Annotated in this window: 36 protein-coding genes and 1 tRNA gene; 15 read left to right on the top strand and 22 right to left on the bottom strand. The window is 67.4% G+C overall.

Annotated elements, in window-relative coordinates; translation table 11 throughout:
* Positions 1-459: 459 nt before the first annotated feature.
* The 11 genes from ACGF4F_RS04900 to amcA form a co-directional block, all read right to left on the bottom strand.
* Entirely contained in the window at positions 460-690 is a 231-nt protein-coding gene (locus ACGF4F_RS04900) for a hypothetical protein (protein ID WP_393074912.1), read from the bottom strand.
* Positions 691-1,250: 560 nt separating this feature from the next.
* Entirely contained in the window at positions 1,251-2,369 is a 1,119-nt protein-coding gene (locus tag ACGF4F_RS04895) for a pentapeptide repeat-containing protein (protein ID WP_393074909.1), read from the bottom strand.
* 952 nt (positions 2,370-3,321) lie between these two features.
* Positions 3,322-4,116 carry a phosphotransferase family protein gene (locus ACGF4F_RS04890; RefSeq protein WP_393074906.1) on the bottom strand — a complete coding sequence of 265 codons (795 nt, stop codon included), beginning with the start codon at positions 4,114-4,116 and terminating at the stop codon, positions 3,322-3,324.
* A gap of 15 nt (positions 4,117-4,131) precedes the next feature.
* The gene (locus ACGF4F_RS04885; protein ID WP_393074903.1) at positions 4,132-4,416 is read right to left on the bottom strand and encodes a hypothetical protein; all 285 of its coding nucleotides are present in this window, start codon (positions 4,414-4,416) and stop codon (positions 4,132-4,134) included.
* A 273-nt stretch (positions 4,417-4,689) separates the two neighbouring features.
* The gene (locus tag ACGF4F_RS04880) at positions 4,690-5,310 is read right to left on the bottom strand and encodes a hypothetical protein (protein WP_393074900.1); all 621 of its coding nucleotides are present in this window, start codon (positions 5,308-5,310) and stop codon (positions 4,690-4,692) included.
* On the bottom strand, positions 5,307-5,963 hold the full coding sequence (locus ACGF4F_RS04875) for a GNAT family N-acetyltransferase (RefSeq protein ID WP_393074897.1): 657 nt from the start codon (positions 5,961-5,963) through the stop codon (positions 5,307-5,309). Before ACGF4F_RS04875 ends, ACGF4F_RS04880 begins: the two co-directional genes overlap by 4 nt.
* Positions 5,964-5,974: 11 nt before the next feature.
* On the bottom strand, positions 5,975-7,465 hold the full coding sequence (locus ACGF4F_RS04870; RefSeq protein ID WP_393074894.1) for an APC family permease: 1,491 nt from the start codon (positions 7,463-7,465) through the stop codon (positions 5,975-5,977).
* Positions 7,466-7,543: 78 nt separating this feature from the next.
* Positions 7,544-8,218, bottom strand: coding sequence for a GPP34 family phosphoprotein (locus tag ACGF4F_RS04865; RefSeq protein ID WP_393074891.1), 675 nt, complete (start codon positions 8,216-8,218; stop codon positions 7,544-7,546).
* A gap of 86 nt (positions 8,219-8,304) precedes the next feature.
* A complete protein-coding gene (amcB, locus tag ACGF4F_RS04860; RefSeq protein WP_393074888.1) occupies positions 8,305-9,525 on the bottom strand; it encodes a cyclophane-forming radical SAM peptide maturase AmcB in 1,221 nt (406 codons plus the stop codon).
* Complete coding sequence (locus tag ACGF4F_RS04855; protein ID WP_393074886.1) at positions 9,522-9,866, bottom strand: hypothetical protein; 345 nt, start codon at positions 9,864-9,866, stop codon at positions 9,522-9,524. The genes amcB and ACGF4F_RS04855 overlap by 4 nt, the downstream gene beginning before the upstream one ends.
* Positions 9,863-10,027 (bottom strand): multiple cyclophane-containing RiPP AmcA, encoded by a 165-nt coding sequence (gene amcA, locus ACGF4F_RS04850; RefSeq protein WP_393074883.1) that lies wholly within the window; start codon positions 10,025-10,027, stop codon positions 9,863-9,865. Before amcA ends, ACGF4F_RS04855 begins: the two co-directional genes overlap by 4 nt.
* A 425-nt stretch (positions 10,028-10,452) precedes the next feature.
* Between amcA and ACGF4F_RS04845 the strand changes: the two genes are divergently transcribed.
* The 3 genes from ACGF4F_RS04845 to ACGF4F_RS04835 all read left to right on the top strand — a co-directional run bounded on the left by ACGF4F_RS04845 (position 10,453) and on the right by ACGF4F_RS04835 (position 13,366).
* Entirely contained in the window at positions 10,453-11,790 is a 1,338-nt protein-coding gene (locus ACGF4F_RS04845; protein WP_393074880.1) for a hypothetical protein, read from the top strand.
* Positions 11,787-12,362: a flavoprotein gene (locus ACGF4F_RS04840; RefSeq protein ID WP_393074877.1), complete on the top strand. Its 576-nt coding sequence runs from the start codon at positions 11,787-11,789 to the stop codon at positions 12,360-12,362. The genes ACGF4F_RS04845 and ACGF4F_RS04840 overlap by 4 nt, the downstream gene beginning before the upstream one ends.
* A 152-nt stretch (positions 12,363-12,514) precedes the next feature.
* Entirely contained in the window at positions 12,515-13,366 is an 852-nt protein-coding gene (locus tag ACGF4F_RS04835) for a transposase family protein (protein ID WP_393074874.1), read from the top strand.
* Positions 13,367-13,630: 264 nt separating this feature from the next.
* Here ACGF4F_RS04835 and ACGF4F_RS04830 read toward each other — a convergent pair whose 3' ends face one another.
* Together ACGF4F_RS04830 and ACGF4F_RS04825 are read right to left on the bottom strand one after the other, a co-directional pair.
* Positions 13,631-13,795: a hypothetical protein gene (locus tag ACGF4F_RS04830; RefSeq protein ID WP_393074871.1), complete on the bottom strand. Its 165-nt coding sequence runs from the start codon at positions 13,793-13,795 to the stop codon at positions 13,631-13,633.
* 289 nt (positions 13,796-14,084) lie between these two features.
* Positions 14,085-14,183: transfer RNA gene (locus tag ACGF4F_RS04825), tRNA-Ser, on the bottom strand.
* A gap of 427 nt (positions 14,184-14,610) precedes the next feature.
* Between ACGF4F_RS04825 and ACGF4F_RS04820 the strand changes: the two genes are divergently transcribed.
* Positions 14,611-15,507 carry a hypothetical protein gene (locus ACGF4F_RS04820; protein ID WP_393074869.1) on the top strand — a complete coding sequence of 299 codons (897 nt, stop codon included), beginning with the start codon at positions 14,611-14,613 and terminating at the stop codon, positions 15,505-15,507.
* Between the two features lie 99 nt (positions 15,508-15,606).
* Positions 15,607-17,115 carry a PIN-like domain-containing protein gene (locus ACGF4F_RS04815; protein ID WP_393074866.1) on the top strand — a complete coding sequence of 503 codons (1,509 nt, stop codon included), beginning with the start codon at positions 15,607-15,609 and terminating at the stop codon, positions 17,113-17,115.
* A gap of 242 nt (positions 17,116-17,357) precedes the next feature.
* Here the strand turns inward: ACGF4F_RS04815 and pglX (ACGF4F_RS04810) are convergent, their stop codons facing one another.
* Complete coding sequence (pglX, locus tag ACGF4F_RS04810) at positions 17,358-20,633, bottom strand: BREX-2 system adenine-specific DNA-methyltransferase PglX (RefSeq protein ID WP_393074863.1); 3,276 nt, start codon at positions 20,631-20,633, stop codon at positions 17,358-17,360.
* A 177-nt stretch (positions 20,634-20,810) separates the two neighbouring features.
* Here pglX (ACGF4F_RS04810) and ACGF4F_RS04805 point away from each other — a divergent pair, with 177 nt between their 5' ends.
* From ACGF4F_RS04805 to ACGF4F_RS04775, 7 genes are all read left to right on the top strand, one after another.
* Positions 20,811-21,014, top strand: a complete 204-nt coding sequence (locus ACGF4F_RS04805; protein WP_393074860.1) for a hypothetical protein — start codon at positions 20,811-20,813, stop codon at positions 21,012-21,014.
* Positions 21,015-21,582: 568 nt separating this feature from the next.
* Entirely contained in the window at positions 21,583-25,797 is a 4,215-nt protein-coding gene (gene pglW / locus ACGF4F_RS04800) for a BREX system serine/threonine kinase PglW (protein WP_393074857.1), read from the top strand.
* A 2-nt stretch (positions 25,798-25,799) separates the two neighbouring features.
* On the top strand, positions 25,800-29,351 hold the full coding sequence (gene pglX, locus ACGF4F_RS04795) for a BREX-2 system adenine-specific DNA-methyltransferase PglX (protein ID WP_393074854.1): 3,552 nt from the start codon (positions 25,800-25,802) through the stop codon (positions 29,349-29,351).
* A gap of 31 nt (positions 29,352-29,382) precedes the next feature.
* Entirely contained in the window at positions 29,383-33,126 is a 3,744-nt protein-coding gene (locus ACGF4F_RS04790; protein ID WP_393074851.1) for a hypothetical protein, read from the top strand.
* Positions 33,123-35,918 (top strand): BREX-2 system phosphatase PglZ, encoded by a 2,796-nt coding sequence (gene pglZ, locus ACGF4F_RS04785; protein WP_393074848.1) that lies wholly within the window; start codon positions 33,123-33,125, stop codon positions 35,916-35,918. The genes ACGF4F_RS04790 and pglZ overlap by 4 nt, the downstream gene beginning before the upstream one ends.
* On the top strand, positions 35,915-37,222 hold the full coding sequence (brxD, locus tag ACGF4F_RS04780; RefSeq protein ID WP_393074845.1) for a BREX system ATP-binding protein BrxD: 1,308 nt from the start codon (positions 35,915-35,917) through the stop codon (positions 37,220-37,222). The genes pglZ and brxD overlap by 4 nt, the downstream gene beginning before the upstream one ends.
* Positions 37,219-39,339 (top strand): DEAD/DEAH box helicase, encoded by a 2,121-nt coding sequence (locus tag ACGF4F_RS04775; RefSeq protein WP_393074842.1) that lies wholly within the window; start codon positions 37,219-37,221, stop codon positions 39,337-39,339. The genes brxD and ACGF4F_RS04775 overlap by 4 nt, the downstream gene beginning before the upstream one ends.
* A gap of 213 nt (positions 39,340-39,552) precedes the next feature.
* On the opposite strand, the gene ACGF4F_RS04770 is transcribed toward ACGF4F_RS04775, so the two are convergent.
* The 4 genes from ACGF4F_RS04770 to ACGF4F_RS04755 form a co-directional block, all read right to left on the bottom strand.
* Positions 39,553-39,780: a hypothetical protein gene (locus ACGF4F_RS04770; RefSeq protein ID WP_393074840.1), complete on the bottom strand. Its 228-nt coding sequence runs from the start codon at positions 39,778-39,780 to the stop codon at positions 39,553-39,555.
* Positions 39,781-39,901: 121 nt separating this feature from the next.
* Positions 39,902-44,170, bottom strand: coding sequence for a Zn-binding domain-containing protein (locus ACGF4F_RS04765; RefSeq protein WP_393075588.1), 4,269 nt, complete (start codon positions 44,168-44,170; stop codon positions 39,902-39,904).
* Positions 44,052-44,852 (bottom strand): DEAD/DEAH box helicase, encoded by an 801-nt coding sequence (locus tag ACGF4F_RS04760; protein WP_393074837.1) that lies wholly within the window; start codon positions 44,850-44,852, stop codon positions 44,052-44,054. Before ACGF4F_RS04760 ends, ACGF4F_RS04765 begins: the two co-directional genes overlap by 119 nt.
* Positions 44,849-48,208, bottom strand: coding sequence for a hypothetical protein (locus ACGF4F_RS04755; RefSeq protein WP_393074834.1), 3,360 nt, complete (start codon positions 48,206-48,208; stop codon positions 44,849-44,851). The genes ACGF4F_RS04760 and ACGF4F_RS04755 overlap by 4 nt, the downstream gene beginning before the upstream one ends.
* Before the next feature lie 215 nt (positions 48,209-48,423).
* Between ACGF4F_RS04755 and ACGF4F_RS04750 the strand changes: the two genes are divergently transcribed.
* Together ACGF4F_RS04750 and ACGF4F_RS04745 are read left to right on the top strand one after the other, a co-directional pair.
* Positions 48,424-51,498, top strand: coding sequence for a DUF3427 domain-containing protein (locus ACGF4F_RS04750; RefSeq protein ID WP_393074831.1), 3,075 nt, complete (start codon positions 48,424-48,426; stop codon positions 51,496-51,498).
* A 499-nt stretch (positions 51,499-51,997) separates the two neighbouring features.
* Positions 51,998-52,396: a hypothetical protein gene (locus tag ACGF4F_RS04745; protein WP_393074828.1), complete on the top strand. Its 399-nt coding sequence runs from the start codon at positions 51,998-52,000 to the stop codon at positions 52,394-52,396.
* Positions 52,397-52,527: 131 nt separating this feature from the next.
* On the opposite strand, the gene ACGF4F_RS04740 is transcribed toward ACGF4F_RS04745, so the two are convergent.
* From ACGF4F_RS04740 to ACGF4F_RS04725, 4 genes are all read right to left on the bottom strand, one after another.
* Positions 52,528-53,172: a response regulator gene (locus ACGF4F_RS04740; protein WP_393074825.1), complete on the bottom strand. Its 645-nt coding sequence runs from the start codon at positions 53,170-53,172 to the stop codon at positions 52,528-52,530.
* Complete coding sequence (locus ACGF4F_RS04735; RefSeq protein ID WP_393074822.1) at positions 53,124-54,437, bottom strand: sensor histidine kinase; 1,314 nt, start codon at positions 54,435-54,437, stop codon at positions 53,124-53,126. The genes ACGF4F_RS04740 and ACGF4F_RS04735 overlap by 49 nt, the downstream gene beginning before the upstream one ends.
* 103 nt (positions 54,438-54,540) lie before the next feature.
* Entirely contained in the window at positions 54,541-55,446 is a 906-nt protein-coding gene (locus ACGF4F_RS04730; protein WP_393074820.1) for a hypothetical protein, read from the bottom strand.
* Positions 55,443-55,952, bottom strand: coding sequence for a SigE family RNA polymerase sigma factor (locus ACGF4F_RS04725; RefSeq protein ID WP_393074818.1), 510 nt, complete (start codon positions 55,950-55,952; stop codon positions 55,443-55,445). The genes ACGF4F_RS04730 and ACGF4F_RS04725 overlap by 4 nt, the downstream gene beginning before the upstream one ends.
* A 260-nt stretch (positions 55,953-56,212) precedes the next feature.
* Between ACGF4F_RS04725 and ACGF4F_RS04720 the strand changes: the two genes are divergently transcribed.
* Positions 56,213-57,671 (top strand): MMPL family transporter (locus ACGF4F_RS04720; protein ID WP_393074815.1); only part of this gene is annotated, 1,459 nt, incomplete at its 3' end.

Here is a 57,671-nt window from a genome sequence, read left to right as displayed (position 1 = left end):
ATACTGGTGTAAAGAAGCCGACCTTGCGCGGAGGCTGGCCCGGATGTCCAGAAATCGAGCTGGGCGACGAACTGAGCGACGATCGCGATGCACGCCGGCGGTCAATCACGCACGTCCGGGGACCATCGCAGCAGCTCCGACCGGGTGCAGGAGTAGGTCAAAGGGTCGTGTTGGTTGCCTGGGGGCAAGGAGTCGGCCGCCATCGTGCCCGCTGCGTGCCCGGTTGACCGGTCAACAGCGGCCAGCAAGGGGGACTTTCGCGCCGCCTTCCTTGCCTGGTCAAGGAGACCAGCCTGATCACCAGAACGGGCGCACACCTGGAAGGGGGCCTACCTCGAAATCAAGGCACCTTGCAAACTGGCGGTGGCGTGGGTAGGCGTGCGGCGCTCAGCTTCCCCGGTTCCCAGGACATCCGGGGTGAGGCGGCCGGAGGCTTCCAGGCCGGACCGCCACCGTGATTCAGCCCTGATCAACGACGGGATCGGACGGCTGCCGGACGGATCGCCTGCGGCGAAAGTACCTAGCCGATGCTGGCAGCGATAGCAGCACCAGCGCACCTGTCTCCGCCAACACCGACAAGCCCATCACCACATCAATCACGATCGTGACGGTCGTGTCGGAGATCAAACCATGGGAGCCGCTGGCTCCGGACCCTGCAGGCGCGGCTAGAGAAGAGATGTCACTGATCACGCCGGCGCTCAGGGGCGCCACACCAAGGCCCGGAGATGAGTGCAACCAACCAGGTCAGGATGCGGGCACCGGCCGATCCACGCCAGACCCACATCGCTGCGGCCGCGAAGCCCACCAAGCCGCAGAAGGCGACGGTGAACCAGAGTTGGGTTAGGAACCCGCCTGCTGTACCGCTCGCAGCCAGCACGACGAAGAAACCTGCCTGAAGTAGCGCACACAGCACCAGCAAGAGGGCTGCGGCGGTCACGACCCTGGGCCGACCAGTTGGCCCGTGCACTGGGGGCAGAGGCGACGACACGGCCCTCACCCAAGATCCAGATTCATGTGCAGGGCCATCGTCGAAGCCAGGGAAGTTCGAGAGAGCGGCCCTGGCACTGGGGGCCGGCGATGGCCGCCGACAGCAACGGCGACAGCAACCGGCCCGGACGCGGGCAGCCGCCGGCTGCCAGGCGCGGACTCTCGCCCGAGGTCGCGGACGCGGACGAACCCCGCCGGACGAAGCGCCCAGAACTTGTAAGCGAGATATCGCGGGTCGAGCCGAGAGCCGGCGGTCGGACCGGTTACTGAGTCGGAAGGCACTCGGGGTGCAACTCGCCCGGCACCGGCCCCACCACTCCCGGCGGCCAGGCAGTCCGGTCATCGGGCGTCGTGCACCGCACCAGACCACTGGTTAATCCGTCGGTCAGGACGAGGCTAGTGCCCCTCAGGATGGTGCCGTTCAGGTCTGCATCACTTAGCTTTGCGCCGGGCAGCTTGGCGCCGGTCAGGTCCGCGTCGGCTAGAGCGGCGTGCCTCAGGTCTGCATTTTCTAGGAGAGCGTCTCTGAAAGTCGCACGCTCTAGAACGGCGCGAGAAATGTCCGCATACGTCAGGTTGGTGACGCTGACATTGGCTTGATGGAGCTCTGCCTCGCTCAGGTTTGCCTGGGCAAGGTTCGCCATGTGTAGATTTGCGTCGATCAGGACCGCATGCCTGAACTGCGTGGACACTAGGTACGCGCCCTCAAGGTTCGCCCGATCCAGGTCGGCGTAGGCCAAGCGGGTCTCCGCCAGATTGGCACCGATGAGGTTCGCTCTGCTCAGATCCGCGCCGGTCAGATCAATGCCACTCAGATCGATCATCTGAGAGCCCTCCACGGCGGGCCTGTGGCCCAGGACGGTCAGCGCGGCCTGCACGTCCGTAGCCGGCCGCGGCGGATGGACAGGGTCGATAACACCGGGGGAGGGAACGGCACCATTTTTCGGGGCTGCTGGGGTCCGGGGACTGTGGCCGCGGACGTACGCGCTAAGCACCTCGACGAGATTGCGTCGATCGCCGGGCGAGTCGCGCATGAGGCGTTCCAGCGCGTAGATGCCACCGAGGCGTACATCGAGCTTGTCTGAGCCCAACTGCTCGATGGCCCTGGTAAAGCGGTCGGTTACCTGGCCCCGCTCGGCCAACTCTTGCTGCTTCCGGTTGGCCTCGTTGGTGTAGAACAGGCCCGCAGCTACAAGCAGCACCGACAGGATGCTGGCCAGGGTGGTCGCGGTCTGCTTCCAGTCCGGCCGGCCGTCCTGGTGAGGACGCCGAGGCTGCTGGCGCAGGGACCACTGCGGCTGACGGCGCGGGGGGAGGGCCACGGTGGATCGGGTCGGCCGTGCGCGACGCGACGCGGCCAGGCGGTGACGCAGTGACGGCATGGCCTCCATTGGACAACTGCGGATCCACTTCCTGCCATCGCTCATAGGTATTGCGACGGTAGTCGATGTGGACGTGACGGCCGCGACAATCCCGATGTCCTGATGGCGGGCGGAGCAGCATGACCTGAGCCGCCGACCGCCGTGCGCGGAAGTCGCCCGAGGTGGGTGGATGCAGACAGCCCCGACCGGACGAAACGCCCAGAACTTGTAGGCGAGACGTCGGCAAGCGAGGCAGCGAGAAGGCCGCGCACGCCTCGCTTCAGCCCGGTTTCGAACGTCAAGCAACGACCGCCGGCACCTGCTGACCGACATCGGCTGCCATCGCTGCCCAGCGGCCGATAGGTTGGCTCCGCATCCCCCAGCGGGGGTCGGAACTCGCTCTCGCCCTGGTCGCCGTACCGCGCCCAAGTGCCGCAGCCCCCGGCGCCGTCGGACCGTCAGCGACCGTCTCGCCGGCAACCCACGGGTTCAGGGCCGGGCACAAATCCGGCACAACCGAGCGCGAGTAACGCCGGAAGACGTCGGAAAGCGACGGAAGGCGTTTCAGCAGGTCAGAAGCCGTGCCGGGGGTCGCGTGGGAGGCCGGAAGGCTGGGGCTCTTACTTCCAGCGGAAATGCACGAACTGGCCCTGGGTCAGCCGAGCGCCGGCCGCGGAGGCAACTTGACCGCGTCAGGCGTCCTCGCGAGCGAGCGCGCACTGCCGTCAGTTTCGTCCCACAGCACAGGGAGGGCCGAGGCCTGGAAATGCCAGAGCTGCGATTGCATTGACCGGCGGGCGGGCGTGGTCGGAAAGCATGGCCTCGAGCCGGTGACGCGTACCAATGAGTGTCATTCTGCGACCTGTCGGGGCCTGGAGGCCGCCGCGGCACCGCTTCGGCGCTCGCACACGAGGCCGCGGCCACCTCTGCGCAGGCGGCCGGGCCTCGTCGTGTGCGGAACGGGTTAGGGTGGTTACTCCAGGTCTCGGACGGTCGCTGCCATTCGGTGGGCCGCCCACTCGCCGGCCCAGGCCGCGAGGTCGTGCACCCATCCCTCGGTGCTCTGCCGGGATTTGGCTGACCATTTCGAGGCGTTCCTCGATGCGAAATCGTCCAAGATCTCGCGGTCGGTCGTAGTCCAGGCGGGGAACTGCTCCAGCCAGTCCTCTGCCTGTTCGGGAGTGTGGCCGCTGCCCATCAGCCATTGGACGAGCAGTGCCAGTTCGACCCACGGGGCCGCCTTGGTCGCCCATGCCCAGTCGACGATCCGTAGGCCGCCTGGAGTCATGATCAAGTTGGCCGGATTGAGGTCGGAGTGGACCAGCATTCCGCCGTCCATCGCGGGATGCGCGAAGCCGAGCCGGGCCGCCGGGGTGAACCACGGCTCGCCTAGGACAGGGGTCTCCTGGAGTCCCTTCAGTGCCATCGCGAGCAGGTCGAGATCCGCGCTACCGGGCGACAGGTCGGGGTGGGGACCGTCGAGATGTTCGGTCCCCACCACCAACCAGCCGTCGCGCTCGAAGTGCCACAGGACTGCGGGCGGGTACGAGCGGACGGCCTGGGTGGCCGCCAGCTCGTAACGCAGTGACTGGACGCTCAACCGGGCAGAGGCCGCCTTGACGAAGACCTTTCCGCCTGCCCCGGTGAGGGTCGATGCGATCTCGGCATGGTCACCGCTCGGAGCCGGGACTACGTCGAAGGCGCCGCCGATCCGTTCGGCGATCCCCGCTTTGACGGTGTCCGGCAGAGCGGTCCAGTCGCTGTGCATCAGTGCTCCAATTGGCTAGGCCACACTGGGCTGAGGCGGGTTCGGAGGGCAGCAGGACTCAGCCTCCCCGTTCCAGAATTCCATGTCGACCAGGTAGCCGGTGCGGTGCAACGCCGCCAGCGTGTAGGTGATGGCGGTGCCGTCCTGCATGGCCTCGGTGAGGATCGGGCGGTGGTGCAGGTAGTGGCCCGCGATCTCCATGCAGGCGGCGGTATAGGGCTCGCTGATCTGGAGGGCGGCGTGCCAGACGGCGTCGACCGGACGGGTCGGGACGACCCGGTAGGACTCGCCGGTCGGCAACAGCAGCCCGAAGTCGGGGGTGTCCTCCGCGTCGGCGTGCGCCTTGAGGAAGACGAGGAACTGTCCGACTGCCCCGTTCGGCGTAGGTCTGGGTGACCTCCTGCTTGGCGACGAAGTAGCGGGTGATCTTGTCGAACGTCTCGGCGGAGACGAGGGTTCGGGGATCTGCGGCGGCCGTGGTCGGCCTGTCTGCGGTAGTGGTCAAGCCTCCTCCTTGAGGGGGTGAGTTCGGAGAGTCGGTCTCCGCGCCGTGGTACAGCCGGCCGGGTCACGTCATCGGGTGGCGTGGCCTGGTCGGGGGCTTGTGCAGCCCGCACGGCTGAGCGGCCACAGTCTTGGCCCGCTTGGCAGATGCAGGGGCAGGTCCGCCCGGTAGCCGTGCGCGCTCAGCAGGTCCCGGGCGGCCTCGGTGGTGGTGACGGCGTAGGTGGGAAGGCCGGTGCCGTCGACGAGATCGTGGTGACGGTCAAGCAGGTCGCCGGCGGTGCGCCATCCGTAGTTGGGATGCACGGCTAGCCAGGACAGCCAGTGGTGCGGCGCGGCGGACCTGTAGTTATGGACTGCGGCGTTCAGTTCGGCGAGTCGGGACGCGGCCCGCCCGGCGAACGTTGTGAGGTGGTGGTCCCTGAGCATCCAGCGGTCGGTGTTTGGGGCGTGGGCGCGCCATACCGCGACTGCCGACCAGTCCAGCGCCACCTCGACGCGGCCCGTCTCGATGGCGTGGTCGACGTCGACCGCGAGCAGCGGGTGCAGGACCTGCAGCCGTTCTTGCGGGTCCGGCAGCAGCCACTCGGCGACCGGGTCGTGCTCCAGTGCGGTAACCAGCAGCGCCGTGACAGCGGCGACGTCGGCGGGTCTCGCCCGACGTGAGGGGGCGGCCAGGGTGTTGCTCACCGGGACCGCCTGTGCGGCGACATGGCCGTACGCACCTGCTCACCGACGCTTCCGTCGTTCTGCGGGCGCCACATCGGCCAGAGCGGCGGGGCCTCGAACGACGCCTGCATTGGCTCGCCGGCCTGGTAGCCGTGCCGCAGGTACAGGTCCCGGTTGCGGGTGTTGGACGCCTCCAGGTACGCCGGCCGGGCCTCCGCGTCGATGGTCTTGTGTGCGTGGTGGAGCAGCATCGACCCGACCCCACGGCCCTGCCATGCGGGGTCGACGGCGAGGTACGCCAGGTAGTCGTGCGGCATGGGCGGGTGGTTCGCCGCGAACACTGCGTCGAGCAGGTGGAACTTCGGCGCGTACTTTCCGCACGCCAGATCCAGCTGCTGCAGCAGTGCCGGGTCGGCCGGGGCGGGCGCTGCATCGCGTCGGTACCAGATGGCTACCGCGGACAGGTTGGTGGTGGTGTGGACCCGGCCGTGCCGTAGGCCGAGGTCCAGCATCAGCCGGAAGTAGCGGTAGTAGACGACGCGGCGTTCGGTGCGGTTCGGGATCAGCCAGTCGGCGACGGGCCCGTCAAGGAACGCGTCGACCAGCATGGGCAACAGCGGGCGAGCGTCGGGGGCGGTGGCCCGACGGACTCCGAGCCCGGCACGAACGGTCATGATGGTGCTCCTCATGCGGGCTGGTGGACAGGATCAGAGACGTGCTGCGCGGCTGTCGCGGCGTCCGCGCCGAGACCGATCACCTGGTACACGTCGGGTCGAGACGAGCGCAGGACGAGTGCCCACACCAGCCCGATCAGCGCGGCGACCCCGTAGGCGGCGGGGAACAGCCACCTCAGCGGCGACGCCGGTTCGACGCCGAGGAGGGTGTCGAACTGGCTGATCGTGACGGTGAGGATCGTGCCGAGCGCGGTGGTCGCCAGGGTCGGCGCGAGGAGCGTCCGCCACGGCCCGTCCGTGTTCCGGGTTCGGGCGAAGAACGCGACCACTGCGGCGGAGGTGACCGTCATCAGGATCAGGACGCCCAGCCCGCCGGTGACGGTGACCCAGAAGAACAGGTGCACGATCGGGTCCGCGTCCACGTACGCGTACCCGAAGATGACGGCCAGGGCCAGGGTGCTCTGTGTGATGGATCCCCACTTCGGGGCTCCCGTGCGCCGGCTGGTCTGGCCGAGCACGGCCGGGAGCACCCGTTCCCGGCCGAGGGCGAACAGGTACCGGGCCACGGTGTGGTGGAAGCTGAGCAGAGCGGCGAACAGGCTGGTGATGAACAGGATCCGGCCGGCGGTGATAATCGACTGCGCGAGGTGCGAGGACACCAGGTTGAAGATCAGGTCGGTGCCGTCCGTGCTGGCCGCGTCCACGATCTTGTCCGGGCCGGTGGCCACGGACATCGCCCAAGCCGACCCGCCGTATAGCAGGCCTGTGATGGCCACCGCGATGTACGTCGCCCTGGGCACGGTCCGCTTCGGGTCCTTGGTCTCCTCGGCGAACACGGTTGTGCCCTCGAACCCCACAAAGCCGGTGATGGCCGTGACGAGGGCGGCGCCGATGCCGGCGGCCAGGATGTGGGAGGGGGCGAGGGTGTCGAACGTGACGGTCCCGCCGGCCGGATGGCTGACCATGACCACGTCGTAGACAAGCGCGATGACGACCTCTGCGACGAGCATGACCGCGAGGACCACGCCGTTGAGGTCGATCCGCAGCACCCCTAGCACGGACACCACCGCCCACCCGGCGAGAGCGCAAAGCCACCAGGTGGTGTGCCAGCCACGGTCGTCGAGGTAGGCGGCCAGGACTGCGCCGAATCCGCCGTAGAGGCCGATCTGCATGGCGTTGTAGCCGAGGACGGCGATCATCGCCGTGGCCACGCCAGCGGGTTTGCCGAGGCCCCGGGTGACGTAGGTGTAGAACGCACCCGCGTTGATGATCCGCCTGCTCATGGCGACATAGCCGACGGAAAACAACGCGAGGACCGCAGCGACCACGAGGTACGACACCGGGATGCCGACCACGCGGGTGACGGCGTACCCGGTCGTTGCGCCGCCGGCTACCACCGTGAGCGGGGCGGCGGCGGCGATCACGAAGAACACGACAGCGAACGTGCCGAGCCGGCCACGTGCCAGCACAGCCGATAAGGCGTCAGGAGGAGATGAGGACATGGGGAAGTTCTCCCAAGAGGTAGAGGTGGAAGGGTGAAGCGTCCGCACGGCGGGGTGCGGGTGAGACGGACCGCAACCTCAGGTGCGGTGGCTCATGACGGCGTTGCCGATCGCGGCGTTGAGGGCAGCCAGCAGGTCCCGCATCGGCGGTGGAGCCTCAGCCAACAGTTGTCTCAGGTACGCGGTCGAGGCATGGGACGTGCCCTGGAGGATCCATTGATCAAGCCGGACCTCCCGGGCGATCCCAGCGAGGGCGAGGTCGAATGTGTCCAATGGTTCGAGTTGGCGCAGCGACCCCACCAGCCGTGCCCACGACCAGGCGGCCACGTTCATGTCCGTCGGCTCGAACACCGTGACGGTCTTGAACATCCGCCGGTAGGTCACCGGCCGGACCATCCCGGCCTGCAACAGCCGTTTCGCGACCAGGTCGTAGGAGGTCGCGGCGAGGTAGGCCAGCCAGGTGCGAGTGGCGGTGTGCTGCGGCGAGGCAATCAGCTGGGCCAATACCTGGTGTTGCAGCCAGTCGTCCGGCGCACGGCGATCCAGGATCGTCAGATCCCCACGCTCGAAATGGATCCAGCGGGCGGAGCCCAGCTCGGCGAGCAGCGCGGCGGCCAGCCCGAAGGTGATCGAGCTGTGGGGCAGCCGCGGCCTCCCGCTCTGGTCGTCGTGGGCGAGCATGAAGAACTCGTCGGCGAGCAGCTTCGGCTTGTGCGGGCCGCTCCTGACCCTCTCGTGGGTCAGGTTGGGCATCGGTTCCGGTTGCACGTGCATGGTCGGGCGGTCGTCTGCGCCCGGGGGCGTGATCACCACGGCTGGCTTCTCTCGGGTTACGTCGGTCAGATGGGGAGTCGGTGCGGAGGCGGTGGAGCCTGGGATGTCGGTCGAGCTCCAGCAGCGCCCACCACTCCCACAGCAGGGGCCTTCGGGTGGGCAGTTGAGACAGCGGCCGTGCTCGTGCGCCCCGCTGTCGCAGAACCGTCGGCTGGGCAGTCGGGACAGCGGCGCCGCTCGTGCACGTTGACGGTCAACAGCGCGACCGCCAGCCGGTCGCCGGACCGGTTCGTCCAGACGGCTCGGTCCGCACAGCCGTTGAGCGCCGTCACGAACTCGGTGACGTATCGCAATTCGCTGGCGCGGGCCAACATGTCGCCGATCGGCTCGCGAAGGACGTTGCCGGCGATGAAGTCGGCGTACTGGGGGCTTTTGATGCCGAGCAGTTCCGATGACAGCAGGACCACCTGGCCGTCGTGGGCGACTGTGGGGATCGGTTCGTGCGGGGCGTGGTCGGTGAAGCCGGCGCGGGTGACCCCGAGGTAGTCGGCGAAGCGATCTAGGTCGCGGATCCGGAGCGGACTGCCGGCGAGCCGGTGCCGAAGACGTCGGCTCCAGAACCGGTACGCGGCTTCCTCCGGCACCGGCGTGCGGGCGGCGCCTTCCTGCTCCTCGATGTTGAAGACCACCGACTCGCAGCTCGGCAGGGCGGTGAAGAACTCGACGGGGTCGTTGGCGTGGTCGATGGTTTCGGGTGTGACGACGCAGATCACCGAGTACGGCAGACCGGCCTCGGCCAGTACTCGCGTGCCGCGGATCGTTCGGGCCGTCGTCGCATTTCCGGCCCGGTCGAGCCGGTTTCGGTTGAGGGAGCCGGGCCCGTCGATGCTGACGCCGATCTCTAAGTCGTAGGCGGCGAACAGATCGCACCACTGCTCGTGGATGAGCGTCGCGTTGGTCTGGCTCTCGTGCCGCACCCGCCCAGCCCGCCGCAGAGCCTCAAAGGGGGCGAGCAATTCACGGAAGATGTCGATCGGTGTGGCGCTGGGCTCACCGCCGTGCCACACCACGCTCACCGGATGAACGCTGCCCTGCTGCTCGATCGACCGGGCGCAGGCGGTCGTAACGGAGACGGACATGAACTGGCGCGCGCGCCGGTCAGGCAGGTAGCAGTAGCTGCAATCCAGGTTGCAGAAGCTGGTGGGCTGCGGAACCAGGGTGTGGAAGGTCCCGGCGATGACGGGCTGCCCTGTGGCAGCGATGATGCCGATGCCCCGGACGCTCATGTCTCCTCCGGTGTCTGCGGGTGTGAGGTGGAGGACGGGTGGCAGCCACGGTTGCGGGTCGGCCAGCCGAGAAAACGGTCGAACAAATCCCTGACGTCGCCGCTGGTGCTCGGGTTGAGGCGGTGCAGATCGTCGATCGCTTCGTGTAGAAGGCCAGCCAGGTAGACGAGCAGATTGAGCCGGCTGCCCTGGTAGCTGCCGAGGAGATCGAGCTTTGCCCGTCCGCACGGCCAGGGCTGACCGCACGCCCGGCACAGCCAGAGCGGACGCAGCGGCAAGTGCCCTGAAGAAGCGGCCACGGACCCGTCGGCACCAGCGGCAGCCACGCCGTCGCCGTTCATCGACGGTCGCTCTCCCGCGCCTGCCGCTCGAGCACGATCCGCCATACGTGCGTCAAGAGTGGCGGATCGGTCGAGCCCGGCCGCGCCGACGCCGGAAACGCCGCTGGGCGGTCTGTCGTCAGCTCGCCGGTCGCGGCGTACCGCGACACATACACCGTCATGGTCGGCCCCCGGCCGGCGCTGGCCTCTGTATGCGGTGGGCTTGCCGGCATCCCGGCAAGCCCACCGCCGTCGGCCAGCGGCTGGGAGCAGACCGCCGGCCACCCGCCCACGCAGCCCTGCTGGCGGTACGCGAACGGGGAGTCATCCGTGCGATCGACGGAGTGCCCCGCGCGAGCACTTGCCGGTGCGTCGGGTCGCACTCCGACCTGTCGCCCATCGGTACGTCCATCTGGATCTCCCTGGCGTGAGGTTGCCGCTGGCCCACCGGCGCTCCGCTGGGGATCGGCGCGTCGGCACATCCAGGCTGGCTCGGGCGGTGGACGGACGGAATGTCTCGCCGGTGCACCCGCGGTGCACCTGCCGTCACCCCATGTGCGGCTAAAATCACCTCCACCGGTGACTGTCCGTTCCGGAAGGACGTGCGATGGCTACGGTGACGACCTGGACCGGCCAGGACGCGAACGCGCTCCGGAATGCGTTGCGGATGAGCGTGACCGCCTTCGCCGAGCACCTCGGCGCGGCGCGGCGGACCGTGGCCAAGTGGAGCAGCCAGGGCGACAAGGTGCTCCCCCGCGCGGACATGCAGGCCGCGCTGGACACCGTGCTGGCTCGAGCCACGCCTGAGGTACGGGAACGCTTCGAGGCGCTGCGGACGGCTGGCACCAGCGGTGCAACGGCGGGTGCCACGCGGCCGGATGCCGGCGCGCATGCGGATACTGGCGATGACGGAGATGGCGACTCGGGCTCGGATGGTGACGTGCGACGCAGAGACCTCCTACGCGGAGCAGCGATCGGCGTAGCCGCCGCACCCAAGGTCGCTCCGCTGCTCGACGCGCTCTTCTCGCCACCGAACTCGGACGGTGCGGCTCTCTACTTTCCGCAGTTCACCCAAGCCGTCGCTGCCGCCAAGGTCGACTATCAGGCCTGCCGGTACGAGCGCGTACTCGACCGGCTCGTGACGCTGCTGCCGTCCCTCGAACCGGTGAAGTCCGGCGCGGATGGCGAGCGGCGGCAACGGGTCGAGGTCCTGGCCGCCGACCTGTACCACGTCGTCGGCAGTGTCCTGCTGAAGGTGGGCGATCGCGGGGCGGCCCTGGTAGCGGCCGAGCGGAGCACCCGCGCCGCTGCGGCGAGTCAGGACCCGGTGGCGATCGCCGCGAGCGCCCGGATCATGACCCACGCGCTCATGGGCAACGGCCACGACGCCCAGGCGGTGACCCTCGCCGGGAACGCGGCCGACTCCCTCGACCGGGACACCCGCCTCGCATCAACCGATGCGGTGGCCGTCTACGGCGCCCTCGTCCTCCGAGGGGCCATCGCCGCCGCCCGCCGAGACGACCGGAACACCGCACACACGATGCTCGAAGAGGCAACCCGCGCTGCAACCCGCCTCGGCTACGACGGCAACGACCGGTGGACCGGCTTCGGCGCCACCAACGTCCTGCTGCACCGGGTCAACATCGCACTGACCCTCGGCGATGCCGGCACAGCCATCGCGATCGCCCGCACGGTGCCGCTGGAGAAAGTGACGCTGGCTGAGCGCAAGGCATCCCTGTTCGTTGACGTGGCACGCGCCTACACCCAGTGGGGCCGCTACGAGCACGGCCTCAGCGCGCTGCGCACCGCGTACGAGGTGGCACCCGAGGAGATCCGCTGCCGGCCTGCGGTCCAGCGCATCGCCAGCGACCTCGTCATGCTCGCCACCGGCCCTGTCCGGGCCGCCGCTGTCGGTTTCGCCCAAAATGCCGGGGTCAGGCTGTGACCGGGGGTCACCTCCGGATCGTCGTCTGCGGCGCCGGTCCGGCCCTCGACGTAACCCAACTCGTCAAGGCCGCACAGAAGCGATCATGGACAGCGGCGGTCACGGCCACGCCGAGCGCGATGGACTTCATCGAACCGCAGCCGCTCGAGATCCTCACCGGTCAACCGGTCCGATCGACGTACCAGTCGTCGCCCGGCACCCGCCGGTCGCTTCCCCCCACCGATGCCTTGGTCATCGCCCCCGCGACCTACAACTCGATCAACAAGATCGCCCTCGGCCTCGCCGACAACTACGCCATGACCTCCGTCGCCGAGCTGATCGGCAGGCAGGTGCCGACCGTCATCGTCCCGTTCGTCAACGCCGCCCTCGCCGCGCGGGCGCCGTTCCGGCACGCCGTGGCCAGCCTCCGCGGCGAAGGGGTACGCGTCCTGCTCGGCCCTGACGACCAATGGGAACCGCACCCCCCCGGCAGCGGCAATGAGCGGCAGAAAGCCTTCCCCTGGACAGTGGCTTTCGAGACAGCGGCCCACTTTGCCCACGAATCTCGAACGGCCGCTTCCGGCCACGCCTGACCGCAACGAGCCAGCCGCCGTGTCGCGCCCCGCCCCCTGACGACGATATGCACACGACCCTCCGACGCCTCACCAAATGAGACGCGCCCTTACGATCTTGTGCACAATGGGACGGTTGGTGGTGCCCGTCCGACGTAGGCGATGATCTTCGGATGTCGATCCGGTGGGCTCGTCGTGTGTTCGGCCATCCTGCGTTCACCGGGATCTCCCGCCGGCATCTGCACCTGCTACGTGCTGAGGTGTTTCCGATGTGGTTGGCGGGTCGGGAAGGCCGGTTGCATGCCCGTCGGGGTGGTGACCGGCTGCGGGCGGCTTGTGCTGGTCGTCGTCTGACACTGCGGTTCGCTGACCGGCTGGTACTCACCCTTGCCCATCTGCGTCTTGGGGTGCCGCACGAGGCCCTGGCCGTAGCGTTCGGGGTGGACCGCTCGACCGTGACCCGGGCGATCGGGCAGGTCCGGCCCGTGCTGGCCCGTCGCGGGTTCGCCCGCCCCAGCGGGATCCGGCTGCACACCCTCGCGGACGTGTTCGCCTACGCCGCGGCCGAAGGCGTCACCCTGCGGGTGGATGCCACGGAGATCCGGGTACGTCGGCCCCGCGTCGGCCGGCCTGGGCGCAAGGCATTCGTGTCGGGCAAAGCAAAGCAGAACACGATCAAGGCCACCGTCGTGGCGGACGAGTACGGCACGACGCTGTGGTGCGGCGGACACCGACCGGGCCGGATGCACGACACCACCGCCGTACGGGTCGAAGGTATCGACACCTTGCTGCACGCCTACCCACAGGTGAAAGTCCTGGTCGACGCCGGCTACCAAGGCATGGCCAAGGACCACCCCGACCAGGTCACCGCACCGCCGCTGAAACTACGCCCCGGCGCACCCGAAGCCCGACAAGCTCAGTGGGAAGCCGAACGCAAACATCAGTCCTCCCAGCGCATACCAGTCGAACACGCCATCGCCGACCTGAAATGGTGGCGCCAGTTGCAACGCTTCACCGGCCGTTGAGAACTGCTGCCCGAAACCATCGACGCCATCGCCGGCCTGGTCTCCGACCGCATGATCACCTGGTAACGACAACCTTGTATAAGCGGCAGGTTGCAAGGCACTTCTAATGTGCACAAGATCGTTAAGCCCACGTGACGCTGGAAATGTCCACGTCCTGCACCGGCGCGCATGCCTGATGCCAGGCGCGGGCCAAATCGTCCCGGTTGTCGTTCAGCAGACGGGTCACGTCGGCTTGGGAGTGAGGTCGCAACGCCTTCCACGTGGTCAGCCGCTGCAGGAAGCCCGCCCACCAGCTGTCCCGAAATCTCCATCTGGGCTCTGGGCGGCCAGCATCTCGTAGTCGCTGTTGTGGAAGTCGTTCGGCCAACTCGTCTTCGTCTGCCACCACCGGACACCGGCAGCGAACTGCTCCCTGTCGATCGACAACACGCGCGCAGCCTATGACCCGACCGCAAGCCTCAACATCAGACGGACGCGACACTGGGGGCCGGCCCCTCACCAATGCCCACTGCCGCCAGCGGCGCTCCGCAGAGACCTCATCAGGTGCACCACGACGGACGTTGTGACAACCACCGACGTCCAAGAGCACCGCGCCGCGTCCCGGCAACCACCGACCGGTCCAACGGCTCCCGAGCACCCACCGAGCGACCACCCACCACCGCCGGACACGAAGAAGACCCCGACTCGGTGTGAGCCGCCAGGTCAGGGCCTTGATCTTTGGTGCGCCGCCAGGGACTCGAACCCCGAACCCGCGGATTAAGGTTCCGTCGATGCCGTGCTCATGAGTCCCGCACGGCGATGGCAGTCCCACTTGCGCCTACCAGTCCATTGACTGTGGGCCGCCGTGTGCCACCGGATGCCCGTCGTCCACGGCGCGCGAGCACCCTTTGAGCACCCGCATACCGCGATCCAGACGACCATAAGCCAGCTGAGCGGAACCGCTGCTTGGCCGGCCACGCTACTCAGAGCAGCGGGCGTAGGGGTCCTTGTGCGTCGCTCGTGTCCGCCGTACCGTGCAGGAGTCGGGACGCCGGTCTATCCGTCTCCCCTTGCTTGCCGCTTCCTCTCGCGGAGCCCACCTCGCGGCCTGAACGCCGAGGGCTACAAACCGCTCGCGGCCCCACCCCACCTGACTGGCGAAGGCCTATCGCCGACCTGCTGTCTCGCGCGTTCCCCTGCCCCGCTGAGCCCCTCGCTGCCGCGCCCGCGGTCAGCGTCGCGCCTGCCGTGAGAGGAGTACCGCCATGATCACCCGATTTCATCACGTACCGCAGGACGCTGTCCGCGCCTGGTTTGCCGAGGCCTTTCCGCACCAGCCTGTCCTGCGCGCCGAGATTGCGGCGGACCTTCGCCGCTGTCCGGTCCTGCTGACCGACCCGCCGAACAAGTCGTACTTCGGCCACGTTGTCGAACTCGCCATCGGCTTGGCCCTCTGCGATCAGAGCCCGTACCCTCGTCTGCTCCACTGCCTCGGCCCCGGCCTCGCAACCCGGTTGCTCACCATGGCCGGCTATCAACCCGAGCTTGCCGGTGCCGCAAGGTACGACGCAGGGCGCCGTAACGACCCCCCGCTGCACCCGGCGCACCTCTTCACCGCCGCCAGCCGACTCGCTAACGTTCGTATCCTGCTCAACGAATTCGATCGTCATTACTCCGACGCTGTGGCTCGCACACGTTATGTCCTCGAGCGGTACCCGCACCTCCTCCACGGTCGCCCCCAAGAGACGTACCAGACGAGGCATGCCTTCCGTACCGTCTGGTCCAGCTACTCCAGCGGCCTCCAAAGCGCTCTCCGCTCGTACGGACCGGCGACCGCACAGTTGCCCCTGCTCGACGGACACCGCCAGGCCGACTTCCTCCTCGGCACCACCGTGCTCGAAGTGAAAAGCGGCCGACTCGACGAAGGCCACTACCTCGACGAGCTGATCCGTCAGATTCTGACGTACGCGCTGCTCGCCCTTCACGACGGTCACCACGTCACCCACCTCGCCGTCTACGCGACTCGATACCAGCGGCTGCTGCGATACCCCATCGACAAGCTGGCCAACCAGCTCGCCGGCACCCCAATCGACCTCACCGCAACCGGAGCCGAACTGGCCGCCCTCATCAGGGACCAGCCCCGCCGAAGGTCGGAGGCCTGACCGCAAGAGCGGCCAAGGAGACCGGCATTCGGCCGCTCGGCCCATAGGACCCACGCCAGGGGATCGACAACAATAAGGTCTGTCTTAGGGAGGTCGTCGATGGCTGGGCTGTTCGACGGGTTCGAGGGCTATCGCGTGGTGAGCGAGGCCGAGTCGCGCCAGGCGTTGACCACCGCGCTAGTCGCGGTAGACGCGAACGTGCTTCTCAACCTCTACCGCTACAACGCTCGGACGACGGCGGACCTGTTGACGATCTTCGAGAAGCTCGGTGACCGTCTCGTCGTGCCGTATCAGGCTATGCGCGAGTTCCACCGCAATCGGCTCCGCGCCATCGGCAATCCCGAGCAGGCGACAGGCGAAGCCCGCGCCGCCCTGGAGAAAAGCCGGGCAGCGGCAGTGCGGGCTCTCGAGACCTGGTCCAAGCAGTTGGCCATCGACGACGCCGAACTGCAGCGATTGCACGTTGACATCGATGGCGTGTTCCAACGCCTACGGGATGCGATCGACCGAGCCACACCCGACCGCGTTCACCCCTCCACACCGGCCGATGCGGACCCGGTACTGAGTAGACTCTCCGAGCTCTTGGCCGGCAGGGTCCTCCGACGCCCTGGGGACAAGGTCTGGGACGCTCTGATCGCCGAGGGCAATCAGCGCGTTGACGAACTCATACCTCCCGGCTATCTGGACGCAGAAAAGGGCGACCAGTATCCGGAGGGCGCGGCTGGTGACTTCCTCGTCTACCGACAGGCATGCCACGAGGCGAAAACGCGGGACATGGACCTCATCATCGTCACGAACGACGAGAAGGAGGACTGGTGGTGGCGCCGCGGGCCAGACATGATCGGCCCGCGACAGGAGATGACGAAAGAGTTCTTCGACAGCACGGGGCGCCGTCTGTTCCTGATGCGGGCCAGCGACCTGCTGAACCGATCCCAGGCTCTCGATGTCGAGGTCAATCCCGAGTCCGCCAGAGACGCCGACGTCAACCGCGCAGATATCCACGAGCCTGGCAAGTGGACGGCTGAAGCGGTGGACATGCTGCTCCAGCAGCTACGCGGCGAAGGACGACGCGACCTAGCCGACGTGATCACTGCCGCCGCGTCTGCCGGCGGCACCATCAGTCGCGAAGACATCTACACCCTCTGCGACTACCGCGAGGATCGGATGCTGCGCGGTATCACCCGACCAACCGCCCGGATCACCGGCGACCTGCAGGCCGCTAGGGTCCTACCGCCCTCCGTCACACCGATGATGAAGCCAGTTTACATCGACGCCGGCGCCTTGAGTGCCATCCGAATCCCGTCGGAGGTTGTGGATATCCTCAACCCGAACACAACACCGCCCAGCACAGGGCTGGATGCAGAAGCAAGCGGCAAGTATCAGCCACTCGCTGACTATCTGGCGGCTCTGGATACCGAAGCGACGTCAATGACCTTCGGTGAGATCGAAGACATTCTCGGCGACACGCTTGCATCCTCGGCCCGCAAGCACCTCCCCTACTGGTACTCTCCGCAGAACTCACTGGGCAAAGCGATAGCAGCGGCAGGCTTCAAAGCTCGCGGTGTACGGACGGAGACCGAAACGGTCGAGTTCGTCCGGCGCTCCTAGACCAGTCACCCCAAGACGGCCCGACCGCCGCGACGGAACCCCTGCGGCGGCCTTGCCACGGCGAGCAACGCGGGCGGTGAGAGTCGCTATCGCCGACTGTCAGCTCCGCAAAGTCCAGCCGGCGTTGACAAGGACTGCGTGCCCTACGAAGCTGTCAACACCGGCCAGCTTCCAATGGAGCCGGAACACATTGGAATACGCTCGACAATCTGCTACGAGGTGGCTCAGGGCTAATACATCGCTCAGCTGTGCTTGCGGGGCCGCCCGCGCTTCGATTTTAGTGGACGCCAACCGCGTAGATCCTCCTCGGTGACAACCCACCGGACCATCAAGTCGTCCAGCAGCGTGCGGTGGCGCTCGTACTGCTGGTCGCCACACCATTGCTTCACCCATGGCAGCAACTCGAGCAGACCGGCGAGCAGCGGAACGGCGTCATCGCGAGTCGGCGCGGCTGACGCGAGGTCGGACAACACCGTGGCCCGGTCCTCGACGGGCCAGCCGGCCCACCCCACCACGGCATCCTTGATGGCGCCTCCCGAGCGCGCATAGGACACGAACCTTTCGCCAGGCATGTCGTACTTGCCACGGTGTCGCCAGTAGCTCACCTTTAGGAAGTCGGCGCTGCTGTATTTCGGTGGTAGCGAGACCGGCACGGTAAGACCCAGGTCCTGTTCCCGTTGCAGCCGCCACGTCTCCTCCCACTCAGCGCGCTTCGCGATGCCCGAATCTCGATAACGTAGGGCGGCGAGGTAGGGGACGACCTCGTCTGCGAACAGGCCCCTCACGACGTCGACCAGCGGTTGGCCTGGTGCGTACAGCTCAGCGGCCTGGATGATCGCTGGGTCCTCGCCCAGCAGCTCGGCGAGCCTTATGATCGTTTGCGGTCGTGCACGCCTTGCGCCGTCTGCGTAGTCGTACCAGAGCTCGGCCGTCTCGCACCTGTCGAGCAACCAGGTCCGCAGCGCACCGGCCGCCATGACGGCCCAGCCCGGGGAGGCCCATCGTCGTTTGAACTCCGGCCGTTCCAGAGTCTGCAACCGACTGTCCCGCTGTATCGCGTCGATGCGCCGCTTGACCACCTCACGGTAGGACGGCGGCCAGTGCGCAGGTAGATCGGTGGTCGGAAGACCGCCGTGCCGCACAAACCAAGCAGTGTCCAGCTCGCCGACGACCATCTGTTGGGCCATGGCGATCTCGAAGGCTCGCTCGCCGAAGCTCAGTGGCGGAACGGCGGAGGCAGCGGCCAGCAGGCCCTCGTCCTCGGTCACGCCATACCGGAGATAGACCTCCCAGTCCAGCTCCTCCTGCAGGGCCACCATGCGGGCGCGGATAGCTTCCCAACGGGAGCGAGCCGTGGAGAATCCTTCGCGGCTCGGGGACTGGTGGCTGAGGACCGCCGCGGGAGTGACCTCAGATAGCTCCCGGGCGAGCTGGTCCAACTCATCGGCGTACGTGGTGTGCAGCTTCTCGGGCAATGGGAGCTCACGTAGCCGGGTGGCGGCGATCTCGTAGAAGGCGTCCCAGTGTTCGCCGGTGCCGGTCTGGTCGAGGCCCGGCTTGCCCTTGCTGTTGCTGCCTTGCTTAAGCCAAAAGCAGACCGAAGAACTGTTGAGCCATGCGGTCAGGTCGGTGCGTCGCTGTGCCGGCGCGTCGGGGGGGAGCTCGATGATCGGCGCGGATTGCAGTGGCACCTCATTCCTGTGCAGGGAGGCGAAGTGATTGTGGGTGGCGATCCAGGAATACGTGATCAGCCGGTCGTGGGTGCCCATCCGACCGATGAACTGATGCCAGCCGTACCAGGGTCTTCCGCTCTGGTCGGGAGATCCTCCCTCAAAACCGGATGGGCGGTTCTGCAGCACCAGCCTGTACGGCCACAGCCGTCGTAGATGCGCGGGATGCTGCTCGATCGGGACGATGTTGCCCGATGAATCGTACGGGCAGAATGCGTGGCGGTCAGCCCGGGCGTTCCAGTCCCGGACCTCGGAGCCGGAGATCACGCCCACGAGGGCGTCGTCAGCAGGAACTCCCAGCGTTGCGAAGGTGTGACGTGGCGCGGTGAAGATGTCATCCGATCCCGTGTTGGCGAAGTATCCAATTCGCACCACATAGTCGTTCAGCCGACGTGGCGCACCGGCGATCTCCGCAAGGACCTCGTCCGCCTCGCTTGTCGCAATCCTCAGCGGAAACGAGCGGAGTTGTTCTTGGCTGACGTAGCGAGACGCCGACCACGTGTCGGCGCGACCAGGATGCGCCGTCTGTCGCAGCAACGATCGCCAGACCGGTGCCCGAGCCGGATCGGACGGGACGGCCGGCTCGCCACGCAGACCGGCCACGGTGAGCACCGGCGCCGCGTCACGAGGCCGCTCATTGCGGCCGATCAATATCACGGTGGGCGTGCCGTGGCCTGGAATGAACGCGCCCGAAGTGTCGATGATGTGGGTGAGCGCAACCCGGTGCCCGAAGAACTCCTCGATGAGCCTTCGACCGAACTCGCGCTTCATGAACGAGTTGGACGTCAGCTGACCGACATGGCCACCGGGCCGCGCCAACTGGAAAAGCCTCTGCGAGAAGGGGATCGTGAGGGCGTACTTGCCGACGCAGGCGTCGTACAGGGCACGGTAGACCCCGTCGAGGATCTTGTCCCGCACGGTGGTATAGGGCGGATTGCCCACCACCACGTCGTAGTTGCCGCCGAAGGGGTCCTCGACCAGCGAATCGGCGACGGCTACCGAGAACTTCCAGTCGAACCCGGCAACCTCGCTGAGCCTCGTGGCGCCACACGCGCGCACCGCAGCCATGAGCAGGCGGAACCGGGTGATTGCCGCGGCGAAAGGGTTGAGATCCACCCCGTGCACGGAGCGCAGCGCACGACCGACCAGATCCTCGACAGCAACCGTGGGAGCGGCCCGCTGCCAGACGGAAAACAGCCGCGTGAATGCCTCCAGGACAAAATGCCCCGACCCGCAGACCGGATCCATCAGGCGGAGGCCCTCATGCCCACGCTCCTGGATGGCAGGTTCAAGCGTGAGATCCAAGATGAACTCGGTGACGAAGGAAGGCGTCTGCAGTAGGGCGTACTGCTTGCTGGCGCTCTCATCGATGACCTGGTAGAGGTCGCCTAGGAAGCCGGTGTTCAGGTCCACGGCGGCGAGGTCGTGCGCCTTGCCTCCGTCGGCGTCGGGACGATTCCAGAAGGCGACCAGTTGGCTGGCCATCTGTTCCGAGATCGGCAGGTCGAAGAGCGCGTTCTGCCCGCGCTCGAACAGCCCGGTTCCCGGATCGACCGCAGCGAAGGACTCGAACCGGGAGAGGAGCCAGGGCAGCTGCTGGCCCGGCGCAGGTGACGACGGTGGATCGATCAGGCGATTATCCTCCGCGAACCGCACAAACAGGGCGCCCAGTACCCACGCGACTGCTGCTTGGCCGACCTGCACGTCCGAAGCTTCGCCGGTCCGGGATGTGCGTAGATCCTCTTCCACAACCCGCACGAGTCGGCGAAGATGGGTGGATAGCTCCACGATCGACACGCTGAGACTCGCCTCCTGAATTTTTGACCCGTGTTAGAACACCAGCTACTCTACCCTCACAGCTTCCCCTCTCCGCCGCACGCTGCTCGCCATCGACAGGCACGGACGTGCCCCGGTGCCTGACAAGCATCCGGGAACAGCCGGAGGCCACGAAAGGACGGATCGGCAATGACTCCTCCGACGCGCCCCCTCTGGCTCGCGGTGATCATCATCTTCAGCCTCATGGTGGGCGCGGCCGCCGGGCTGCTGACAGGGATGAGCTCGAGAGATCCGGTCGCCGGGATCTTCACCGGAGCCGCCAGCTTCAGCGGCACCGTGCTCCTCCTGCTGGCGATAGCGGCATTCCTCACCTCGTCGCCGGGCCGGCCCTGAGACTCTGGATGCACAGCCGATGAGCCGCACGCGAGCGCCGCTGGGCCTGCCGGCCCAGCGGCGCTCGCGTGGTAGGCCCATCTGGGTTCCGAAACCCTCGCCCGTCCTGCTCATACCTTTTTCGATCACCGTGATGAGTACGCGGTGCCTCGGACCCACTTGACCCAACGCGACGCGATCTTCACCGAGCGCTGGGCGAGGATGACCGGTTGCCCCGTTCCGGCTGGCCGACCTCGGCGTGACCAACACCGTCGCGTCGCTTGCGGGGAACATGCGGCGCACCGCCGCCTACTCCAGCCCCCAGGCCGAAGGCGCGGGAGCCGCAAAACGTACGTCCGCGAAGCCGCTGAGCCGGTCAGCACGGCAGCCAACACATCTACCGATGTCCAACCATCCGTCTTTACCGCTCTAGCCAATCAGCCAACACGAATCCCGCGGATGTACATCTTCTCGCAGGGCGGCAACTTGCTGAGCGGAGACGGTGGTGATCCACTACTGACCGGATATGCTCCTGCGGCCCAGGGGCGGTAGGTTCGGGGACGGCCAGGCGCGGTGCGGAGGGTGAACGGTGGCAGAGGCTGGGCAAGACCGGTGGATCGAGGTCTCGCCCTCGCAGTTCCCGCACGAGGCTGAAGGGTTGGCACTAGTCCGCGCGATCATGCCCGGCGAGACGCCGTTTCGGGCTTGGTCGAACTTCGAGTTCCGCGACTCGCGGGGTCGATGGCACGAGGTAGACCTGCTCCTGCTCGGCCGTAAGCAACTGCACCTCATCGAGCTGAAGTACTACTCCGGAACCCTCCGCGGCGATGACCAACGTTGGACCCGCGATGGCCGGCGGCCGGAGGATTCCCCGCTCAAGCTGGCGCGGCGCAAGGCGCAGTTTTTCGCGAGCAAGCTGAAGGACGAGCTGCGTCTATGGGCGCAAGAGCAGAACGTGCAGATTCCCGACGAGCGAGACGTCATCCCGTTCGTACAGGAGGCAGTCTTCCTGCACCATCCCGATTTGCGATGCGCTCTTGGCTCGTCCAGCGCGATCAACCTCTACGGCCTGGATAACCGCAGCACCCAGAGCAATCTCACCGGAATCTCTGAACTGGTGCTTGAGCCTGCGGGGCGACGGGCGATCGGACCGAACCAGGAACACATCCTGGTGAAGCTGCTCGAACGAATCGGCCTCGTGCAACGCCGGGAGCGTGAGGCAGGGTCCTGGATCATCGAGGACCAGGCCATCGACTCGGACGAGGGCTGGCAGGATTGGCTCGCCTACCACCGGGTGGTCCAGCAGGACCGTGCCCGGATCCGGTTTCGGGTCCTGCCACCCACGGCGGGGCAGCAAGAGCGGGCGTCGGCCCGGCGGATCGCGGAGCACGAGTTCCGGGTCATGTCGCGGCTGCAGCACGACGGGCTGCTGCGCCCGCGTGACCTGGTCGAGTCCGAGCTCGGCGTCGGGCTGGTCTACCCCTACGACCCGCAATGGCAGCGCCTTGACCTGTGGCTGGCCGGCCAGGATCAGGGTGTGCCGCTGGCGACGCAGTTGTCGATGATCCGCCAAGTCGGCGAGGCGCTGCAGTACGCCCACAACAACCGGGTCGTGCACCGCGGTCTTATCCCCCAGGCGGTCTGGGTGCGTCCGGTTGCCGGCACCCAGAGCGATGTCAAGGTGCGGGTCGGTGACTGGCAGGGCGCCGGCAGTGTCCAGGGCGCCGCGGCCACCCATTCTTCGGTCCACGGGGTGACCTCCCTGGTGGACGCCGCCCTCGCCGACCAGGGACCAGGAATGGCCGAGGTGTTCAGCGCCCCGGAGGGGGCGTGGAGCGCAGACGCCGACCGTATCCGGCTCGATGTGTTCGGGCTGGGCGCAGTCGCCTTCTACCTGATTACCGGGAGACCGCCGGCACCCAACCGGAACGCTCTCAGGCAGCGCCTGCGCGACCAGCACGGCCTCGACCTGGCGATCGAGCTACCTCAGGTCCCGTCGACGCTGCGATCACTGGTCCTCAAAGCGACCGATCCGGCGCCCAGTCGGCGGACGGCCGACGTCGCGACGTTCCTGTCGCAGCTCGCCGCAGCAGAGCGCGACGCCGCGACGAGTGAGGAGACCGATCCGCTCGAGGCGGCACCGGGCGCGGTCCTCGACGGAAGGTTCCGGCTAGTCCGGCGCCTCGGGCAGGGCTCGACCGCGGTGGGTCTGCTCGTGCAGGATCTGCACGTCGAGGGGAACGGCGAGTGCGTCCTGAAGGTGGCCCTCGACGATACCGCCGCAACCCGTCTCGACGATGAGGCGGAGGCGCTGCGGCGCCTCGACGTCCCGCGGATCGTAAAGGTCCTCGAAGGACCGATCGTCGTCGGTGGCCGGCGAGCCCTCCTGCTCGAAAGTGCCGGACCGGAGACTCTCACCACCGCGCTGCGGACGCGCACCCGCCTGTCATTCGACCTGCTGGAACGGTACGGGACGGACCTGCTGGACTGCCTCGTCGCGCTTGACAAGGCCGGGATCGACCACCGGGACATCAAGCCGTCCAACCTGGGCGTACGGGAAAGCCGCGGTGACCGCACCAAGCACCTGGTCCTTTTCGACTTCTCCCTGACCCGCGCTGCAGCCTCCGCTACGCAGGCCGGCACCCCGCCTTACCTCGACCCGTTCCTCACCGGCACACGGGACCGATACGACTCGGCAGCGGAACGATATGCCGCCGCGGTGGTTCTCTTCGAGATGGCGACCGGCAGCACGCCGGTCTACGGGGACGGCGAGGGCGACCCGGGAAGCATCCCGGATGACGCGACCATCAGGCCGGAGATGTTCGACGCCACGCTCGCCGGTGACTTGGTCGACTTCTTCCGCAAGGCGCTGGCCCGCGATGCCGGCGCCCGGCACCACACCGCCGAGGCGATGCGAGCCGCATGGCTGAGGATCTTCGCGAAGGACGCCACGACCGAGCCCGACGAGTCCTACGACGAGCTGGCAGCTCGGGCGACGCTGACCACGCCGCTGCGCGACTCCGGGCTCACCGCCCGCGCCCTGTCGGCGCTGGAACCCTATGCCGTCCAGACGGTCGGCGAGCTGTTGACCGTCGACCCCGTTCAGCTGTCCCGCCTTCAGGGCGTCAAGAACGCGACCCGCCTTCAGCTCACCTCGCGCATCAAGGAATGGCGCGCCCGGCTCGGCTCCGAGATCCGCGCGGCGGAGCGAAGCGGTCCGGAGCTCACCCCCACGGCAGCTGCAGACCTTCTGCTGAGCGTTGTCGCCACGCCGCGCTCACCGTCACGCGGTGGAGTCGTCCGCCTGATCCTGGGGTTCGAAACGACGCTCGACGCCTTCGCGACGCACGCTCAGCTCGGGGCGAACCTCGACGAGCCGGTCCAGCAGTCGCGCATCACGACGCTGCTCGGAACCCTGCAAGAGCGTTGGGCCGGGGATCACGACGCCCGAGCGCTTCTCGACCGGTTGGCCGAGGCGGTCTCGGCCCGTCTCACCGAACTCGGCTCGGTCGCGACGGTCGCGGAGTTGACCCGTACGGTGACAGAAACGCTCGCGCCTGAGACGCATCCCGACGAACGACTGGCTCGTGGTCTGCTCCGTTTCGCGTTGGAACGCCGCAAGGCGATGAACAAGGCCGACGGCTCGCAGCCACCCGTCTGGGTACGCCGGCGCGCGGGAGTGGTCACGTTGCTGGCCGAGGATCACGCGCTGTGCGATGTCGCCGAGTCGCTCGCCTCGGAGGCGGACCGCCTGGTCAACGCGACCGGCGACGCCGCGAACGCCGTCATCCCCGCGCAACGCGCGCAGGCCCGCCTCGAAGCGGCTGTCCCCACCGAGAGCGGATGGCCGGCAGCCCTCGCCGACCCGCTGCGCCGGGTGACTCTGGCCGCCGCCGCATCGACCCACGCGGCTGCCTCAGGTGCCGGAGATCTGCACCACCGCGGCTTCACCGCGGTCGCGGCCCTGGCCCAGACGTTCGCGGACTTCGGCGGGCAGCAGCTCACCCCAGACGAGATCCGCGAACGCGTACGGGTTCGGTTCCCCGCCGCGCCGGAGCTGCCGCGGCGGCCGACGCTCGACGGCCTGATCACGGAGGCTGGTCTCGGCCTGATCTTCGACGACCGGCTTCGGGTCTACCGGGCCCTGGACACCGGTTCCGCAACAACCGGGCTGGATTCCCGGTCGGCGACCAGTCTCGCGGTGACCACCTCCCCAGTGGGTGCCACGGGTGCATTGGGTGCCCGGTTGGAGACCTCGATCGGCAGCCGGTCATTCCTCGCGCTCGGCACCCGCGCCGATCGCCTGGGCCGTCTGATCGACGCCGTCCAGGCGCGGTACGGAGCGACGACGGTGGACCTGACCGGCGCGCTGCTGGACGCGCTGCGTGCGGTGTCCGCGGCCGCCAACATGCCCTGGGATCTGGTGCGCGCCGCCGACGCCGAACGGGAGTCGAGCCGTCCCCGTCGCGGTCTGGAGGAGCTGATCCGCCGATCCTGGCCCGAGGTCGAGGCTACCGTCGAGCGGGCGTTGTCCGCGGGTCGTGACGACTCGCCCGTGCTGCTCACGGACGCGTCGCCGCTCGCCCGTTACGGCAACATGGCGCTGCTCACCCGCTGGACGGACCTAGCCGCCTCGCGCCGCCGTGCGGTCTGGCTGCTCGTGCCGCAGCTCAACGGCAACCACGGTCCTGTGATTGACGGCCGGCCGGTTCCGCTCGCCGCACCCAACCAGTTCGTCAACCTCGACAACGAGTGGATCGACAGCACGGCTGCCCTGAGCGCAGCCACCCAGAAGGAGCAGTAGCAATGGCGGTCTCAACGGGGTTGACGGCAGCGCTCAAGAAGGTAGTCCTCGATCTGGAGGACGACCTTCGCGACCGTGTCACCTCGCAGCCCGACGTCCTGGCGAGATGGAAGCAGGAGCACAAGGCGGCGGAAAGCCGTGAGCGGACGGCCATGTCGTGGCAGGAATGGCGCGACGACCGGGTAACGCAGGCCGCCGTCGCGTGGGTGCTGACCACGGTCTTCGTACGATTCTGCGAGGACAACCGCCTGCTCAAGCCGGTCTGGATCGCCGGCCCCGCCGACCGCCGGCAGGAGGCGCTGGACGCGGAACTCGCCTACTTCCGCGCCCACCCCGAAGACACCGACCGGGAGTGGGTGCTCCAAGCGGTCGAATACCTGCGAAGCACGAAGGCGACCCGGGATCTGGTCGAGTCGCATTCTCCGCTGTGGACGGTTTCACCGTCGGGTCAGGCAGCCAAGCGGCTCATCGGCTTCTGGCGCGAACGCACCGCCGACGGCGACCTCGTCTGGGACCTTGCCGACCCCGACCTGTCGACCCGCTTCCTCGGCGACCTCTACCAAGACCTCTCCGACTACGCCAAGAAGACCTTCGCGCTGCTCCAAACCCCGGAGTTCGTCGAGGAGTTCATCCTCGACCAGACAATGGAGCCGGCGCTCGCCGAGCGACCGCTCGAAGGCTTCAAGCTCATCGACCCCACCTGCGGGTCGGGCCACTTCCTCCTCAGCGCGTTCGCACGGCTCAACGATCGCTGGGCTGCGTACGCGCCCGGTTTAGAGGTACAAGCCCGGGTGCAGCAAGTCCTTGACGCCATCCACGGCGTGGACCTTAACCCCTTCGCTGTCGCCGTCGCCCGCTTTCGACTCCTAGTCGCAGCGCTTCAGGCGGCCGACCTTGGATCCTTGGAAGACGCCCCAGCATTCAAAATTAATCTCGCAGCCGGCGATTCGCTGCTGCACGGGCGACAACAGCTCGCGCTGGACCTTCCCGGCCTCATCGACCATGATGCGGGACTTGGCGGGTTCACGTATGCGACAGAAGATCTTGTGGCGCTACGGTCAATTCTCGAACCGCTTAGATACGATGTCGTGGTCGGGAATCCGCCGTACATTTCAGCCAAGGATAAGAAGCTGAACTTAGCTTACCGCGAGCTCTACACGACTTGCAAGGGGACCTACGCGTTAACGGTTCCATTCATGGAAAGGTTCTTTCAGCTCGCTAAGGCTGCCGTAGATGACCGCCCAGCCGGCTGGGTAGGTCAGATCACCTCCAACTCTTTCATGAAAAGAGAATTCGGGTCGCGCTTAATTGAGGAATTCCTAAACAGGCAAGACCTCAGACTCGTGGTAGACACTTCAGGCGTTTATCTTCCTGGACACGGAACGCCTACAGTGATTCTGGTGGGGCGACCACAGCAACCAACGGGGGATACCGTGAGGGCCGCTCTCGGCATCCGAGGGGAACCAGGAAAGCCAGAGAACCCTGCAAGCGGCCTCGTGTGGACCTCGATCGTTGAAAATATTCGAAATGACGAATTTGAGAACGATTACATCTCTGTAACAAACATCTCGCGCGAGGCGCTTCGTAAGCATCCATGGAGCCTGTCAGGCGGCGGAGCTGCTGAAGTCCTTGCAGCGTTGAATGATTCTCGTAGGCCCTTGTCGAGCTATGTAACGAGAATCGGGTTCTACGGAGATTCACATGCCGACGAGGCATTCTTTCTGCCCCAGCACGTCATGCGCCGATGGGGTGTCACAGAAGGCCTGCTCCGCGAGGCGGCGCGTGGTGACTCAGTTCGCGACTGGTCCGTTTCCTTCGACGAGTATGCTCTTATGCCGCGCGCCCTAACCGGCGTGGAGTCCACTCAGCAGGCCCTGGGAGCTGGGATCAAGCTGTTTTGGCCATTGAGGACCGAGCTCTGGAACCGGGGCGTATTCGGCGGGGGAACATACCGATCCAGCGGACGAGATTGGCTAGACTGGCACCAACTGCCACTTGACCGAAATTCAGAACCAGCAGCTATTTGCTACGCCGAAGTTGCTACACATAATCATTTCAAGCTCGATCAGGGCGATAAAGTATTCAATCGAACAGCGCCGGTCATCAAGTTGCCGAAGGGCACTCCCGGTGAGACCTTTCTAGGCTTAGTCGGCCTGCTTAATTCTTCGGCCGCCTGCTTCTGGCTGAAGCAGAACTGCTACCCTAAAGGCGGTGACCCCGTGGGGGACTCGGGAGCCCGCGTGTCACAGCAGCCATGGTCGGACCGATATCAGTTCAACGCCACTGCTCTTTTAGGTTTCCCGATCCCTCGGAATCTCCCCTGCGGCAGAGCAGGCTCTTTGGAAGATGTTTCTGCGAGACTTGCAGCTGAGCTAGCAAGAGTCGTTGAATCCGCGACAACAGACCGCAGTCTGGATGCGTTGCAGGAATCAACTCAATTACTATTCAGAAGATTGGTGACCGAGCAGGAGGAGCTTGATTGGCAGGTTTATCATGCTTTCGGATTAATCAGCGAGGATTTGACATACGGTCAGGGGCCGGCACCCGATATCCGTCCAGGCGAACGAGCTTTCGAGATTGCACTTGCCCGCCGAACCCCGGGAAGTGCACATACTTGGTTTACCCGACACAGGATAGATCCAGCGACGGAGATTCCATCGCATTGGCCACAGGCATATCAGGATTTGGTACTAAAGCGAATCGATGCGATAAAGGCCAACAACCTTGTCGGCTTGATCGAGCGTCCCGAATTCAAGCGGCGCTGGGGGACGGAACCATGGGACAAACGAGTCGAGAAGGCGTTGCGGGCGTGGCTGCTGGACCGACTGGAGACCCGCTCGTACTGGTTCGATGCTCAGGGCCGGCCCACGGCGCGGTCGGTTGCGCAGCTCGCCGACATCGTGACCCGCGACGATGATCTCGTCTCCGTCTTGCAGCTCTGGGACGGCCGCAAGGACCGGTCGGTCACCCAGCAGCTATCCGCTCTGCTGGACACTGAAAGCGTGCCCTTCCTGGCCGCGTACAGGCTCAAGGACTCTGGACTTCGCAAGCGTGAAGCCTGGGAGCACACCTGGGAGCTGCAGCGCCGCGAGGACAAGGGCGAGAAGGTCGGTGAGATCCCAGTACCGCCGAAGTACGCAACTGCAGACTTCCGGAAGCAGCCGTGGTGGCAGCACCGGGGCAAGCTCGACGTGCCCAAGGAGCGGTTCATCCTCTACCCGGACGCCGGCCGCGAGACCGACCCCACCCAGTTGCTCGGCTGGGCCGGCTGGGACCACGCGCAGCAGGCCCTCGCCCTGAACGCGGTCATCGCCGACCGGGAGGCCGAAGGCTGGGCAGACGATAAGCTTGTCCCCCTGGTCGCCGGTCTCGCAGAGCTTCAGCCCTGGGTGCGGCAGTGGCACGACGAGACCGACCCCACCTACCAGCTCAACCTGGCGGACTATCTGGAGGAGCAGCTGCGCGGCCGCGCTCACCAGGTGGGCATGACGGTCGAGCAGCTTGGCGCCTGGAAGCCGCCAGCCGCCGGCCGCGGACGGCGGCCGAAAGCGTGACAGCCATGACGACGCAGTTTGAGGAGAAGGCGTGAACACTAGGCTCCGCGACGTCTTCGAAATTCCCGAGCGGGCCGGCGCGGAGGACTATGTTCTGCGTCTGACCGACTCGGTCGGACACAGCGCGGTCCAGCGCACGCTTGACCAATACGTCGTTACCGATGCGCTAGTCGAGGCATTCGACGCGGCGATGGGCCTGGTGGCCGAAGGGATCACCTCCGGTACGAGCCGTGGTTCGTTCCTCACTGGCTCGTTTGGTTCGGGTAAGTCGCACTTCATGGCCGTGCTGCATGCCCTTCTCCAGCACGAGCCCGCCGCTAGGGACAAGACTGAGCTTCATGCCGTGGTGACGCGCCACGATCCCGTCCTGCTCGACCGGAAGATCCTGCCACTCGCCTTCCACCTTCTCGGCGCGCGGACGATGGAGGAGGCTCTCTTCCAGGGATACATTCGCCAGATCGCCGAACGTCATCCAGGTACGCCGCTGCCCGCCGTACACAAGTCCGATGCTCTTCTAGAAGATGCCGAACGCTACCGAGCCCAGCTCGGTGACCAGCAGTTCTTTGCCGGTCTTAACGGCGAGGCAGACGGTGCGGGAGACGGCAAGGCCGACCCGTGGGCTGCCGTGCTGGGCGCCGGTGAGTGGGATGCGGTCCGCTACGCCGAGGCGCGTGCCGCCTCGGCTGCGAGTCCCAGCCGGCAGAAGCTGGTGTCGGCTCTGGTCGACACGTATTTCCGCTCATATACGCAGCAGGCGGAGTACGTGGACCTGGACACCGGGCTGGCGGCGATCTCGGTGCATGCCAAGAGTCTCGGCTACGACGCCGTGGTCCTGTTCCTCGACGAGCTGGTCCTGTGGCTGGCGTTCTCGGTGCAGGACCGGGAGTTCTTCCGCCGGGAGTCGCAGAAGCTCACCAAGCTGGTCGAGTCGTCCATCGGCGGGCGGCCCATCCCGCTCATCTCCTTCGTGGCCCGGCAGATGGACCTGCGGCGCTGGTTCGCCGACTCCGGTGCGAGCGGCGCGGAGCAGGACGCGCTGGACCGCGCGTTCCGCCACCAGGAAGGCCGGTTCGGGGTCATCCCGCTCGGCGACGACAACTTGCCGTACGTCGCCAACCGCCGCCTGTTGGAGCCCAAGGACGCCGAAGCTGCCGCGGTTCTCGAAGGTGCATTTCGTGCAATCGACCGGCGCCCCGCCGTCTGGGATGTGCTCCTCGACGGCGTGAACACCGACGAACGCCATCGCGGCTCCGACGAGAAGGCGTTCCGCCTCACGTACCCGTTCTCGCCGGCCCTGGTCTCCACCCTGCGCAGCCTCGCCAGTGTCATGCAGCGCGAGCGGACCGCCCTCAAGGTGATGCAGCAGATGCTCGTCGACCGGCGCGAGACACTGACCATCGACCAGATCATTCCGGTCGGCGACTCCTTCGACCTCGTGGTCCAGGGGCAGACCGGGCAGGCGTTGGACGCCGAGGCGGCCGCGCTCTTCCGATCGGCCAACAAGCTGTACACGGACAAGGTGCGGCCGCTGCTGCTCGGCATCCACGGCATCGACGAGCGGACGCTGCGGGAAGAGCCGGAGAAGGTTCCGCCCGGCTTCCGTACCGATGACAGGTTGGCTAAGACTCTCCTGCTGTCGGCCGTCGCTCCGAAGGTGCCGGCCCTGATGGCGCTGACCGCTGCCCGGCTCGCGTCGCTGAATCACGGGTCGATCGTGTCGCCGCTGCCGGGCGGTGAGGCGGCCGTGGTGCTGTCCAAGGTGCGCACCTGGGCCCGGGACATCCCGGAGATCCACCTGGACGGTGACGACCGCAATCCGACGATCAGGGTGCAGCTGTCGGACGTCGACTATGAGTCGATTGTGGAGCGGGCTAAGGCTGAGGACAACGATGGCCGGCGTCGTGAGCTGCTGAAGGACCTGGTCAGCCAAAGCCTGGGCGTCACGTTGGCGGGTCAGGATCTGCAGGGCGCATATCCGTACGACTTCGTCTGGCGTGGTTCGAAGCGCAAGGTCGACGTGCTTTTCGGCAACGTCCGCGACCGTAGCTGGTTGTCTGACGACCACTTCCGTGCCGCTCCGGACACTTGGCGCATCGTCATCGACCACCCGTTCGACGACCCTGGCCACTCCACAGTCGAGGACCTACGACGGCTGGACGAAATGGTGGCCCGGGGCGTACAGGAGCGCACCGTGGTTTGGCTACCGCGGTTCCTGTCGGATGACAAAATCCGTGAGCTGCGACGCCTGGTCATCCTCAACTGGCTGCTCGACGGCAGCGCCGAGCGCTGGCAGGGCAAGGCCGACCACCTCAGCGAGGCCGACCGTGCCCTTGCCCGGTCCATTCTGGAGTCGCAGCGCAATACGCTGCGGCGCAGCCTCGAGGATGCGGTGCAGCAGGCGTACGGCGCCGCGTCGCCACGCCCGGGCGTCCTCCTCGAGGACGCGTCGCACGAGCGGACCCTGTTCTCCTTCGAGCGGCGCTTCGCCCCGGCCAATCCGGTCGGCGCCACGCTCGGCCAGGCCTTTCACAATTTGCTCGATCAGGCGTTCAAGGCCCTATACCCGGCGCATCCCGCGTTCGAGCCGGGTGATGTGGAGGTCAAGGTCCGCGACCTCAAGGCCGTCGCCCGGTACGTCGCGCGGACGGCGGCGGACAGCGAGAAACGCGTCGAGCTGGTGGCCGATGCCGCAGTGGTGCGCCGGATCGCGGAGCCGCTCGGCGTCGGCAAGGCCACGGAGATGCACTTCCTGCTCGGTGACGATCGGTTCACCCCATGGGGTCAGGAGATCGAACGAGCACTCGGCCGGCGGGCGCAGGAACAGGGTAAGCCGGCCGACGGGCCGGTGACCGTCGCGGAGCTGCGGCGCTGGATCCGGGACGTGTCGCCCGCCCATGGCCTGCGGGACGAGGTCGCCGACCTCGTCATCATCGCGTGGGCGGCGCTGCGGCAGCGTGCCTGGTTCCAGCAGGAGACGGCTCTGCCGGTCGTACCGGAGCCGGGCTCGCTCACCCCGGTGATGGAGCTGCGCACTCAGGAGCTGCCGTCGGCCGATGATTGGGAGTCGGCGCGAACCGTGGCTGGCGCGATGCTGGGCGTTGTGGCCGGGGCGTATCTCACCGCGCCGGCTGTGGCCGATTTCGTCGGGCAGGTCGCCGTCAAGGCAGCGGAACTGTCGAAGACGGCGCCCGGGTTGGTGGGAGCGATTGAGGCGGCGTACCGGCGCCTGGAGATTGCGGACGGTAACCGGCTGAGGACCGCTCGAGCTGGGTCCGCGCTGGTGCAGCAATTGCGTCACCTCGACGGCGTCAAGCTCGTTCAGGTGCTGGCGAAGGCGAACCTCGGTGATGCCACACCGGTCGCGGCAGGCAAGTCGCTGGCTTCGGCGGACACGGTCGGGAAAGCGCTCACGGGATTTCCCTGGCACCGGCTGGACCCGCTGCGTGAGGCGATGAAGGGGGAGGACAGCCGCGCTGCGGACGCCGCCGCTGTCGTCAACGGCCTTCGGTCAGCGCTGGAGCAGGACGAGCTGCCGGTGCCGATCGGACGCGCGCTCGCAGTTTGCGAGGACGGAATCTTCAGCTGGCTAGCGAAAGCTGCGCCCTCGGCGGATCCTGAGCCCAAGCCCAAGCCATCCGTTGTGTCGGGTCCCACGGCCGGGAGTTCCAGTCGTGCGGGCGGAGCAGGCAACAGCGAGATCATGAACCAGGTGCGGAAGTTCCTGGACGCCAACCCCGACGTCACTGTCGAGGTGACGTGGCGAGTGCTGCCGTGACCGTCGCCGTGGCCACGACGCGGGTGAGCGCATCGATGGTGCTCGCCATCATCGACGAAGCCCTGGCCAAGAACTACCGTACCGGCGTCATCGGCCTCCGCGGCGTCCCTGATCGGGCCACCTCCGTCGACCTGCAGCACCAGGGCCAGACCGTACGGGTCCGGGTGGCCGAGTCCGCACTGGCGGCACGAGAGATGCTCGGCGAGCACCGCGACGGCGACTGGCTGGTGATCGTTACCGACCGTGATGACGACGATCTCGGTGCCGGTATCCTGGCTCATTTCGTCTGGCAGCGGCTGCGCAGACCGGATCCGTGGGAGGCGGTCCGGGCCCGGTTCGCGGCCGCCGGGATCGACCCCGCGTTGACCAGCCGCCCGGACAACCGGGAGCTGGCCACGGCGTTGGTGGCCGCCACCCCGGCCGCGGGCTGGCCAGCCGCGCCGGCCGGCGTTCTCACCCGTACCCATGCGCTTGGTGCAGTTGCCGCCATCCACCTCGACTTCGACACGGATACCGCCGATGTCCTCGGCGTCCTCCGCTGGTCAATCGCCGCGCGGAGTGTCGCCTCCCTCGGCGCTCTGCGCCGTAGCGTCGGGGACCTACTGGCCGACACCACACTCGACTGGATCGCCCAGCGTGCGGGCTCGGCGGCAGGCCCGATACGGGCGCTGCTGTCCCGCGGTGAACTCGCCGACGTGGTACCGCTCGGCTTGGTTCTGCGGCTGCTGACCAACGACCGGTACGACCCGCCAACGACGCATCAGGCTCAACTGGCTCTGGTCCGGCTCGAACCGCGGTGGGGCGAATACAGCCCTACGCCGGCCGCATTGGCCGCCCTCGGGCAAGCCGCGGACGCGCTGCTGTCCGACCTGATTCACGACCGGCGCGCCGACGACGACGTCGCTCGCTGCCTGGACCGGGCCGACGCGATCCTCACCCAGATCCAGGCCGAGCCGCTGGCCCGCCACTCTGAACTTCTCGCCGGCGGATTGCGGGCGCGCTTCGTCGCGCTCGCCGACGGCCTGCGCGGGGCCGTCACGGCACCCGGCCGCGCCGGCGACACGGACACCGTCGAGAAAGCCTGGGCAGCGGTGCGGGCCCACCGGCTCGCCGCGACCACGCCGTTCCGGGGAGCCTTCGAGGCTGCGGTGCGGCTGGTCCGATGGCTTACCGAGGTCGATTCCGCGCCCGGTACCCCCGCGAACACTCCCGAGTTGGGCCTCCTCGCCCGCCGATATCTGGACAGCGCGGCATGGGCCGACGCGGCGATCAACGACGCGTTCGGCGGGGTGGACGATCCGAGCCTGTCCGGTGCGCTGCACGCCGTCGTCACGGCCGCGCAGCAGCGGCGTCGCGCACAGGAACGCCACTTCGCCCGGGCGCTCGCCTCGGCGCCGACCCCTGCCGGCCGCGGTTTGCCAGCCGGCTCGGGAACCGTCTGGTACCTGGAACAGTTGCTGCCGGGCTGCGTCATTCCGCTCGCCCGCAAGACACCCGTACTACTGCTGGTCCTAGACGGCATGAGCGCCGCCGTCGCCACCGAGATCCTGTCCGACGCGACCGGGCGGCTCGGCTGGCTTGAGGCCGCCCTGCCTGGTGCCGATTCGCTGCGAAGGACGGCGGCGCTCGCGGTGTTGCCGTCGGTAACCGAGGTGAGTCGCGCATCCCTGCTCTCCGGCCGCCTCACCCGCGGGCAGCAATCCGAAGAACAACACGGCTACGCCGAGGTGACCGCCAAGGGCGGGAAGGTCCTCGCGCGGCTCTTCCACAAGAAGGCGGTGGACACCACAGCAGCAGGCTGGTCGGTCAGCCCGGATGTCGGCGGCGCCATCGACGACATCGAGCTGCCGCTGGTGACCGTCGTCCTCAACACGATCGACGACGCGCTCGACCGCAGTGACCCCGCGGGCACGGTCTGGACCGCCGATGCCGTCAAACACCTCGAACCGCTGCTCGCTCGGGCGGCCGCCGCAGGGCGGACCGTCGTCGTGACCGCCGATCACGGTCACATCGTCGAACGCCGTCAAGGCACCCAGCGATCGCACCCCCAGATTTCCAGCGCTCGTTCTCGCCCGGCCACCGCTCCCGTCCAGGAAGACGAGATCGAGGTCAGCGGCCCTCGCGTGCTGACAAACGACCACCGAGCCGTCCTCGCCGTCGATGAGACCCTCCGGTACGGCCCGCTAAAGGCTGGCTACCACGGGGGAGCGAGCGCGGCAGAGGTGGTCGTCCCGGTCGCCGTCCTCGTACCGGATGAGTCCCGCAACCATGCCGGTCTGGAGTTGCTGCCGCCGCAGGAGCCCACGTGGTGGCTCACCTCTGCTGCCGTTTCGCCGACACCCACCGACTCACCGGCTCCGAAGGCCGCGAGCGGCAAGAATCAAGGGGGGCGCCAGACCGGCCCGACTCTGTTCAATCAGGCGCCGTTTGAGCAGAACCTGTTCGACCAGGCCACGGAGGTCACCAAGCAACCGACGACGACGCTCGGCCGTGCCGTCGTGACCAGCCCCGTCTATAAGGCACAGCGGAAGATCGCCGGCCGCCTCATTGTCACCGACGACCAGATCGCCGGAATCATCGACGCGCTGGCCGGCGCGACAGCCAACCGGCTGGCGCCCATCCCCGCCGCCCAAGCCCTCGGCGTCGCCCAGACGAGACTGCGGGGTGCGCTGACGCAGGTCCAGCAACTACTCAACGTCGAGGGGTACGCCGTCCTGGCCGCCGAACCGGCCACCGGCACGGTCATGCTCGACGTCAAACTTTTGACCGAGCAGTTCGAGGTGCCCTCGTGACGCCGGACGTCTCCCAGCGACGCCGGCGCGAGGTGATCGACGCGCTTCGCCGTGGAACCGTCCCCGAGAGCGGTCTCGACATGCTCGCGGTCGGTCTCGACCGATTTTCCGCCGCCCTCGACGGTGAGCTCGACACGGTCAGCTCCGGTGGCGCCGTGTTCAAGGCGGTACGGGGCGAGTACGGTGCCGGCAAGACCTTTTTCACGCGACACCTGGCCGAGCGGGCTATTCGGCACGGCTTCGCCGCAGCCGAGGTGCAAATCTCCGAGGCTCAGACGCCGTTGCACCGGCTGGAGACCGTGTACCGGCGCATCACTGAGTCCATGCGGACGGCGTCGATACCACCTAGTGCGTTCCGCGCCGTCCTCGACTCGTGGCTGTTCACGCTGGAAGCCGATGCGCTCCAAGCTGATCCCGCCGCGGAGGCTGACGTGGGCGCGGCCGTGGATCGGCTCCTCGAACAGCGCCTCGCCCAGGTCAGCAAGCACTCCCCCCTCTTTGCACTGGCGTTGCGCGGCTACCGGGTGGCGTTGAGCGCCGGCGATACCGTCATCGCCGACGGGCTGGCCGCGTGGATGGCCGGACAGCCGCAGGTCGCGATGGCAGCGAAACGAGCCGCCGGCATTCGGGGCGAGCTCGACCATTTCGGCGCCATGGCCTTCCTCCAAGGGCTGCTCACCGTCCTACGGGACGCCGGCCATCCGGGACTGGTCCTCGTCCTCGACGAGGTCGAGACGCTGCAACGGGTCCGCGGCGACGTCCGGGACAAGGCACTCAACGCGCTGCGGCAACTGATCGACGAGGTGCACTCCGGCCGCTTCCCCGGGCTGTATCTCGTCATCACCGGCACGCCGGCCTTCTACGACGGGCAGCAGGGTGTGCAGCGCCTCGCCCCGCTGGCACAACGGCTCGCCGTCGACTTCGGCACGGATCCGAGATTCGACAACCCCAGGGCCGTGCAGATCCGCCTGCCCGGCTTCACCATCGAATCCCTAGTCGAGCTGGGCGGCCGCGTCCGGGACCTCTACTCCAACGGGTCACCCGCAGCCGGCCGGATACGGGTTCTGGTCGACGACACGTACCTTGACCAACTGGCCCGCGCCGTCGCCGGTGGCCTGGGCGGAAAAGTCGGCATCGTGCCGCGCCTGTACCTGAAGAAGCTGGTGGGCGATGTCCTCGATAGGGTCGACCAGTTCCCCGACTTCGATCCCAGGCGGCACTACGCGCCGACAATGTCGGCAGCGGAGATGACCGACGTGGAACGCAACGCCGCGAGTGCCGACGACATCACACTGGACCTGTGACCACCGCCGGCCTGCTGCATCCCGTGCTGCTGCACCACATTGTCAACTCCCTGCAATGGCCGGGCCTGCGTCCATTGCAGGAAGCCGCTGTGGAGCCGCTACTAGCCGGCGAGGACGCCCTGCTTCTCGCCCCGACCGCCGGAGGCAAGACCGAAGCCGCAGCCTTTCCGCTGTTGTCCCGGATGTCCGCCGAAAGCTGGTCCGGAACCTCGGTGCTCTACCTCTGCCCGCTCAAAGCCCTGCTCAACAACTTGCTGCCGCGCTGGGAACGCTACGCCGACTGGCTGGGACGGCGAGCCGCGCTCTGGCACGGTGACGTCACCGCGCCGCGGCGACGGGCCATCCTGGCCGCCCGCCCGGACGTGCTGCTGACCACGCCGGAATCGCTGGAATCGATGCTGGTCAGCCGCAACGTCGACCATCGGGCGTTCTTCGCAGGACTGCGCACCGTGGTCGTCGACGAGGTGCACGCCTTCGCCGGCGACGACCGCGGCTGGCACCTCCTCGCCGTCCTGGAACGTCTGACCCATCTGATCGGTCATCCCGTTCAGCGGATCGGGCTCTCGGCAACCGTCGGCAATCCGGATCGCCTGCTGACCTGGCTGCAGGGCTCCAGGGCTGGCGCCCGGGCTGGCCGCGTCATCGCTCCCGACCTGCCGGTCGCCGCGACGGCGACCGCGGCGACAGCGCCGCCGGGCGAGATCGAGCTCGACTTCGTCGGCTCCCTACAAAACGCCGCTACTGTGCTCGCAGGGCTGCACGTCGGTGAGAAACGGCTGGTCTTCTGCGAATCCCGGCAGGCCGTAGAACAGCTCGGCAGTCTCCTACGGGAGCGCGGCATCACTACGTTCCTGTCGCACGCCTCGCTGTCCGCCGACGAAAGAAGACGCTCGGAAGAGGCATTCGCCGAGGCGCGCGACTGCGTCATCGTCTCGACCAGCACACTCGAGCTGGGCATCGATGTCGGCGACCTCGACCGCGTCGTCCAGATCGACGCCCCCTCGACCGTGGCCTCATTCCTGCAACGACTCGGGCGCACGGGTCGACGGCCAGGCAGCATCCGCAACTGCCTCTTCCTCACCCGCAGCGGCGACGCCCTGCTGGAGGCGGCGGCCCTGCTCGTGCTCTGGGGCCGCGGATGGGTCGAGCCAGTCGTCGCTCCACCCGAGCCACGGCACATCGTCGCCCAGCAGATGCTCGCGCTCTGCCTGCAGGAGCACCGAGTGGGAGATCGCAACTGGTCGCAGTGGTGGAACGGTCTCGACCCCTTCGGACGCGCCGCCACCCCGATCATCCGCCACCTGATCCATCAGGGCTACCTCGACAGCGACAGCGACATGCTTTACATCGGCCCGGAAGCCGAACGGCGCTTCGGGCGCAGGCATTTCATGGCCATGACGGCAGTGTTCACCGGAGCACCCGAATTCACCGTCCTGGTGGGCCGCGATGAGCTGGGTCGCGTCGACCCGGCCCTGCTCACCGAGGAGGTGCAGGGCGATCGTCGATTGCTCCTCAACGGGCGAAGTTGGCGGGTCACCTACATCGACTGGCGGCGGCGGCGCTGCTTCGTCGAACCCGCCGATGGCGGCGGAAAGGCTCGCTGGACGACCGGGGGCTGGGCAGGCCTCGGATTTGAGCTGAGCCGCGCCATGCGCGAGGTGCTTCTCGGCGCCGACCCCCCGGTAAAGCTCACTCACAGAGCAGTCAAGCGGCTCGCCCAGGAGCGGGAAGAGCGGTCCGCGATGGTGCATCCGGGTGGCAGCGTCATCCTTCGCGATCGGCACGGCGATGACCTGCGGTGGTGGACCTGGGCCGGTTTCCGCGCGAACGCCACCTTGGCGGCCACGTTGACCGAGGTGGTCGACCCGGTCCAACGCTTCGATGACTGCCAGGTCCGCTTACGGGCGAATCTCTCTCGGGAAGAATGGCGGACACTCATCGCCGACGCAGATCAGCGTCTGTGCTTGCCCGAGGTCAACAATAAGGCTCTTGATGGACTCAAGTTCAGCGAAGCGCTGCCGGAGCGGCTCGCGCTGGCGACGTTAGCGTCTCGCCTCGCCGACCTCGGTGGCGCAACCGCTGTCCTGCAGGAGCCGACGCGGTTCGTTCAGACATAGCCAGGCAGTGTGTCAGGCCGGCGGTGTGACGTGTTCGAGTTCGGCTACGAAGTTCGGGAATGTGGCCTCTCCAGTCTCGGGCTCGATGGGGACCTCCGACACGATGCTCTGGCCCTCCAGTGCTGACCCTGGCACACCTCACCCTCACCGACCGGGCCCGCCGGCTGCGCGACAGCGACGGGGCCTGCACGTGCAAGCGCTCGTGAAGGTGTATCAATAATTGTCATTCTGCGACCTGCGGGCCCGGATGCCGCCGCGGCACCGCGTCGGCGCCTCGGTGAGGATTGAGCGGTGGTGCACGTAGTGGCCCGCGATCTCCATGCAGGCGGCGATGCAGGGCTCGCTGATCTGGATGGCAGGATGCCAGACGGCGTCGACCGGACGGGTCGGGACGACCAGTGGATTCGATCGATCCACTACATACACGACACGGCTCACCACCGATAGCTCTTGATTCGGCCCTGAGCGAGGCGTCCCGCCATTGCCAGTAGGGATGGCCGCGCACGGCTACTCCATTCATAAATCGTCAGAGGTGTCATTAGGGCTTCCCGTTGCAGGCGCCTTAGACCGAGACGGCAATTACCTCATTCGTGTCCGCCGCACCGCTCACTGGCCTTCCATTCAAGGCATGAATGGCCGCCTCAGCGATCCCCGCTTCGTCATATCGAAGCCAAAGCCTGCCGACCTCGGCTACCCCGTTTACGGACGCGATGACCACTCGACCGTCATAGAGATCGAGATGGCTGTTGACAACCGGCTCGAACACGTCGCTGGGCGCCTCGTTCAGCAAGAACCGAGCCGCAATCGAGCTGATATGAGGCAGCTCGGCAAGGCTTAGCCGCAGGAGGCCGGCTGTGGCAGTCGGCGGCTTGCCCATGAGCCGGGCCAGGACATCTGCAGCCGCCCCACGACGCAGTCGTTCGTGATGCTTCTCGTTTCGGAACACCCGAAGGCACCGGTAGCAGCTGGTCTCCGGCCCGCACTCGCAGTCGGCCACCGTCCGGAGGGCCCGAGCCAGCGCGGCATTGAGGTTCTGAGCGATCTTGCGAACGTGGCCCGCGCCGCCGGGGACGGTGTCGTAGAGCATCAGGGCGGTGCGACCCGTGTCGGTTACGAAGACCGTGCCGTCGATGTCGTCCCGAGATATCTCCAGTTCCTCACTGCTTCCCTGCACGATTGCGTACAGAACGGACGTCCAGACGTGGGTGTCCAACCCAACTACCGCGGCGCCCTCGATGCTCAGCTCGAGTACGTCTGTCTGGTATTTGTGAGCAAGCGACACATTTTCGAAGGGGCCGTTACAAGGCTTTCCTGTGACAGGTTTGTCGTGGGTTCGAGGCGACTTCTCCACGAAGGGGTGGCCAAAGCCGCACCAGTCGCAGATCAGAAAGCCCTTGCCGCCTGGCCCATCACTGATAGCAACCAGCTCACCCCGTGTACCACTTCGCACAGTGATCTTCCCGCCTGGCAGATCATGGACCGTTTCCTCGATTTCCGCCCCTGGCGAGACGACGAAGGTGTCGCCGTGCCACGACCGCTTGGGCGGCTTGCCACCAGGTGCGCGACCGGGCTCACGAGTTGCGACAAAGCCAAACAGCGGCACGGTGTAGCGGCGCGGGACACCGGCCAGCTGCGCCCCACATGACGGACACGGGGAGCCGAGCCGATCGATATCCTCCCGGTAGTAGTTGCAAGTGCCGCATACTGCGTAGTACCGGCGCTCGGGCTCGCGCTCCGGCAGACGGTAGATGCCACCGGATCGCCAGAGCCTGCCGCCGGCAACGATCTCCGCGCCAGGCGCATACTCATAGATCGCGCTGGTGAGGTCCCGTGACAGCTCAAGCTTGCTGGCTTGCTCCGGGTCGGCGAAGGCCAGCTTCAGCTCGACCGTGTCAACGGGGAAGCCGTACTTGGGCAGCACGTTTCGGTTACCGAGGAAGCCGAGGAGCTCGCGACGGGTGACAGTGTTGATCAGCCGATCAAAGAGGCCCGCTTTACTGTAGTTCCTAGCCTTCACCGCCTCGTCTCGCTTGTCGGCGTAGACCTGGTGATCGTGCTCGACCTCGAGACGCACGGTTTCAAGGAGGTTTACGAGGTGGTCTACCCACGCCCCGGATTCCAGGCCAATTTCCTGCTGAACCGACGGCGGCAGGACATTGGCAAGCGCCTCGGCCACCACGTCCGGGACGGGTCGTAGGTAGTCGGCCACCGCGTTGGCCGGCGCAGCCTGGCCGACTGCCGGCAGGAAGAAATCCCCGGCCGTCCGCCAGACCACGTGGAAGGTGCGGAAGTGGTGGCGGAAGAAAGCAGCGAGAGCCACCGAATGTGCGTGCCGGCGGTCGATGCGCACGTTCCCTGACGGGATGTACGGCGCTCGGACCTGGCCTGCGATCATTTGCCTCGGCTCCACGAACCGGGAGAGGTCGTGCGACCTGCGCTGGGCATACGTGGCCACCAGTGCCGCCGAGTCGGTCCGACGACCGGCACGCCCCGCGCGTTGCACATAGTTTGCGGTGGCCGGGGGAACGTTTCTGAGCAGAACGGCTTGGAGCTCGCCGACGTCGACGCCGAGTTCGAACGTCGTTGAACACGACAAGGCGTTGACCTCACCGCGGACAAACTGCTGCTGGATCTCCGCCGCCTGCTCACCCGTCCACTGCGCCGTGTGTTCGCGCACGGCTAGCGGAATCGGCTTCATCGACCGGTAGATAGTCCGGTAGTGGTCGCCGTCGGACGCGGAGCTCGGCAACATCCACGCGAGCAAATCGCCCGAACAATTCATCGTTGGGCATACACTGCGGATCCCGAACGGAACGATCTTCCGGCATACCGTGCACTGCCAGAGCTGCGAGCTATCAGCTGATTGACATACCAAGAGCCGGGGCTCGAGTTGGTAGACCACTCCGAGCTGTGGATCGGTGGTCGCGCGGAACCACCCCTTCGGCTGCCCTTGGCTGACGAACTTCCAGATGCCCTGGAGCAGCTCAGCTGGGCTGATAGCCGACCCCAACCGGTCCAGCAGCCTCGTCAGGTAGTTCAACCGCCTGTTAATGCCGCTGGTGGGACTCCAGCTGATTACCTTCCGCTTGGCTTCCGCACCCGTACCACGGATGTAAATCGGCCCTCGCCGCGGGTCGAACGCCTCGTCCCGTGGATCCACACCCTCTAGCGGGGCTACGACACCCTGTGTTCGTACGGACCGCACGAACTCATTGAGCAGATCCCACACCTCGTCGTCGCTCAGACCTAGCGTACGCAAGGGTAGCGGCAGCTGCCAGGCCGGATCGCACCACATGCTCCATCGAATAAGGCCAGATCCTTCAAGCGTGAGCCGCTCGTCCAGCCCAACGATCTCCTGCTGAGCCCATAGCGCCACCTTGCGCTCGCGCGCCTGCCTGGAGTCGTGGGCATCGAAGACGCCAAACTCGTTGGCCTCCGCGGCGGCGTGGGTAACAACATCGGTTAGGCGCACGTCGCTATCGACAGCGAGGCCGTTGAGGATGCCATGGTAGAGCAGCCGGCGTCGTTGCAGCCTTCCGTAGGACTGGTCGAGGTATGGCGCGAAGTAGGCGGCGGCCTGCCGGCTGTCGCTGAACAGCAGCAGCTTGCGACCTCCGCCCGGGAGGCTTGCCTGCTCGAGGTCAGGTGCGGGCGGCAAGAGTTGATAGAGGGCCGTTGCAAGGACGGAGACGGCAGCTTCGTTGCCGGTCTGGAACAGCCGCACCAGGGAGGACGCTCGGCCACCACAGGTCAGGCACGACGTGAGCTCTTCTTCGCGATCTTCGATGAAGCGCACCGACCGCATCTGGGTTCCGCTGCAGCTCTCGGCGGGACAGGTGCCTGCCCGACCCACTCGGAACGTGCCGCACCGAGGGCAGAGACCGCCCTCTTTCCCGGCGGTGTCCTTTAGGGGGTTCAGCGTGAGGTCGTCTTCGTCGGCGCCGGGGCTCAATACGTCAGCGAGGGCCAGCCACACCCGGCGCTCCTCAAAGGTGCGCCGCGAGCGGAAGACAGCGCTCGCGCCCACTCGTTCCAGCGCCCCGGAGAGGTAAACCGTGCCGCAGCGGCGGCAGCATCCAAACTCGAAGCTGGCGTCGCCGCATCCGTCGCAGCGCTCCCGTCGGGTGAGGCTGACGTGCGGTCCGTTCTGACCCAGGCAGCTAAAGGCGCCCTCTGTCGCACGGGCGAACAAGTGATACCGCGCGGATAGGACGGGGGTGTGGGCCTTGTCTCGCGTTGAATTGGCTAGCGCGACCAGCGCAGCGGTCGCCGGTACGGCCTGGTCGTCTCCGGGGAGCAGCGCCTGCCCAACGTCGGCAAGAGGTAGCGGCCCGCCAGCGAGCAGGCTCCGTAGCCGCATGACCCGTTGTTCGTGTGCCAGCGCCTCGCCTGGGTCGGTGCCGGAAAAACCTGCCTGGGCCGCCAGTGCGAGGATCTCAGCGCCGGGGTCATCGGCCTCGAGCAACCGGGCGTAGGCAAAGCTGGGCATCGGGCCCCACTCGCGGCCACGGGGCTGGTCGATCCTGGTGGCGCTCACCACGTCCTGGCGGGCAGGGTCGGTCGCGTCGTACTCAAAGGGGACGTTGAACAGCGACGAGGCGAACTGGGCGGCTGCGCCGGGATCACCTCCGACGGTGGCGCTGGTGGCGATGCACTGCATGACGCCACCCCGAGCAACGCGGTCCCGTAGGCGGCGCAGCAGCATGGCGAGCTCAGCACCACGTGCGCCGTCGTATACGTGGGCTTCGTCCACGACGATGAATCGCCAGTTGCCTCCGTGGTCGCCCTCGAAGAGGTCCATGTCCAACGGACGCAGCAGCAAATACTCCAGCATTGCGTAGTTGGTGAGCAGGATGTGTGGGGGGGGTTTTTCGCATCTCGTCGCGGCTGAGTAGCTCGTTGGGGACACGTGGTTCCCCCGGGTTTTGCTGCTCGAACACGCTGACCGCGTCTCGGTGGGTCTGCTTCGTGTCTCCCGTATAGCGGCCGAAGGTGATGTCGGGCACGTCTCGAAGCAGCACCCGCAGGCGCTTCATCTGGTCGTTGGCTAGAGCGTTCATCGGATAGAGGAGCAGTGCCCGCACTCCCGGGCCGAGGGCGCCCGCGGCACGCTCGGCTACCAGATGGTTGAGGATCGGTAGCAGGAAGCTTTCCGTCTTGCCGGAACCCGTGCCGGTCGCCACGACCAGGTTGCGGCCTTGCGCCGCCCTGCGAAGGGCCTGCTCCTGATGGACGTAGAGCGGCCGTTCCAGCGGAAGCCCTCCAGCCAAGGTGGCGAACTCCGAATGCAGTACGCCTTCCCCGATCAACTCTCGAAGCGACCGGCCCTGTGCATAGGGCGGGGTCGCCTCCAGAATCGGCCCTTTCGTGACGCCGTCCTGGATGGCCGCGGCGATCGCCGCATCGAGCGCGCGGGCGAGCTTGGTGTCGCGAGGTTCGATCAGGGTGTGCAGGTACCGCTGGTAGGCGTCCACCATTGCTCTGGTCGTCGCGATGGGGTCGAGCTTGCTCATAGGTCCAATCCCGTGACGAGGAGTTCGGCCAGTACGACATCGACAGCGGTCAGCCGCGGTGCATGCCGGGCGAGTACGGCATGGCTCTTGACCAGCCGCGGCATGTCGGTCACCAGCGGCTCGTGCCCGCGCGCAGCGAGCCTCGACGCAAGACACAGCGCGATCGACAGCGCGGGCAATGAACGCCAGCCCGGTCCCTGTTCGCGTGCGTGTACGGCCGCCACGAGCTCGGAGCCGCCTACGTGCTCGAGCGAGCGCATGAGCAGCCGCAGGCGTCGTTCCGCTTTATCCGCGAGGCTGACCACGCCGGTCCGGAGTCGAGCATCGAACAGCTCGCGTGCCGCGCTCCAGCGCTCGTCGCCCTCGAGAAGGCCGCCCGGCACGGCTGGAGTCAACGACCAGAGCGCATTCAGCTGATCGGGTTTCATTGCGGCGAGCTGCTCGGCTTCAGCGCCGAAGGCGCCTACACCGCCGTGCGGGTCCTGGTCGGCCATGAGCAACGCGTCGACCACCTGGACGCCGCACACCGTGGCGATCCGCTCGTACAGGACTGAGCGGACCGTCATTGCCCCCAGTCGATGGGCAGAAGCGACCGCAGCTGCTGCCGGACTGAGGCCCCACAGCGCGATCTCGTCGTCGTCGCAGAGATACCGCTGGCGCGGCAGCATCATGAGACCCGAGCTCACAAGCGGGGCCACCGTCACGGACGATGACAGACGCTCATCAAGTATAGAAGCGAAGGCGACACAAGGATCTGCTGCGAGCAGCCTCGCGGCAGCGGCGCGGAGATCCACGTGGATTCCGATCCCCTTGACGTCGTCGGCCCGTTGGTAGAGGTCAAATGCCAACTTGACAACAGCTGGAGAGGTCGGGAGCGGTCCGGCGCTCGCAAGGTAGCGCGACAGCGCCGCCTCGTCGCTGTCGCCGCCAGTATCCCGCCACGTCCGGCACTCAATGACAAAGGTGTTGGAGGCCTCGGGCCACCGGGGCCACTCCTGCGGGATCCATGGATCCTCGATGCGCAGGTGAACGACGAGATTCCCCGCCGACGTGACGACCTCCGGCAGCGGGGGCGTTCGAAAGTCCTCGCCAACCGCGACGATGTACGGCTCCCGCCAAGGCGCGGAAGGCAGGTAGATTCCAGCCGTCAAGCCCTCGGCAACGGCGCCCCCCTCCACCACTACGCGGCCGCTGTCGTCGTCAACCCATACGCTGGTAGCGAGGCTGCGAGGGAGGCACCTCGCCACAGGAAACCGCAAGCCTTGGAGGTCCACTCTGAGCTCGGCGGTGCCAAGCTGCTGGACCGTTTCGGCGACCCGCGCCAGCTCGAACCGGGCGACTCCGGGAGGGGCCTTAGCGCTGGACGGAACCCGCTGAACCGGGCGGGCACCGTCGAAGACGACGAGATCCGCGCGCATCTCTGCTGGCAACCGGACCATGAGTCGCATCTGGCCGGCGGTCTCGGTATCCAGGCGAAGTGGATGTACTGACCACTCAGCTCGCGCGCCCGTACTCGTAGTCTGGATAGCCAGGTGAGGCGGCGTGACTTTGACCGCACACTCCTCGCCGTGAGCGCGCACGACAAAACTGGCATGAGGCTCATCGGAGGTCAACCGAACAGCGGTCGGGGTGACGCGTAGCTCGGGGTCGGCGGTGCTGAGGGTAACCGTGCAAGGCTTCAGGCCGGTCTGGGTGAGCTCGCGCCAAGCCGGCGTCCACGACGTGGTCAGACCTTCCGCGAGCTCCAGCGTCTGCGAGACACCACGGCCGAGCGGCCCTCGTGCCGTGACTTCATACGCACCGACGAGCGGGCGTTTCACGTCTACCCAGGGGTCAATCCGCGTGTCCTCATCCACCTGGACGTCTCGGACTGAGAGCACATGAGCAGAGCCGGGCCTACGGACACGAACGGTCCAGCCCGTGGTCATGCCACGGTCTCCGGGCAGGAGCAAGAGTGGTGCCGCCGCCCAGACGGGGGCGTCAAGAGCGCTGCACACATGGGGCAGCGGAGACGCAACCTCGAGCTTGGGACGCCGGCCGCCTTCGACCTTGCGCCAAGGTCGGTCGTCGAGGCGAAGCCGACTCACCTCGGCGAGGTTCACCTGCCGCAGCCGCCACTGCTCCCACCCGTACGGAGCGGGCGGCTCGTTCCCGTAAACGGGAGAGCCGACGAACTCCACCAGCTCGGATCCATCGCGCCCCGCCGGATACATGAGCCAGACGGACGTTGGAGGCAAATCAGCCGACGCGGGGACTCGACGTCCTTCGTCCGTGAAAACCATCAGCGGGTCATCCGGGTCCACGACCGGAAGTACGAGACTGAGGTCGTATCCGCGTAGGCTGACTTCAACCTGCCGGACCGGCTGTGACAGTGGAACAGTGGCTGCTGGAGCGGTGTCCATCGTTCCTGGGAAGAAGGACCGGCTCCGCACCCGCTGGGGTTCACCGCCGATGACGACGTCCCAGGTCACCTCGCCCGTCGGCGTATCGGGTATCGGCGGCAACCAAGCGGTAAGGCCACGCCCGTACGCCTCCAAGAGAAGCCGGGGACGAGTGCCTAGTCCTGCACCGGTCTGGCGGACAACCGAAAGGTTGAGAGCCCCTGATTCAGCGAGGCCAACCGCCTTCCTGACCAAACTCTCCGGCAACTGCAGGCCATCGGCCACGAACATCGGTTCCCGCAGTCGGTCTAGCAGCTCGAGGCACCGGTCGACGAGATCTTCAACGTAGGCCCCGCCATGTCTGAGCAGGTTCTGCAGAGGCTTACACAGGTCGTGCAGGCGTGACTCCCATCCACGTGCCGTGGCCCACTCCATGACCTCCTGCGGAGTGAGAACGTCAGGGTCTTGTGCCTGCTGACGCAATAGGGCATTGAGGAAGTCAGCCAGGTAGGAGAGCGGAACCCCCGAATGCATGAGAATCTCGTCGACGTTCACCCGGGAGAAGTTTGGGAACCGCGCCATGCCGAATCGATCGAGAGCGGCGCGGAATGCGCCTGCGAGCAGTTTCTGGTCGGCGTAATCGAGCCGCCTCCCCATGTGCTCACTAACGGCACTCCAATAGGTTCCCTGCCTATACTCGATCGCACCGATCCCCGACAGCGCCACCACCACGCATGCCGGAAGACGGTCAGACAGCAAGATACGCCGCTCGCGGCCTCCTAGGTCTCTGTAGACCTTGCCGAGGTTGTGTAGGGTCGCCCGGACCTCATCGTCCGGCACGTCGAGCTCGCAAGCCAACGAGACCACCCGGAGCGCACGCCTCCACTGCCGTTCCTGTTCGGCTAGCGCTTCACTCGCCCGTGACACGTTTCCCCCGTGACCTGTTACCGCGGCAAGGGCGGCCATCGCGGCCATCGGTCGCCTCGTCGGAGGCTGATAGCTGGAGCAAGAGCAACCGCGCCGACAGGATTCGGGCATCTCGCGCGCCGCGCCCCTCACCTCCACCCATGAGATCGCAGGAACTTGTCAGCCGGCAACCGAACCTGGGGCGAATTATCTTCACCCGTTTGGCCAGGGCCACCGTCAGAAGGGGGCAGCAGGACAGCCTCTGGCCAATTAGCTTCCGTGGCGTGACGGACCTTGAGCGCGGTATCTACGAGCACCTCATCACCCAAGAACTCGCCCAGCGGCTCCAGCAGATCGACACTGCCCTGGTCCGGCACAACGAGCTTGACCCGGCCGACGCCCACGACGTACTCGCCCGGCACATCGCGACCCTCGCCCGCCGCGCCCTGCTCGCCGTCAGAGGTGGCGACGACAAGCTCACCCGCCAAGTCGAGCTGGCGAACCGAATCGCCGAGAGCATCGCCCAGGCCGAGCCGCGCGCCGTCCACCGCGACGACCAGATCGCCGATCCGCAACGCCTGCTGCACGCCATCGCCGCCCCGCCGGCCCCGCCCGCAGCGCCCACCTTCCCTTTACGCCCCACGACCCCGCTCTCCACCGGAGCACTGCTGGTCAACGGCCGCCACCAGCCGCGCATCGGTCATGAGGTCACCCACGAGATGGCCTCCGCGGATGAGGTCGACCTGCTCTGCGCCTTCATCAAGTGGCACGGCCTGCTCCAGGTGCAGGGAGCCATCAGCGACTTGATCGCACGGGGCGGCCGACTGCGGGTCATCACCACGACGTACATGGGTGCCACGCATCAACGCGCCCTGGACCGGCTTGCGGAGCTGGGAGCCGAAATTAAGGTCTCCTACGAAACCAGGACCACCCGCCTCCACGCCAAGGCCTGGCTGTTCCGCCGTAACAACGGCACCACCACCGCGTACGTCGGCTCGTCGAACCTATCGAAAACCGCGCTGGTCGACGGCGTGGAGTGGAACGTGCGAATCTCGAACCTGGAGCAGCCGCACGTCATCGACACCTTCGAGGCGACGTTCACCGACTACTGGAACGACTCGGCCTTCGAGGCGTATGACCCGGCGAAAGACGCCGATCGGCTGCGCATCGCGCTGCGCGGCGAGCGCCCCGACGGGGCGCCGACCGAGATCGCGAACCTGGACGTGAGGCCATTCCCGTACCAGCAGGAGATTCTCGACGACCTGGACGCAGAACGGCTGGTGCACGGCCGCTGGCGGAACTTGGTGGTGATGGCGACCGGCACCGGCAAGACTGTGGTGGCGGCGCTGGACTACCGACGGCTTCACAGGGCTGGCCGAGTCGACTCCCTGCTCTTCGTCGCTCATCAGGAGCAGATTCTGCGGCAGAGCCGCTCGGTGTTCCGGCAGGTGATGGGAGACGGCAGCTTCGGCGAGTCGCTCGTCGGCGGCGGTCGGCCGAAGGACTGGAAGTACGTCTTCGCCTCGATCCAGTCGTTGCACCGGCAGAAGATCGACCCCGAGGCGTTCGACATGGTGATTGTCGACGAGTTCCATCACGCCGAGGCGCCGACGTACGCGCGGCTGCTGGAGCGGCTGCGGCCGCGCGTACTGCTGGGGCTGACCGCAACCCCGGACCGGAGCGACGGTGGCGACGTGCGCCGGTGGTTTGACGGCCGGGCCTCGGTGGAGCTGCACCTGTGGGAGGCGCTCGAGCGGCAGTTGCTGGCGCCGTTCCAGTATTTCGGGCTGCACGACGACGTCGACCTGTCCCAACTGCGCTGGAAGCGCGGCCAGGGGTACGACCCGGCCGAGCTCGACGGCATCTACACCGGCAACCATGCGCGCGCCCGAATGGTCTTGCGAGCGGTACGCGACACCGCCAACGTAGGGCGAATGCGGGCGCTCGGGTTCTGCGTAAGCATCGGGCACGCCGAGTTCATGGCGGACTGGTTCACCCACCACGGCCTACCGTCGGCCGCGGTCACCTCGCGGGTCGATCGCGCCGACCGGCATGCGCTGCTCGATCGCTTCCGCAAGCACGAGCTGCAGGTGCTGTTCACCGTTGACCTGTTCAACGAGGGCGTCGACCTGCCAATGGTCGACACGATCCTCATGCTGCGCCCCACCGAGAGCGCCACAATCTTCTTGCAGCAGCTCGGCCGTGGCCTGCGTCTGGATGACGACAAGCCGTGCCTGACCGTGCTCGACTTCATCGGCGGGCAGCACGCCAACTTCCGATTCGACCTGCGCTGGCGGGCACTGACCGGCGTCAGTCGGCGGGCTGTCGAGGCGGTGGTGCGAGATGACTTCCCGTCGTTGCCGAGCGGCTGCCACATTGAGCTGGACCGGGTGGCGAAAGAGATCGTGCTCGCCAACCTGAAGTCGGCCATGCCGACGTCAAAGAAGGGCCTGGTAACGGAGCTGCGGCAGCTCGGTGACGTGAGCCTTGCTGAGTTCCTGCGGGCGACCGGCCTGGAGATCGAGGATGTCTACCGGTCGGCAAGCATCGGTGGATGGGCTGGGCTGCGCCGCCTCGCCGGCCTCGACACCTCTACCGGCGGCCCGGAAGACCGCGAGCTGGGCCGAGCCATCGGGCGAATGCTGCATATCGACGATGTCGACCGGCTCACCCTGCTCCTTCGGGTCGCAGGCGGCGCGCATCCTGGCGGCGGACGACTGCTGGACATGCTGCATTTCAGTCTCTGGGGGCCGTCGGTGCCGCTGGCCGAGCGCGATGCCCGGCTGAAGCGGCTTTGGGCGGAGCCGGCGCGGTGCGCGGAGCTGCGTCAGGTCGCTGAGGTGCTGCGGGACCGCATCCACCGGGTCACGGAGGAACCGACGTCCGCGCGGGTGCCCCTACGGGTGCACGCCCACTACAGCCGCAACGAGGCGTGCGCGGCCTTCGGGATGGCGAATCCGGGGTCGCTCCGCGAGGGGGTGAAGTGGCTGGAGAACGAGCAGGCCGAGCTCTTCTTCGTCACCCTGGTCAAGTCCGAGGAGCACTACTCCCCTACGACGATGTACGCCGACCGAGCCATCACTGAGACCCTGTTTCAGTGGGAGTCGCAGAGCACCACGTCGTCGGCGTCGGCGACCGGGCAGCGCTACATCAACCACGAGAAGTCGGGATCGACGGTGCACCTGTTCGTCCGGGAGACCAAGGTCGCAGACCGTGACCTGGGTGTGCCGCCGTATCTGTACGCCGGCCCGATGGCCTACCGGAAGCACAGTGGAGACCGGCCAATGCGGATCATCTGGGAGTTGACACATCCGCTGCCGGCTGACCTGTACGGTGCGGCTCGGGCAATCGCCGCCTGACCTCGGTCGGTGGCGCAAGGTGCTCGACCTGTCGGTCTTCGCCCAGAGGTTCAGCATACGAACACTAGGCAGGCGGACCACAACTCGGCGTGTCTCCTCGTCCACCACCGCCTCCGTCCGGTACGCTGCAGCCGACCCATGACCAACGATGCCAGTGAGGACGAAGCCGCAGGAATGAGCCAGGAAGCATTTACGCAGTTCCTTTCTTTCTGCTAGATGTAGTCCTGGTGAGGCTGCCCAAAATCCGGCAGCGCTGATCAAGCTTGGCTTCGCGTTCGCCCTGGTCATTGGCCTTTCTTCCTTCTTCTTCTATTCCGGCAGGGCAATCGCGCTTGCAATTGCGAAGGCGGTCGAAAGAGCACCCGACGCCAGGGGTCCAAGCAGGACGAAGCGGGTCGCGGACTGGTCGACTCCAGCCACTTGCCCCCACCACAGAGATCCTCACGGATGCTCGGCGGCGGCCGTAACGCTGGTGGAGGCAGTACCCGACGAAAGGATCTTGATCAAGTTGACGATCAACAACTACGGCCCCGTCATCCACGGCAGCGCGGACGGGGCGCAGATGGCGTGGGGGAATGATGTGGTCCACCAGACACACAGCCGCAGCGAGCAAGTCACGCCTGAATTCGAACTCCTCGCGCAGGCCGTTACACGGATCCTGGAGAACCTGGCTGCTGCTGGGTTGCACGACGAGGACCGAGCCGATGCAGAAGCCGCCGCACGCGAAATCCTCGACGAGGTAGGACAGGCGACGCCGGATCGCAGGCGGGCCCGACGGGCCGTCAACGCGCTCAAGGGTCTCCTCGCGCCAATTGCTACCGGCGCTGCAACGGGGGCTGCAATGGGCGCCCAGGAGTGGGCTCGCGCTGCCATCGACCAGCTCGGCGTCCCCTTTTAAGAGCGACGAGTCTGGGGTTCAAGATTCGCCAGGAGCAGCGGGGAACAAGCTCTGCCGCGCATATCGAGTGCCGGCCGTGACACGCACCACCCCGCAGCACGTTAAAAAGCCACCCGCCGGCCGCCTGACTTTCAGCCGTTCAGGTATGCGAGCACCGCCAGCACCCGCCGGTTGTCGTCCTCCGACGGTGGCATCCCCAGCTTGCTGAGGATGTTGTTGATGTGCTTGCTGACCGCCTTCTCGGTGACAAACAGCCGCCCCGCGATCGCAGCATTAGACCGCCCCTCAGCCATCAACCCCAACACCTCGCGCTCCCGCGCCGTCAGCTCCCCCAGCCGCTGCGCCCCGCTGTTGCGCGCCAGCAGCTGCGACACCACCTCCGGGTCCATCACCATCCCGCCGTCAGCCACTCGGCGTACCGCGTCGATGAACTGGCCGACGTTGGACACCCGGTCCTTGAGCAGGTAGCCGACTCCCCCAGCCCGGTCGGCAAGCAACTCCCGCGCGTACAGCTGCTCGACGTGTTGGGACAGCACGAGGATCGGCAGCCCGGGCAGCTGCGCCCGGGCCGCGAGCGCCGCTTGCAGGCCTTCGTCGGTGAAGGTGGGCGGCAGGCGTACGTCGAGGACGGCGACGTCGGGGCGGTGCCGGGTGAGCGCCGGCAGCACGGACGGCCCGTCGGCGACGGCTTCGACGACCTTGTAGCCGTAGGCGTCGAGGATGCGGGTCAGCCCGTCCCGGAGGAGGGCGAGGTCCTCGGCGATGACAACTCGCACGGCAGCTCCATGGTCACGACGGTGGGTCCGCCGCGCGGACTCGTCACGGTCATCGTGCCATCGAAGGCTGCCAGCCGGCGGCGTACCCCGGCCAAGCCGGTCCCCGCGTCCACGGTGGCGCCGCCGCGGCCGTCGTCGCCGACCACCATGGTCAGCAAGCCGCTCTCAAAAAACAGACGGATCCAGGCACGACCAGCGCCGCTGTGTTTGGTGACGTTGGTCAGCGCCTCGGCGACCGCGAAGTACGCCGCGGATTCGACCGCCGCGGGCGGGCTGCCCGCCAGTTGCACGTCGAGGTCCACAGGCAGCGGTACGGCCAGGGCGAGGGCCTGCACCGCCCCGTCCAGACCCCGTTCGGCGAGGACGGGCGGGTAGATGCCGCGAACGAGGTCGCGTAGTTCCGCGAGGGCGTGGCCGCTGCTTTCCTGTGCCTCGCTGAGCAGCCGCTGCGCCGCGGCCGGGTCGTCGACGAGGAGTTGTTCGGCCAGGCCGATGCTCATCCGCAGCGCGACCAGCCGGGCCTGCGCCCCGTCGTGCAGGTCGCGTTCGATGCGGCGTAGCTCGGCGGCCTGGGTGTCGATGGTGTCGGCGCGGGTAGCGGCGAGGTGCTGGACCCGCAGAGCCAGTTCCTGCGCGCGAGTGGGGTTGAGGAAGAACCCGGCGAAGCGGAAGTGCAGCCACATCAGCCACCGTGCGACGGCCAGCCCGCCGACGAGGAGCAGCCACCCCTGCGGCGCGGCCAGCCACGCCTTGAAGAGGTTGTCCATCGGCCAGAACACGCCGTAGCCGTACCAGTCGATGGTCAGGTAGAGCACCAGCGGCACGAACAGCACGCCCTCAAGGCCGTACCCGGGCAGCACGAACGCCAGCAGGCACACGCCGCCGGTGATCGCGCCGGGGATCAGCCAGGCGAAGTCCCGCCAGGTCGCCGGATCCGCGACCACCCACCGGAACCGCCGCCAGGTGCCAAGTTGGGCGCCGACGGGCACCGGCCCGTACGGCGACGCGATCGGCACCCCACCCCACCGGCTCAGCCGCCGTTGCAGGGTCAGCGACGCCCGCACCAGCACAGTCACCGCCGGGAACAGCGCGAACCCGATGCCGAACGCGGGGATGAGCGCGAGGGAGACCACCGACAGCACGAACAGCGCCACGTTGGTGGTCAGGCTGAGCAGGGCCACGGCCAAGCCCTGCACGGCGGCGACCGCGCCGGGCCGGATGTGCCGCCAGACGACCGCACGTACCGAGCTGTCCACGGAACTCATTCTCCGCCCACCCGGCCGCCGGAGTCGGTGGTGCTACCACCACCCGCCGCGCGGACCGTTCCGGACCGGACCCGCGCGACGGACAGCGTCGGCTGTCACCTGCTTACTGAAGGTGGAACCGTTCGTTCATGGCGAGCGCCGCCAGTTGCGGCACGGTGAACGGCAGTTCCTTCAGCCCGTTCCTGGGGCTGCTGTAGGACCGGCTCTGCGCGACGAAGGTGACCGTCCCGTCCGGGTGCCGGTAGGCCGACCACTGGTCGAAGCGCCGGTCGATGGTGGGCTGGACGACCACACCGATCTTCATGTTGCCGACGGTCACCACCTGACACTGGCCCTCCATGCCCCAGAACCGCCGGGTCAGCGCGCACGGTTCGGTCGGGAGCTCGTTCCCGCGGGTGTACACCTCGACGGCCACGCGCCCGGTCCGGTCTCCCTTGGCGACGGTGGCCACGGACGTGTAGCGCCACACGTCGACGCCGTTCACCTTTCCGTCGAACTCGGCCTGGCTGCTGCGCGGCGGATCGTCGTCCACGGACTGGTTCGGTGCGTTCTCCGGCACGACGTACCCGGCCGGCACCACGGCGATGAGCTCGTCGAGCAGCCGGACCCCCTGGTCGTACCGGGTGCCGGCCTTCGCCGTCCGGTCCTGCTGCGGGAGGCCGTCCGGTCCCGTCGGCCACGGCTCGGCGGTGCCCCTGTCGGACGGGCCCGGAAGAGGCGTCGTTCCAGAAGCCGTCGGGCTCACGCCGCCGGCCCCCGCGGTACCGGTACCCGGGGCGCTGGCCCCCGCGGCGCCGGAATCCGGGATGCCGGCGCCCGCGGTGCCGACCGCCGCGACGCCGGCGACCGCCAGCACCACGGTCGCGGACCCGGCGCAGGCCCACCCGGTACGCCGGCGCGCGCGGGCTCGCCGTGCGGCGCCGAGCGCGGCGGCCGTGTCCAGTGGTGGCGGCGAGGCGACGACCTCCATCTCGTGGCGGAGCGCCTCGCGCAACTCTTCCCCTTTCATCGTTCCCCCTTCTCGATCGTGCTGTAGGCGGGCAGTAGAAGGTCGCGCAGGTTCTCGAGGCCACGGGCCGCCTGGCTCTTCACCGTTCCTGGTGTGCAGCCCAGCAGCGCAGCGGTTTCCTCGACCGATAGGTCCTCCCAGTAGCGGAGCACCAGAACCGCCCGCTGGCGGGGTGCCAGGGCGGCGAGCGCCTGGAGCATCACCAGCCGGTTCTCCGGCGATTCGGGCGGTGTGGGTCGTTCGGCGTCCTCCCCGCCCACCCGTTCGCGTCGCCACCAGCCCCGCCGCCGCTCGTCTAGGAAGGTCCGGACCAGGATCTGCCGTACGTAGGCGTCGAGTACCTCGTGCCGGGCAACCCGGTTCCAGACCAGGTAGAGCTTCGTGAACGCGGTCTGGACCAGGTCCTGCGCTCGGTGCCAGTCGCCGCAGAGCAGGTACGCGGTGCCACGCATCGCGTCCGACCTCGCGGCGAAATATTCCGCGAACGCCGTGTCGCGATCGCTCATCCAAAGCCTCCTATCCCCGATGCGAGATAGTCACGCCACGTCCGGCTCCGCAGGTTGCGCGTGGGAACGAAATCTCTCAGGTAGAACTCCAGCGGCACGGACAGGATGCTTTCGATGCCGCACACGGGCGGCGCGAACGCCCGCGGGCAGGCGTCGCCGTCTCCGCCCGCCCTGCCACCGGAATCGGTGGTGCTACCACCACCTGCCTTCGGGACCTGGCACTCCTGCCTTCGACCGCTGCCGGCCGAAGGATCGACGATATGACCACGACCAGGCAAAAGGTGGCCGGCCTGCCGTCCGGCCGCCGCAGCAAGTACGTGATGCTCGTCTTCTGGCTCGTCCTCGTCGCGGCGGCGGGGCCGCTGGCGCTGAAGCTGACCGAGGTGCAGGACAACGACGCCCTCGGCGCGCTGCCGGCCACCGCCGAGGCCAGCCGGGCCGTGCAGCGGGCGGAGCAGGCGTTCCCGGACTCGCAGAAGCCCCTGGCCGTCGCGGTCTACGCCCGCGAGGCCGGGCTCACCGACACCGACCGCGCCAAGGTCGACGCCGACCGCGCAACCTTTGCCCGGTACGCCGACGGCGGCCAGGTGTCCCCGCCGGTGCCCAGCGACGACGGGCAGGCGCTGCTGCTCTCCTTCCCCGTCGCCGGGGACGCCGACCAGCGCGCCGACGCGGTCGCCGACATCAAGGACCGCCTGACCAGCGGCGTACCCGATGGGTTGCGGACGGCGCTCACCGGCCCGGCCGGCGGGGAGGACGACGTGTTCGACGCGTTCGAAGGCATGGACACCACGCTGCTGCTGGCGACCGCCGCCACCGTCGCATTGCTGCTGCTCATCACCTATCGCAGCCCGGTGCTGTGGTTGATCCCGCTGATCACGGTGGCGCTGGCCAACCAGCTCGCCAGCGCGGTGGTGTACCTGTTGGCCAAGCACGCCGGGCTGGCCGTGGACTTCCAGAGCCAGAGCATCCTGACCGTGCTGGTCTTCGGCGTCGGCGTGGACTACGCCCTGCTGCTCATCGCCCGCTACCGGGAAGAGCTGCGCCGCCACGCCGACCGGCACGCGGCGATGGCGGTCGCGTTGCGCCGGTCGATCGGCGCGATCGGCGCTTCCGCGGCGACCGTGGCGATCGGGCTGCTGTGCCTGCTCGCCGCGCAGCTGCCGTCCACCCGGGGGCTCGGGCCGGTCGGCGCGGTCGGGATCGTCGCGGCGCTGCTGGCCATGACCACGCTGCTGCCGGCCGTGCTGGTCGTCTTCGGGCGGTGGCTGTTCTGGCCGTTCGTGCCCCGCTACTCCCCCGACGCGGTCGGGGTCGACGTGGCGGCGCAGCACGGGGTGTGGCGACGGATCGCCGGGTTCGTCGGCCGGCGACCTCGCGCGGTGTGGCTGGGCGCGGCGGCGGCGCTCGTGGCGCTGAGCTTCGGCATAGTGAACCTGAGCATCGGCATGCCGCACGACGAGTCGTTCACCAAGGAAGTCGGTTCGGTCACCGGCCAGCGGATGATCGAGGCCCACTACCCGAAGGGATCCGTCGCACCCGCCGAGATCCTCGCCGCCGCCGCCCCGGCCGAGCAGGTGGTAGCCGCCGCCCGTACCGTGCCGGGGGTCGCCGAGGTCGGCGAGCCCCAACCCTCGCCGGACGGCCGCTGGGTACGCATCGCCGCGGTCCTGGCCGACACGCCGGACAGCGACGCGGCCCTCGAGACCGTCGACCGGC

Source organism: Micromonospora sp. NPDC047740, from assembly GCF_043204735.1.
Classification (GTDB): domain Bacteria; phylum Actinomycetota; class Actinomycetes; order Mycobacteriales; family Micromonosporaceae; genus Micromonospora.
This window is presented reverse-complemented; position numbering and strand designations above follow the sequence as displayed.

What these genes read in the sequence shown, in the direction of transcription:
- ACGF4F_RS04895 (WP_393074909.1), bottom strand. Translation starts at nt 2,369, where the DNA reads ATGCCGTCACTGCGTCACCGCCTGGCCGCGTCGCGTCGCGCACGGCCG.
- ACGF4F_RS04890 (WP_393074906.1), bottom strand. Translation starts at nt 4,116, where the DNA reads ATGCACAGCGACTGGACCGCTCTGCCGGACACCGTCAAAGCGGGGATC.
- ACGF4F_RS04875 (WP_393074897.1), bottom strand. Translation starts at nt 5,963, where the DNA reads ATGACCGTTCGTGCCGGGCTCGGAGTCCGTCGGGCCACCGCCCCCGAC.
- ACGF4F_RS04870 (WP_393074894.1), bottom strand. Translation starts at nt 7,465, where the DNA reads ATGTCCTCATCTCCTCCTGACGCCTTATCGGCTGTGCTGGCACGTGGC.
- ACGF4F_RS04865 (WP_393074891.1), bottom strand. Translation starts at nt 8,218, where the DNA reads ATGCCCAACCTGACCCACGAGAGGGTCAGGAGCGGCCCGCACAAGCCG.
- amcB (WP_393074888.1), bottom strand. Translation starts at nt 9,525, where the DNA reads ATGAGCGTCCGGGGCATCGGCATCATCGCTGCCACAGGGCAGCCCGTC.
- ACGF4F_RS04855 (WP_393074886.1), bottom strand. Translation starts at nt 9,866, where the DNA reads ATGAACGGCGACGGCGTGGCTGCCGCTGGTGCCGACGGGTCCGTGGCC.
- amcA (WP_393074883.1), bottom strand. Translation starts at nt 10,027, where the DNA reads ATGACGGTGTATGTGTCGCGGTACGCCGCGACCGGCGAGCTGACGACA.
- ACGF4F_RS04845 (WP_393074880.1), top strand. Translation starts at nt 10,453, where the DNA reads ATGGCTACGGTGACGACCTGGACCGGCCAGGACGCGAACGCGCTCCGG.
- ACGF4F_RS04835 (WP_393074874.1), top strand. Translation starts at nt 12,515, where the DNA reads ATGTCGATCCGGTGGGCTCGTCGTGTGTTCGGCCATCCTGCGTTCACC.
- ACGF4F_RS04820 (WP_393074869.1), top strand. Translation starts at nt 14,611, where the DNA reads ATGATCACCCGATTTCATCACGTACCGCAGGACGCTGTCCGCGCCTGG.
- ACGF4F_RS04815 (WP_393074866.1), top strand. Translation starts at nt 15,607, where the DNA reads ATGGCTGGGCTGTTCGACGGGTTCGAGGGCTATCGCGTGGTGAGCGAG.
- ACGF4F_RS04805 (WP_393074860.1), top strand. Translation starts at nt 20,811, where the DNA reads ATGACTCCTCCGACGCGCCCCCTCTGGCTCGCGGTGATCATCATCTTC.
- pglX (WP_393074854.1), top strand. Translation starts at nt 25,800, where the DNA reads ATGGCGGTCTCAACGGGGTTGACGGCAGCGCTCAAGAAGGTAGTCCTC.
- ACGF4F_RS04760 (WP_393074837.1), bottom strand. Translation starts at nt 44,852, where the DNA reads ATGAGCAAGCTCGACCCCATCGCGACGACCAGAGCAATGGTGGACGCC.
- ACGF4F_RS04755 (WP_393074834.1), bottom strand. Translation starts at nt 48,208, where the DNA reads ATGGCCGCGATGGCCGCCCTTGCCGCGGTAACAGGTCACGGGGGAAAC.
- ACGF4F_RS04735 (WP_393074822.1), bottom strand. Translation starts at nt 54,437, where the DNA reads ATGAGTTCCGTGGACAGCTCGGTACGTGCGGTCGTCTGGCGGCACATC.
- ACGF4F_RS04730 (WP_393074820.1), bottom strand. Translation starts at nt 55,446, where the DNA reads ATGAAAGGGGAAGAGTTGCGCGAGGCGCTCCGCCACGAGATGGAGGTC.
- ACGF4F_RS04725 (WP_393074818.1), bottom strand. Translation starts at nt 55,952, where the DNA reads ATGAGCGATCGCGACACGGCGTTCGCGGAATATTTCGCCGCGAGGTCG.